The following is a 56,605-nucleotide window of genomic DNA, read 5'->3' on the forward strand; positions in this document are numbered from 1 at the left end:
CGCGATCCTGTTTCAGGGAACTGCCCTCCCATTGCGACCGTCGTCCGAACGGCTTCAACATCAACCGGACGCGAATGATCCTCCCGGCCGTTGCGCCGAGGTGTGACAGGTCGGCTCGCCGCTTCGAACCGGACCCATGCCCTGCCCGGGTGAACTGCCATTTCATGGTGAATGTGCAGGGCGACCAATCCGTCCCGATGATATCCGTCAGCGCTGTGATGCCGTCTTTCGGCCTGTTCAACGGTCCCCGTCACGAACTGGCAGGGAATGTGAAAAGGCGCCGGAATGGGAAGATCTTCAGATAAAAATGGCGCCGGCAAACTGGCCGGCGCCACCAAGATTTTACAGTCCCGCGCGCTTTGAGCTCACGCGGGCATCCAACAAGAGATCAAGCGACCTTGGCAACCGCCGTCGGCACGCTCGCGATCGTCTTCAGGATGACCGAAGCGATCTGGTAGGGGTCGCCCTGGGAGTTCGGGCGGCGATCTTCGAGATAGCCGCGGTAGCCGTTGTTGACGAAGCTGTGCGGAACGCGAATGGAGGCGCCGCGGTCGGCCACGCCGTAGCTGAACTTGTCCCACGGCGCCGTCTCGTGCTTGCCGGTCAGGCGCAAGTGGTTGTCCGGGCCGTAGACGTTGATGTGGTCGTGCAGGTTCTTCTCGAAGGCGGCCATCAGCGCTTCGAAATAATCCTTGCCGCCGACTTCGCGCAGATAGGCAGTCGAGAAGTTGGCGTGCATGCCGGAGCCGTTCCAGTCCGTGTCGCCGAGCGGCTTGCAGTGGAACTCGACGTCGATGCCGTATTTCTCCGTCAGGCGCAGCAGAAGGTAGCGTGCCAGCCAGACTTCATCGGCAGCCTTCTTGGAGCCCTTGCCGAAAACCTGGAATTCCCATTGGCCCTTGGCCACTTCGGCGTTGATGCCTTCGTGGTTGATGCCCGCGGCCAGGCAGATGTCGAGATGCTCTTCGACGATCTGGCGCGCGATGTCGCCGACATTCTTGTAGCCGACGCCGGTGTAGTACGGGCCCTGCGGCGCCGGATAGCCCTGCTCCGGGAAGCCCAACGGGCGGCCGTTCTTGTAGAAGAAATATTCCTGCTCGAAGCCGAACCAGGCGCTTTCATCATCGAGGACCGTTGCACGGGTATTCGACGGATGCGGCGTCTTGCCGTCCGGCATCATGACCTCGCACATGACCAATGCGCCATTCGTGCGGACCGGGTCGGGATAGACCGCAACCGGCTTCAGCACGCAATCGGAGCTGCGCCCTTCGGCCTGCTGCGTCGAGCTGCCGTCGAAGCCCCAGAGCGGAAGCTGTTCGAGCGTCGGAAACGCGTCGAATTCCTTGATCTGCGTCTTTCCGCGGAGATTTGGGACGGGCGTGTAGCCATCGAGCCAGATGTACTCGAGCTTATACTTGGTCATTAGCGAATCTCTCTAACGTGGTGCTGCATGGTTTGAGCAAATCCTGACAGCTTCAGCGCTACACAACGCCCAACCGCCAGGGATCGGATACCATGAAGCATCAAGCGTGCCAGTTGGGCGCTGGAGAGAGACTTTTTTCGGCCGGCGGCACCGCGGCGGGGCGAATCGGCGCGGACGCGCCCCGCGGACGCAGCCGGAAAAGATCGTCGGCGGGACCCGCAAAGGCCGGCATTTTCACGCGGTTCGGGGCCGGCCTGGGTAGGAAAACAAGCAGCAATTCAAATCGATACCGCGGTCTCCTCACTTGCGGAAAGGTGCCTGGAGCCGCTTCTCCTTTTCATCCTTATCGGCGTCCGCGGCCCGAACATTTCTGCCCAAAAATTATTTGGCAGGCGCCGCTGCCTAAAAAATCGCACTTGCGCCCGTCGCATCCGTGAATGCTCCGGACAATGCTCGCAATTCCGGCACGGAATTGAACGAAATTTCGGCAATTCGCGTAAATCATGTGCAAATCCTGCCTGGTTGCACTATGTTTCTCCCCAGAACTCACGGGAGACCAGAGCATGGCCACGAGTCTTTACGGCAAGTCTGCGACGATCCTGAAGTTTCCGGCCGCTGTGTCGCGGAAGGCCGAGGAACGGCGTTCCGAAGCCCAGCGCAAACTGGACCTCGCACCGTCGGACGTGTGCGCCGCCGTCGATGGCTGCTGGTATCACGAAGAAGCCCTGAGCGACGATACGAAGCACTGAAGCGGAGCGGTCTTCCCGCTCACCGCCGCCCGCCGACCTCGTCGATATGGTGCAGCATATCGGCCGGGTCGTCGAAGATGCGGTAAGCACCGGCTTGCCGCAGTTCCTCATGTCCGTAGCCTCCGCTCAGCAAGCCGATGGCCAAGGCACGGCAGCGCACCGCCGCCAGCATATCCCAGATACTGTCGCCGACCACCACTGCCGTCTCGATCGGGGCGCCGAGCTGTTCGGCGGCGGCGAGAAAGAGATCCGGATCGGGCTTGGCATATTTGACGAGGTCTCGCGTCACGACCGGCACGACCGCCGGATCGACGCCGAGAGCGGCGAGATTGACGGCGGCCGTCTCCATCCGCCCGCTCGTGGCGATCGCATAGGAGATCTTCGCATCGGTGAGCCACGTTAGAAGCTCGCGCGCGCCGGGCAACGGTCGTATGCTGTCTGCCTGCCGCCTGTAAGCGTCGGCGTGGCGCTGACGCAATCGCGCAACCCTGTCACCGCTGATTTCCATGTTCGTTTCGCGCAAGAGCTGGTCGGCGAAGAGCCCGCCGCTCATGCCGATCTTGCGATGGATGCGCCAGACCGAAAGGTCGATCCCTTCCGCGTCGAGCGCTTCCTTCCAGGCAAGCACGTGCTGGTAGACGCTGTCGACGAGTGTGCCGTCCAGATCGAACAGGAAGACGGGTTCGATGCGCATGCTCTTTCTCCCGGTAACGGCCTTTGCGCGTCCGATCGGACGCACGGGCCATGGCGCCGTCACCTGCGAAAATATGGGTCAGGTTTCGCAGCCGAACAGACAGCCTGTCTACTTTTCCTTTGTGAACCCTGATCGCGTCTGCGTGCAAGTGCAACTACCCCATCGCATGGCGAATGGTTCTCGAGATCCGGGTCAGGAAGGCCGGCCGTGAGGAAGCGACGAGCTTCCATGAAAGGACCGCCTGCGCCATGCGCCGCGGCAGCAGCCCGACGGAGACGAACCAGGCTGCCAGCATGGCACGACGGCGCAGCGAGACGTTCATCTGCATGCTGGCGACGGCACCGTGAGCGGCGAGGCCGAGCCTCGAATCCGCAGCCACCGGATGGCGTGCGCCGTCCACGCAGAGCGATGCAAGACGCTCCTCCAGATGCACCGGGTCGCGCAGGTTCGCTTTCGGCGAAACCGATAGACCTACATCGACCGCCTGTTCGTTGAGGGCATTCAGTCGGTGAAAATCATGCTCCACCCGCCAGCGCGCCCTCTGCCCGAGTTTTTCGGCAAAGACAGAATGATTGCTGCCGTGCATTCGGTAGGCGCCGAGGCAGGCTTCGAGCGACGTCACCTTCCCGTAGAGCGGGGCGAGCGTGACAAGGTAGCCGTCTGCACCCTGCCGGAACTCGGCTTCCGGAACCGGCATGATGACATCGAGAGCCGAGCGTGCAAAAGCCAGTCCGCTGGTGACCGTCGTCTGGTATCGTGCGCGGCTCGCCAGTTGCGGCGTTACGTCACCGGAGTCGAACGGGACCTCCGGGGGCGGGAAGATGTCCTTGACGCGCAGATCCTCGTCCACCAGATGCAGCCGGAACTGCATCTGGGCCGTGTCGTCGCTCCATTGGGCAAGCAATTCGGAAACGGCAGCCGGGTAGAGATAGTCGTCGGCGTCGAGGAAGAGAACGATCGCCCCTCGACTTGCCGCAAAGCCGGTGTTGAAAGCGGCTGCGTGACCGCCATTTTCCTCCCGCAGGCAGGCCTTGATCCGTCCGCCGTAGGACGCGATCACCTCCGCCGACCCGTCCGTCGACGCATCGTCTACGACGATGACCTCGACCTGCGCGTGGTCCTGGTCGAGGGCGCTGTCGATCGCGCGGCTCAGGAACCGCGCATAATTGTAATTCGCTATGATGATGGAGACAGGAAGATGGTCTCGGATGGAATGCATCGCAGTGAACCTCGCTTTTCGGCTTTGGTCGCGGCGAACCTTCTCATGCAGGTCCTTGAGGGTGATGCCCGTCCCGAAAGCACAGCCTCTCGGGCTGCGGTGAAGACAACGGCGCGGTTGCGCCGGGCGGGCGGCGAAGATCGTGCTCGATCCTGCGTGAGCCTCCCCAGTTTTGTGGCATTTGAGTGACCGCTGCAGCGGTGGCACGCCGGTCTGCAGCCTTACCGTGCCGATGATCGAGCGTATGCCCGGATAGGCAGCAAAGTGACCTCGGTTGACGCGCCTCCGGCGGCTGATATACCAGTTTGCAGCCAAAACGACGCAGGGAGGAAGCCGCGTGGATGCCAGACACCCCAACTACATGAAGGTGATCGCCACGCGATTGACGGCGCGAGGCGCAACATTGCAGCCCGCGAACGCGATGCCGGTCGCAAGCACCGGACAAGCGGGTACCGGAAACGGATGGGCCTTCTGATGCGGCTTTCGAGAAAGACGATCGACCGCCTGCCGCCCACCGTCAAAAGGCCCGATTACGACCTCGGTCCAGTTACCGTCGGCATCGTACACCTCGGCATCGGTGCCTTTCATCGCGCGCACCAGGCGGCGTACACCGATGCGCTGCTCTCCGAGAATCCGTCCTGGGGCATCTGCGGCGTCTCGCTGCGCAGCCCGGAAACGCGCGACGCGCTTCAACCGCAGGACGGGCTCTACACCCTCGCCGTCCAGGACGGCGAAGGCTCCGATCTCGGCGTGATCGGCAGTGTCGTCGAGCTCCTTTGCGCGCCGGAGGACCCGGAAGCCGTTCTTCGCCGCATGGCAGACCCCGCCACGCGCATCGTGTCGCTGACGATCACCGAGAAGGGCTATTGCCACAATCCGGCAACCGGCACGCTCGACGAAGGCCACCCGGACATCGTTCACGATCTCGCAAACCCCGCGCGGCCGCGATCGGCAATCGGCTTCATCGTCGAGGCGATTTCGCGTCGCGTCAGCGCCGGTATCGCCCCCTTCACGCTGCTCTCCTGTGACAATCTTCCGGGGAACGGCCATGTCTTGAAGCGTATCGTCACGCAGTTCGCGGAACTGCGCGATCCGGCCCTCGCCGCCGTCATCCGCAACGTCGCGTCGCCTTCGACCATGGTGGACCGCATCGTTCCGGCCACCACCGACGGCGACCGGAGTGCGGTCGCCGCGGCAATGGGGTTCGAAGATGCCTGGCCGATCATGACCGAACCCTTCCGGCAATGGGTGATCGAGGAGGATTTCCCGCTCGGCCGCCCGGCATGGGAAAAGGCGGGAGCGCTCTTCGTCCAAGACGTCTCCGCCTTCGAGTTCATGAAGCTCCGGCTTTTGAACGGAAGCCATTCCACACTTGCCTATCTCGGCTATCTCGCCGGTGCCGAGACGGTGGCGGATGCCATGTCCCTTCCGGGCATGGAAGCTTTGGTCGAAGGGTTGATGCGCCACGAGGTGAGCCCCACCCTTCCGGAACTGCCCGGCTTCGACCTTCCGGCTTATCGGGCCGAACTCCTTCAGCGCTTTCGCAATCCGGCGCTTCGCCACCGCACCTGGCAGATCGCAATGGATGGCTCGCAGAAGCTGCCGCAACGCCTCCTCGGCTCGATCAGGGACCGGCTGCACGCCGAGGCCGGCTATGACCGGCTCGCGCTCGGGGTCGCCGCCTGGATGCGCTATGCGCGCGGCCTGGACGAGGCGGGGCATCCCATCGACGTGCGCGATCCGCATGCTGCCCGGATTGCCGGGCTTGCGCAGGGAATTGACGAGCCGGATCGCATCGTCGATGCCTTTCTGACGATGACGGACGTCTTCGGCACGGACCTTCCGGCGAGCGCTCCGTTTCGCGCCGCGCTGATCAAGGCGCTGGATGGACTCCTCCAGAACGGGTCGGCGGCAACGCTTCGAAGCTACGGGGCTTAGAGCGGGACGAGGCAAAAAAGTGTATCCGGTTTTCCACCCGCATCCCGCGTCTCAACTTCTTGGAACCGATCACGGTCCTGTTTGGTCGACCCGACTTAAAACATCGTGATCTAAGAGCGGGCGAAGGAAGGCCATGTTCGATCTCAGCGGCAGGACGGCTCTGGTTACCGGCGGCGGACGCGGCCTCGGGCTGGAGATGGCGAAGGCGCTCGCCAGGGCCGGCGCCTGGACGGTGATCAACGGCCGCAACGGCCAAGGCCTGGAAGAGGCGCGCAAGCGGCTCCAAGGCGACGGCATCGAGATCGGGATTGCGGCCGGCGACATAACCCGCGATGCGCCGGCGATCATCGCCGCCACGGCCGAAAAGACGGGCGGGCTCGACATTCTCATCCACGCTGTCGGCGAACGCGACCGCCGCGGGACGGAAGCGATGGAACCGCACGAATTTGCGGCTCTGTTGAACACCGACCTGACCGCGGCCTACGCCATGGCAAAGACCGCCCTTCCCTATCTCAGGCGCTCCGCGGCCGGTCGGTTGATCTTCGTGACCTCGATCGCCGCCTTCGCGGCGCGGGCCGGCGATCCCGCCTATACGGCGGCGAAGGGCGGGCTCGCCGCACTGACGCGCTCGCTCGCGGTCGAACTCAGCGCCGACAATCTCACCGTCAACGCGATCGCGCCCGGCTGGTTTGCGACCGAGACCAATGCGCATCTCGCAGCCGATCCGGCGCTCAAAGCCTTCGTCGACGTCCGCATTCCGCTGAAGCGCTGGGGGCGGCCGGAAGAGATCGCCCCCGCCGCCGTCTTCCTCGCCTCGCCGGCCGCGAGCTTCGTCAACGGCATCACGCTCACCGTCGACGGCGGAATGACCGTGCAGATGTGAGGATTGGTGGATGCCGGCAGGCCAGAGGGGGCAAGCTACCCCTCCTTCGCCTCCTCGTTCCCCCTGAGCAGATGGATCAGCGCGGAGAAATCCTCTGCCCCGTGACCGAGCTTCTCGAAAAGGCTGTAAAGCTGTGTCGCCTGTGCCCCCATCGGCGTCGCCGCACCGCTGGCGCTGGCCGCCTGCTGCGAGAGTTTCAGATCCTTGAGCATGAGGCTCGCGGCGAAACCGGGCTTGTAGCCACCATTGGCAGGCGAGGTCGGAACCGGGCCGGGCACCGGGCAATAGGTCGTCAGCGACCAGCACTGGCCCGACGAGGTAGAGGCCACGTCGAAGAGCGCCTGATGCGAGAGGCCGAGCCGTTCGGCGAGCACGAAGGCCTCGCAGACCGCCGCCATGGAAACGCCGAGGATCATATTGTTGCAGATCTTCGCCGCCTGGCCGGCGCCGGCGTCGCCGCAATGGACGATCTTCTTGCCCATGGCTTCGAGCAGGTGCTTGCCGCGCGAGAAGGCGCCCTCGCTCCCTCCGACCATGAAGGTCAGCGTAGCGGCCGCCGCCCCCGCCGTGCCGCCGGAAACAGGCGCGTCGAGCGAAGGGCAGCCAGCCCTTTCGGCAAGGCCGTGAACCTTGCGCGCGCTTTCGACGTCGATTGTCGAGCTGTCGATCAGAAGCGTGCCGGGATCGACGAAGCCGAGCAGTTCGTCCCACACATAAAGGACATGCGCGCTCGCCGGCAACATGGTGATGACGCATTCCATCTCACGCACGGCCTGGGCGATCGAGCCGGCGACCGAGACGCCCGTCTTGGCGGCGGCATTGCGCGAGGCTTCCGACAGATCGAAGCCGGCGACCGCGTGGCCCGCCTTCACCAGATTGGCGGCCATAGGTCCGCCCATGTTGCCAAGCCCGATAAAGGCGATCTTCGTCATCTTGCCTCTCCTCCTCAACTGAAACTGTCACGAACTGCCCCGCCTTATGCCTTCCCGGCGAAGAGCGGCGCGCCGTCATTCCTCCCGAAGCGGGCGAGCATCTCGGGGGTAGCCTCCGAAAGCCCGACCGACCATTTCGGATTCCTGTCCTTGTCGATCACCGCGGCCCTGACGCCCTCGTAGAAATCCGGGTTGGAAAGCATGGCGAGGGTGGCGGCATATTCCCGCTCGAGGCATTCGTTGAGCGTTGCGCTGGAGCGCCCTGCCCTTAGGAGCGACAGCGTCAGTTTGAGGCTGATCGCCGATCGGGTCTTCAGGAGTTCGAGCGTCTCGCGCGCGAAATCCGAACCGTCCTTCTCCAGTGCCGCGAGGATCTCCTCCACGGCATCGAAGGCGAAGCAGCGGTCGATGACGGACAGATGGTCGAGCAGGGCCGATGCCGGGGGCTCGCTCGAAACGGCGCGGATCGCCGCCGAAACGTCATCGGCCGTGGCCGAGGCAGAGAGCGAGGCGATGAGCTCGCCTATCCTCTCGGAGGGAACGAAACTGTCGGCGAGCCGCGCATGGATGACCGCCGCCGCACCGACATCGCGGCCCGTCAGCCCGAGATAGGTACCGAACTCGCCGGGCGCGCGCGGCAGGAGCCAGGTCGCGCCGACATCGGTGAAATAGCCGATCCCCGTTTCCGGCATGGCGAAGCGCGTCCTCTCGGTCACGATCCGATGGCTGCCATGGGAGGAAACGCCGACTCCGCCGCCCATCACGATCCCGTCCATGATCGCGATATAGGGCTTGGAATAGGCTGAAATTCGGCTGTTGACGATGAACTCCTCGCGCCAGAACTGCGCGCCCTCCTCAGGCCGTTCGCGGCCGCTTTCGTAGATCATCCGGATGTCGCCGCCGGCGCAGAGGCCCCGTTCGCCCTCGCCCGTGACAAGCACTGCGGCAATCTCCGGGTCGCGCTCGAACTCGGTCAGCGCCGCAGCGATCGCTCGGATCATCGTGCGATTGAGGCTGTTCAGTGCGCGGGGACGGTTGAGCCGCAGCCTGCCGATCGCGCCCTGGCGCTCGACAATGACCTCCGGAAGCATGGTCTGCATCTCCATCGAAAATCCTTCCTAGTTCCGTCCCATGATCGCACGCGACACGATCAGCCGCATGATCTCGTTCGTACCTTCGAGTATCTGGTGCACCCTCAGGTCGCGGACAATCTTCTCGACGCCGTAGTCGGCGAGATAGCCGTAGCCGCCATGCAATTGCAGTGCGTCATTGGCGACAGCAAAGCAGCGATCTGTGACAAAACGTTTGGCCATGGCGCAGAGCTTCGGCGCCTCCGGGTCCGCCGCATCGAGGGCGCAGGCCGCCCGCCAGAGGAAGGTCCGAGCGATTTCCAGATCCGTCGCCATATCGGCGAGGCGGAACTGCAGCGCCTGGAATTCGCCGATCGCCTTCCCGAAGGCCCGGCGCTCCTGGACATAGGCAAGCGCCTTGTCAAAAGCGGATTGCGCGCCCCCGAGCGAGGCGGCGGCGATGTTGAGCCTCCCGCCGTCGAGACCGGCCATGGCGATCCTGAAGCCTTCGCCCTCGGCACCCAAGCGGTTCTCGACGGGAACGCGAACATTGTCGAGCATCACCGCCCGCGTGGGTTGGGCATGCCAGCCCATCTTCTTTTCATTGGCGCCGAAGGTGAGCCCAGGAGCGTCCTTCTCGACGACAAAGGCGGAGATCCCCTTCGGCCCTTCCTCGCCGGTGCGCGCCATGACGATATAAAGGCCGGACTCGCCGGCACCGGAAATGAACTGTTTCTGGCCGGTAAGCAGATAGGCGTCACCCTCGGGCACCGCCTTTGTCTTGAGCGCGGCCGCGTCCGAGCCGGAGCCGGGCTCCGTCAGACAGTAGCTCGCCAGGACGTCCATCGTGAGAAGCGGCGGAAGCAGGCGCCGGCGCTGCGCGTCCGTGCCGTAGCGATCGATCATGCCGGCGCACATATTGTGGATCGAAACGAAGGAGGCGATCGCGGGGCAGCCGGTCGCGAGCGCCTCGATGATCATTGCCGCGTCGAGACGGGTAAGTCCCGTTCCGCCGACGTCGTCGCGGACATAGATGCCGGCCATTCCGAGCGCGGCCGCCGCGCGCAAAGTCTCCACCGGAAAATGCTTCTGCTGGTCCCAGTCGATTGCGTGGGGCGCGATCTCGTCCCGGGCAAAATCGAGCGCCATCGTGCGGATGGCCTGCTGTTCCTCGGAAAGGCGAAAATCCATATGCATGTCCTCCCTGACCCGCATATCGCTGCTGCAATGCTTAGTTACAGCAAAACCCGCACAGGCACAGACGCAAATGCACACAGTATCTGTTCAGAAACGAACAGGACGCTAGGCGCGGCTCTACGTCTCGCTAAGACGATACGGCAGAGCGCCGCGCATGTCATGATCGACGATGAGCTTGCGCTTCAGCGGCGGCACGGCACGGCTCGCACATCTGGTGCGCTCGCAGATGCGGCAGGAAATGCCGATCGGATCGTAGGCGGCGCGGTTCCCGAGATCCATATCGTCGGCATAAACGAAGGCATCGGCGTAGGAGATTTCGCAGCCCAGCGCCAAGGCATAGCGGGGATGCGCGGCCCGGTAACCGCCGCCGCCCTTGGTGATCTGGGTCGCGAGACAGAGGTAGCGCACGCCGTCCGGCGTCTCGGCAAGCTGGCGGATGATCCGGCCCGGTGTCTCGAAGGCCTGATGCACGTTCCAGAGCGGGCAGGCTGCGCCGAAGCGGGCGAATTGCAGCTTGGCGGCACTGTGCCGCTTGGTGATGTTGCCGGCCCGGTCGATCCGCGCGAAGAAGATCGGAATACCCTTCTGCCCCGGCCGCTGCAGCGTCGAAAGCCGGTGGCAGACCTGCTCCAGCGAGGCACCGAAACGGGCAGCAAGAAGCTCGACATCGTGGCGCAGGTCGCGTGCGGCTTTCGAGAACGGCTGGTAGGGGAGGATCAAGGCGCCCGCAAAATAGTTCTGCAGACCGATGCGGCAGATCTCATAGGCTTCCTCCGTTCGGAAGCCGGCGCTTCCCGCCACCCGGTCGATCTCCTCGCGGGCGTGCATCTGTGCGATCTGCAATGCGAGCTGGAAGTCGCGTGTCGCCGCCGGCGCGTAAGGATTGAGCGTGAGTAGGCGGGCGCGGGGATCGAAACGGCGGATCGCCTCGTCGCCCGCTGCCCCGCGCACGACACGTATTCCGTGGCGCGCCTCCAGATAGGCGGCGAGGGCCGCATGGTTGTCGCCATCGCCGAGGCCGAGCTCGCCCGCAAGCGTCTCGGCGAGCGTATCGATTTCATGAATATAGTTGTCGACGAAATGGAAGAAGTCGCGCACCTCTTCATAGGGCGTCGTCTCCACCAGGGACGCACCACGACCGATCGTGTCGTCGATGCTGGCGAGCTGCTCGCTGTTGCGCCGATAGGCCTGATGACAGGAGATCAGCGCATGGGCGAGCCCCGGCGCATTCTGGGCGACGAGCTTCAGCTCCTGCAGGCTCGGCGAATAGGTTTCGAAGAGCGGGTCGCTCAGAGCTTCCGACAGTGCCGAGAGCAAGCGGTCGCTCTCGCCCGAGGAAAGTTCGGCGATGTCGATCTGGAACTTCTCCGCCAGTGCGAGCAGCACCGCCGCGGACACGGGACGCTGATTGTTCTCGATCTGATTGAGATAGCTCGTCGAAATTCCGATGCGCTCGGCGAACTGCCCCTGCGTCAGTCGCTTGCCATCCCTGAGATCCCTGACCTTGCGGCCGATATAGAGCTTCCCGATCGCCATCCTTGCACTCGTATTCGCAACTTTGCAGTTTGCGCTTCGCAATTTTATATGTTCCACATTTGCACATCATCGGCGGTTTTTCCATCAGGCCTTCGGCGCTATTGCGAAGGCAGGCAAGCCTCTGCACAATCAGCAAAAATGGAGGAGAGCGATGCGCGCCGTACTTGAACAGGTGGAAGCCCGCCGGGCCGAAGCGAGGGCGGGCGGCGGTGAACGCCGCGTCGCGGCGCAGCACGGCAAGGGCAAACTGACGGCACGCGAGCGCATCGACGTGCTTCTCGACGAGGGCTCCTTCGAAGAATACGACATGTATGTGACGCATCGCAGCGTCGATTTCGGCATGGCTGGCCAGAAGATCCCCGGCGACGGCGTCGTCACCGGCTGGGGCACCATCAACGGCCGCCAGGTCTATGTCTTCAGCCAGGACTTCACGGTCCTCGGCGGCTCCCTCTCCGAGACGCATGCCCAAAAGATCTGCAAGATCATGGACATGGCGGCGCGCAACGGTGCGCCGGTGATCGGCCTCAACGATTCCGGCGGCGCGCGCATCCAGGAGGGCGTGGCGTCGCTCGCCGGCTATGCCGAGGTCTTCCGCCGCAATGCAGAGGTGTCGGGCGTCATTCCGCAGATCTCGGTGATCATGGGGCCCTGCGCCGGCGGCGCCGTCTATTCGCCGGCGATGACCGACTTCATCTTCATGGTGCGCGACAGTTCCTACATGTTCGTGACCGGTCCCGACGTCGTGAAGACGGTCACCAATGAGATCGTCACCGCGGAAGAGCTCGGCGGCGCCCGCACGCACACGACGAAATCCTCGGTCGCCGACGGCGCCTACGAAAACGATGTCGAGGCGCTCGAGCACGTCCGCCTGCTCTTCGATTTCCTGCCGCTGAACAACCGCGAGAAGCCGCCGGTGCGGCCGTTCCATGACGATCCGGGACGCATTGAGATGCGGCTCGACAGCCTGATCCCGGACAGTGCCGCCAAGCCATACGACATGAAGGAATTGATCCTCGCCATTGCCGACGAGGGCGATTTCTTTGAACTCCAGGCAAGCTTCGCCCGCAACATCATCACCGGGTTCATCCGCATCGAAGGCCAGACCGTCGGCGTCGTCGCCAACCAGCCGATGGTTCTCGCCGGCTGCCTCGACATCGACTCCTCGCGCAAGGCGGCGCGTTTCGTCCGCTTCTGCGACGCCTTCTCGATCCCGATTCTGACGCTCGTCGACGTGCCCGGCTTCCTGCCCGGCACCGCCCAGGAATATGGCGGCGTCATCAAGCACGGCGCCAAGCTGCTCTTCGCCTATAGCCAGGCCACCGTGCCGATGGTGACGCTGATCACGCGCAAGGCCTATGGCGGCGCCTATGACGTCATGGCCTCCAAGCACATCGGCGCCGACGTGAACTACGCCTGGCCGACGGCCGAGATCGCCGTGATGGGTGCCAAGGGCGCGACCGAAATCCTCTACCGTTCCGAACTCGGCGATCCCGAGAAGATCGCAGCCCGGACGAAGGAATACGAAGAGCGCTTCGCCAATCCCTTCGTCGCCGCCGAGAGAGGCTTCATCGACGAGGTGATCATGCCGCACTCCTCCCGCCGCCGCATCGCCCGCGCCTTCGCCTCCTTGCGCAACAAGCAGGTCGAGACCCGCTGGCGCAAGCACGACACCATCCCGCTTTGACGGGAGAACCCGATGGGAAACATGTTCAAGAAGATCCTCATCGCCAATCGTGGTGAAATCGCCTGCCGCGTCATCCGCACCGCGAAGAAGCTCGGCATAGCGACAGCTGCCGTCTATTCGGATGCCGACCGCGACGCAATGCATGTACGCATGGCGGATGAGGCCGTCCATATCGGCCCCTCCCCCTCCAGCCAGTCCTACATCGTCATCGAGAATATCCTCGCGGCGATCCGCAGGAGCGGGGCCGATGCCGTTCACCCCGGCTACGGCTTCCTCTCCGAAAACCCCGCCTTCGCCGAGGCTCTGGAGAAGGAAGGCGTGACCTTCATCGGTCCGCCGGTCGGGGCGATCGAGGCGATGGGCGACAAGATCACCTCGAAGAAGCTCGCCGCGGAAGCGGGCGTTTCCACCGTTCCCGGCCATATGGGGCTGATCGAGGATGCGGACGAGGCCGCGCGCATCGCCGCTGACATCGGCTTTCCGGTGATGATCAAGGCTTCCGCCGGCGGCGGCGGCAAGGGCATGCGGATCGCCTGGAACGAGCGCGAGGCACGGGAGGGTTTCCAGTCGTCGAAGAACGAGGCGAAAAGCTCCTTCGGCGACGACCGCATCTTCATCGAGAAATTCGTGACCGAGCCCCGCCACATCGAGATCCAGGTGCTCGGCGACAAACATGGCAATATCGTCTATCTCGGTGAGCGCGAATGCTCGATCCAGCGGCGGAACCAGAAGGTCATCGAGGAGGCGCCCTCGCCCTTCCTCGACGAGAAGACACGCCGCGCCATGGGCGAGCAGGCGGTCGCGCTGGCAAAGGCCGTCGGCTATCACTCGGCCGGCACGGTAGAGTTCATCGTGGACGCCGGCCGCAACTTCTACTTTCTCGAGATGAACACCCGGCTGCAGGTCGAGCATCCCGTGACGGAACTCGTTACCGGCCTCGATCTGGTCGAGCAGATGATCCGCGTCGCGGCCGGCGAGAAGTTGGCTTTCACCCAGAAAGACGTGAAGCTCGACGGCTGGGCAATTGAAAGCCGGCTCTATGCGGAAGACCCCCATCGCAACTTCCTCCCCTCGATCGGCCGGCTGACGCGCTATCGTCCGCCGGAGGAAGGCGTGCAGGCCGATGGTACCGTCATCCGCAACGACACCGGCGTCTGCGAGGGCGGCGAGATCTCGATGTATTACGATCCGATGATCGCCAAGCTCTGCACCTGGGGACCGGACCGACCGACGGCCGTGCGCGCGATGGCGGATGCACTCGACGCGTTCGAAGTCGAAGGGATCGGCCATAACCTGCCCTTCCTCTCGGCCGTGATGCAGCAGGACCGTTTCCGCGAGGGACGGCTGACCACCGCCTATATCGCCGAGGAATTCAAGGACGGGTTTCAAGGGGTGGCGCCGGACGAGACTTCGGCACGCAAGCTCGCCGCCGTCGCGGCTACGGTCAACCAGACGCTCCAGGAGCGCGCCAGCCGGATTTCCGGCACCATCGGCAACCACCGCCGGATCGTCGGCCATGAATGGGTGGCGAGCCTCGACGGGCACGACATTCAGATCACATGCGAGGCTTCCGCCGACGGCACCTATGTCCGCTTTGCCGACGGGACATCCGTTTCCGTCGCAACCGACTGGGCCCCCGGCCGCACCCGCGCCGCTTTCAACATCGACAATCAGCCCATGAGCGTAAAGGTCGAGCTCGCCGGCCCGGGCATAAGGTTGCGTTGGCGAGGGATCGACGTCGTCGCAAGGGTCAGAAGCCCTCGCGTCGCCGAGCTCGCCCGCCTGATGCCGAAGAAGCTTCCGCCCGACACGTCCAAGATGCTGCTCTGCCCAATGCCCGGGGTGGTGACCTCGATCAGCGTCAAGCCCGGCGACACGGTCGAGGCCGGACAGGCGATTGCCGTCGTCGAGGCGATGAAGATGGAGAATATTCTGCGGGCGGAAAAGCGTGCGATCGTGAAGCGCGTGGCGATCGAAGCCGGCGCGAGCCTCGCGGTGGACGAGTTGATCATGGAGTTCGAGTGATGGTGCAGCGTTGAGGAGGCGCTGAGATGCCGCCGTGAGGAGCGGCAGCTTTGCCCCTCACCCTAGCACTCTCCCCGCACGCGGGGAGAGTGGACTTAAGACTGCGCCGCGAGTCTCCTTCGCCCCGCTTGCGGGGAGAAGGTGCCGGCAGGCGGATGAGGGGCTTGCGGTTTCATCGGTACCGATGAGGGCCAAGCCCCGGCCAAAGCTATTCGGAGTGAAACAATGACCGACAAGACCATCAAGGACTGGGAAGCCCTTGCCGAAAAAGAACTCAAGGCCTCCCCCGAAAGCCTCGTCTGGCACACGCCCGAGGGCATCGACGTCAAGCCGCTCTATACGAACGACGACATCTCCGGCATCGGTCATCTGAACGCGCTCCCCGGCTTCGAACCCTTCGTGCGCGGCCCGCGGGCCACCATGTATGCAGGGCGGCCCTGGACGATCCGGCAATATGCCGGCTTCTCGACGGCCGAGGCGTCCAACGCCTTCTATCGCAGGAACCTCGCCGCCGGCCAGCAGGGCGTCTCTGTCGCCTTCGATCTCGCCACGCACCGCGGCTATGACAGCGACCACCCGCGCGTCGAAGGGGATGTCGGCAAGGCCGGGGTCGCGATCGACTCGGTGGAGGACATGAAGATCCTGTTCGACGGCATCCCGCTCGACAGGATTTCCGTGTCCATGACCATGAACGGTGCGGTGATCCCGATCCTCGCCTCCTTCATCGTTGCCGGCGAGGAACAGGGCGTCAGCCGCGACAAGCTCTCCGGGACCATTCAGAACGACATCCTCAAGGAGTTCATGGTCCGCAACACCTACATCTATCCGCCGGAACCCTCGATGCGGATCGTCGCCGACATCATCGAATATACGGCGAAGGAGATGCCGAAGTTCAATTCGATCTCGATCTCCGGTTATCACATGCAGGAGGCCGGCGCGACGCTCGTGCAGGAACTCGCCTTCACCCTTGCCGACGGGCGCGAATATGTGCGCGCGGCACTCGCCAAGGGGCTGAACGTCGACGACTTCGCCGGCCGGCTCTCCTTCTTCTTCGCAATCGGCATGAACTTCTTCATGGAGGCGGCGAAGCTGCGCGCCGCGCGGCTCCTCTGGACGCGGATCATGAAGGAGTTCAAGCCCGAGAAGGCGTCCTCCCTGATGCTGCGGACCCATTGCCAGACGTCGGGCGTGTCGCTTCAGGAACAGGACCCCTATAACAATATCGTCCGCACCGCCTTCGAGGCGATGTCCGCCGTGCTCGGCGGCACGCAATCGCTTCACACCAATTCCTTCGACGAGGCGATGGCGCTTCCGACGGATTTTTCAGCCCGCATCGCCCGCAACACGCAATTGATCCTGCAGCACGAGACCGGCGTGACGAAGGTCGTCGACCCGCTTGCCGGCTCCTATTACGTCGAGAGCCTGACGAACGAGCTTGCCGAAAAGGCCTGGGCCCTGATCGAGGAAGTGGAGGCGCTGGGCGGCATGACGAAGGCCGTCAATGCCGGCCTGCCGAAGCGGCTGATCGAAGAGGCCGCGACCCGACGGCAAGCCGCCGTAGACCGCGGCGAGGAGGTCATCGTCGGCGTCAACCGGTACCGGCTCGAGAACGAGCAGCCGATCGACATTCTCCAGATCGACAATGCCGCGGTTCGGGCGGCTCAGATCAAGCGGATCGAGGAGACGAGGCGCCGGCGGGACTCACGGAAGATGAAGGAAGCGCTGGACGCGCTGGCCGACGTGGCGCGCAGCGGCAAGGGCAATCTGCTCGCCGCCGCCGTCGAGGCCGCCCGGGCGCGCGCCACCGTCGGCGAAATCACCGATGCCATGCGGGAGGCTTTCGGCGATTACACCGCCATTCCGGAAGTCGTCACCGACATCTACGGCAAGGCTTATGAAGGAGATCCGGAACTCGGCGTACTCGCCGGGCGGCTCGGGGAAGCGACGAAGCGGCTCGGCCACAAGCCGAAGATCATGGTAGCCAAGCTCGGCCAGGACGGACACGACCGCGGCGCCAAGGTGATCGCATCCGCCTTCGGCGATATCGGCTTCGATGTCGTCGCAGGCCCCTTGTTCCAGACGCCGGAAGAAGCCGCCGATCTGGCGCTCGCCGAAGAGGTCACCGTAATCGGCGTTTCATCGCTTGCCGCCGGCCACAGGACGCTGATGCCGCAACTCGCAGAGGCACTGAAGAAGCGCGGCGGCGAGGACATTATCGTCGTCTGCGGCGGTGTCATTCCCCGGCAGGACTATGATTATCTGATGGAGAACGGCGTCGCCGCCGTCTTCGGACCCGGCACCCAGGTGCTCGACGCCGCGCGCGCCGTGCTGGATCTGATCGAAGGCAGGCGGCGAAACGTGTAGTCCGCGCCGTCCGGCCGAGTTCAAGTCTCGATCCGGAGCTTCATCCGGTCGGCGGCAAAGCGCGTTCGCGAATATTCGACCGGGCGGCCTCCGAGATCCGCATTGATCGATTGCGTCTCCATGACGATCGCCCCCGGCGAGAGTTTCAGAAGCGAGAGTTCCTCTGCGTCCGCGTGCCGCGCGACGATCTCCGTCGAGACCCGGACGTAGTCGTCGAGCCCATGCACGGCAAAGGCCTTGGTGACCGATCCGAGCCGCCCATATTCCTCCGCCATCCTCGCAAAGCGCTCGGCGGGGTAGTAGCTGACCGCCGTCGAAAGCGGCCGCCCGTCGCCGCTGCTGACGGTGCTGAGCTCGATGAGAGGGGTGCCCGGGGGAACGCCAAGCGCAGCGGCGATTTCGCCGCTTGCCGACACTTGGCGATGCCCCCGGAGCTCGGTTCCGATTTCCTTCACCTGGCGGCCGAGGCCTTGCGAGAAGCGAGTGCGCCGCGAGATCGGATAGCTCACACGATCCTTGCGCTCGATCATCGTGCCGCGCCCCTGCACCGCGCGCACCAGACCTTCTTCCGCGAGTGCTGCCAGCGCGCTGCGCACGGTGTGGCGATTGACGCCGAATTCCGCTGCAAGGGCCGTCTCCGGCGGCACCATGCCGGTCGCGTCATAGTCGCCGTTGCTGATCGCCAGCCGTATCCTGTCGGCAATCTGCCGCCATAGCGCCACGCCCATCTGCCGTTCGACGACCTTCGCCACCATCTTCTTCGCCCCACTTCTTCGCCGCCGGTTTCTTGGCAAATGTCACAAGCCTGTCATTTGCGAAGGCTATGGAAAGGTATAAGATGTATAGTTGTCTAGATCAATAGACATTTTGGAGTGAGATGATGGACGCAGCGAAGACAAGTGATGAAGGCATCGCTCAGCGCCGGGAAGGCATGCGGCTTCTGGCGCGCGCCACGCTCGGCGAACTTTCCATGGCCTGGGACGCGATCGACGACAAGCCGGAGGTGGCGCCGGTGCGCGGTCCGGAAACCGGGCTCGTCATGGTGCGCGGCAAGATCGGCGGCGGCGGCGATCCTTTCAACCTCGGCGAGGCCACCGTTTCACGCGCCACCGTGCGGCTTGCGACCGGAGAGATCGGCCATGGGCAACTGCTCGGCACCGACAAGGCACGCGCCCGCTTTGCCGCGATCTTCGACGCGCTTTTTCAGAGCGCTGCGCATCGCGCAAGCGTCGAGGCGCTGCACGAGCAGGTGGCCGCTCGCCTTGATGCGGAAGACCGTCGCAAGGCCGAGGAAACGGCTGCGACCCGCGTCGACTTCTTCACCATGGTCCGCGGAGAGGATTGATGACGGCCAAATCGCAAATCTATAGCGGCGCCTTCGCCGATCCCGTCTTCGAGGCGCAGTCCGTGTTCCGCAGCCTGATGGACTGCTTCGCCCGCCCGGGCACCGTCGGCCGGCTTTCCACTGCTGCAGCCCCTCCGGCGCCACTCGGAGAGGCAAGCGGAGCTGTCGCGCTCACGCTCTGCGACCACGACACGCCGGTCTGGCTATCGCCGGCGCTCTCCAAATCCTCCGCGCCGAAGTGGATCGCGTTTCACACCGGCGCGGGCGTCACCGAGACGAAGGACGAGGCTCGCTTTGCCTTCTTCGAGAAGGACGCGGCTGTGCCGGGCTTCGACCAGTTCTCCCTCGGCACGCAGGAATATCCCGACCGTTCCACCACGCTCGTCGTCGAGGTGGAAGCGCTCGAGGGCGGGCAACCGCTGATCGGCCGGGGACCCGGAATCAAGAACGGGATCGTCATCGCACCGAAGGGCCTGCCTGACGTGTTCCTCGACCTCTGGGCCGCCAACCGGGCGATCTTTCCACGCGGCATCGATCTCGTCCTGACGGCGCGCGAGGCAGTGCTTTGCCTGCCGCGCACCACCAAACTCGAACGGGAGTAAGCGCATGTATGTAGCCGTCAAGGGCGGAGAAGCCGCCATTGCCAATGCTCACCGGCTGCTGGCCGACCGCCGGCGTGGCGACCGGGCGCTGCCCGCGATCACCATAGAACAGGTCGTCGAGCAGCTCGGGCTCGCGGTCGACCGCGTGATGGCCGAGGCCTCGCTTTACGACCGTGCGCTTGCGGCGCTTGCCGTGCGCCAGGCGCGCGGCGACATGATCGAGGCGATCTTCATCCTGCGCGCCTACCGCACGACCCTTCCGCGATTCGGCTATTCCGAACCGGTCGACACCGCGAAAATGAAGGTCGAACGGCGCGTCTCGGCCACCTACAAGGACCTCCCCGGCGGCCAGCTGCTCGGCCCCACCTTCGACTATACGCACCGGCTTCTCGACCCGTCGCTCATCGGCGAACAGCCGGTCGATGAGCCGGCGCTCAAGGAGCCGGGCGAACATGTCATGCGCGTCTCCGACATTCTCGACGGCGAAGGCCTGATCGAGGGCGACGGCCAGATGCCGGAAGCTCACGTGGCGGGGGACCTGACGCGCGAGCCGATGGAATTTCCGATGGCGCGCGATCTCCGCCTGCAGGCGCTTGCCCGTGGCGACGAGGGATTCCTGCTGGCGCTCGCCTACTCCACGCAGCGCGGCTATGGCCGCACGCATCCCTTCGTCGGCGAGGTCAGGATAGGCGAGGTCGAGGTCGAACTGGAGCTGCCGGAGCTGGGCTTTGCCGTTTCACTTGGGGTCATCCGCGTTACCGAATGCCAGATGGTCAACCAGTTCAAAGGCTCGGCCAAGCAGCCGCCGCAATTCACCCGAGGCTACGGACTCGTCTTCGGCCAGAGCGAGCGCAAGGCGATGTCGATGTCGCTGGTCGATCGGGCTCTCCGGACCGACGAATTCGACGAGGACATCGTCGCCCCCGCCCAGGATCAGGAATTCGTCATCTCGCATGCCGACAACGTCCAGGCGACCGGCTTCGTCGAACATCTGAAGCTGCCGCATTACGTCGATTTCCAGGCCGAGCTCGACCTGGTCAGGCGCATGCGCCGGGAACACGACGCCGCCCAGGCCGGCGGCAGGGACGGCATGAAGGAGGCCCCCGAATGAACGACCTCGCAACTTACAACTTCGCCTATCTGGACGAGCAGACGAAGCGGATGATCCGCCGCGCGATCCTGAAGGCGATCGCCATCCCGGGCTATCAGGTGCCCTTCGCCTCCCGCGAAATGCCCATGCCCTATGGCTGGGGCACCGGCGGCGTGCAGGTGACCGCCTCCATCCTCGGGCCCGACGACGTGCTCAAGGTGATCGATCAGGGCGCCGACGACACGACGAACGCCGTTTCGATCCGCGCCTTCTTCCAGAAGGTCGCCGATGTCGCCGTCACCACGAGGACGACGGAGGCGACAATCATCCAGACGCGGCACCGCATTCCCGAGGAGCAACTGAGAGAGGGGCAGACGCTCGTCTACCAGGTGCCCATTCCGGAACCGCTGCGCTTCCTCGAACCGCGCGAAACCGAGACGCGCAAGATGCATGCGCTCGAGGAATACGGGCTCATGCATGTGAAGCTCTACGAGGACATCGCCCGCAACGGCCATATCGCCACGACCTACGCCTATCCTGTGAAGGTCGAGGACCGTTACGTGATGGACCCCTCGCCGACGCCGAAATTCGACAATCCGAAGATGCATATGTCGGAGGCCCTCCAGCTCTTCGGCGCCGGCCGGGAGAAGCGCATCTATGCGGTGCCACCCCATACCGAGGTCGTCTGCCTCGATTTCGAGGATCACCCCTTCGAGGTGCAGAAATTCGACAAGCCCTGCGCCCTTTGCGGCGCCGAGAACGTCTATCTCGACGAGGTCGTGCTCGACGACAAGGGCGGGCGCATGTTCGTCTGCTCCGACACCGACCATTGCGAGGATCGCCGGGCGCACGGCCATGCCGGTGCCATGCTCGCCCCCGCCGCGAAAGAAAGCCAGGAGGCTGCAGTATGAGCGCCGTGCCGCTTCTGAAAGTCAGTGACGTTTCGAAATTTTATGGAAGCCGCATCGGCTGCCGCAACGTCTCCTTCGAGCTCTATCCGGGCGAGGTGCTCGCCATCGTCGGCGAATCCGGCTCGGGGAAGACCACGCTGCTCTCCTGCCTCTCGACCCGGCTTATGCCGACATCCGGCATCGTCGAATATCACATGCGCGACGGCCAGTACCGGGATCTTGCGCGCATGAGCGAGGCCGAGCGTCGCTTTCTGATGCGCACCGACTGGGGCTTCGTGCATCAGAACCCGGCGGACGGGCTGAGGATGACGGTGTCGGCCGGTGCCAATGTCGGCGAGCGCGTGATGGCGGTCGGCGACCGGCACTACGGCAATATCCGCGCGGCGGCAGGCGACTGGCTGAGGCGCGTGGAAATCGAAGAGGACCGGATCGACGATCAGCCGCGCGCCTTCTCCGGCGGCATGCGCCAGCGCCTGCAGATCGCCCGCAATCTGGTTACCTCGCCCCGCCTCGTCTTTATGGACGAGCCGACCGGCGGCCTCGACGTCTCGGTGCAGGCACGCCTGCTCGATCTGGTTCGCGGCCTCGTCCACGACCTTGGCCTTGCGGCGGTCATCGTCACCCACGACCTCGCCGTGGCGCGCCTCCTTTCGCACCGGATGATGGTGATGAAGGACGGCGCCGTCATCGAACAGGGTCTGACCGACCGGGTGCTCGACGATCCGCGCGAGCCCTACACGCAGCTCCTCGTTTCCTCGATTCTTCAGGTGTGACGCATTGACAATGCGCAACGGAAAGTAAAGACCATGCCAACTCCCCTCGTTGTCTCGGAAGTCGCGAAAAGCTTCACCATGCACCTTCGCGACGGCGTGCGCCTGCCGGTGGTCGCGAACGTCTCCTTCTCGGTGAAGGCCGGCGAATGCGTCGTGCTCGGCGGCCCCTCCGGCGTCGGCAAGAGCTCGATCCTCAAGATGCTCTACGGAAATTACGGCGTCGACGAAGGCCAGATCCTGGTGGAACATGACGGCCGCCTGGTGAACCTCGCAACGGCCGAGCCGCGCACCGTGCTCGAGGTACGCCGCACGACGCTCGGCTATGTTAGCCAGTTTCTGCGTGTCGTGCCGCGCGTCTCGGCCCTCGACATCGTCGCCGAGCCCTTGCAGGCGCGCGGTGTGACGGCGGCCGAAGCGCGGGAGCGTGCGGCCGAACTGCTTTCGAGGCTCAACCTGCCGAGGGAACTCTGGGCCCTGCCGCCGGCCACCTTCTCCGGCGGCGAACAGCAGCGGGTCAATATCGCCCGCGGCTTCATCACGGACCATCAGATCCTGCTCCTCGACGAACCGACGGCCTCGCTCGATGCGAAGAACCGCGCAGTGGTGGTGGAAATGATCGCCGGGAAGAAGGCGGCCGGCACGGCCCTGATCGGTATTTTTCATGACGAGGAGGTACGCGAGGCGGTCGCCGACCGCATCATCGACGTATCGGAATTCTCGCCGAGGAAATACGCCGCATGAGCCAGAAACTCGACCTCGAACCCACCATCCATCCGACAGCGAGCGTCGTGAACTCGACGCTCGGCCGCTACACCGAAATCCGGGAGCGCTCGCGCCTCGACGAGGTGGAGTTCGGTGATTATTCCTACATCATGCAGGATGGTTCGATCTGGTGCGCGACGGTTGGCAAATTCGTCAACATCGCCGCAGCCGTGCGCATCAACGCCACCAACCATCCCACCTGGCGGGCGACGCTGCATCACTTCACCTATCGCGCACCGATGTATTGGGACGATGCGGAGCCCGACCACGATCTCTTCGCCTGGCGCCGGCAGAACCGGGTAACGATCGGCCATGACGTCTGGATCGGCCATGGCGCGACGATCCTGCCCGGCGTGAGTGTCGGCAATGGAGCCGTGATCGGCGCCGGCGCCGTCGTCTCCAAGGACGTCGCACCGTACACGATCGTCGGCGGGGTACCTGCGAGACTCATCCGAGATCGCTTCACGGCCAGGGTCGGCGAAGCCATGGATCAGCTCGCCTGGTGGGACTGGGACCACACCAAGCTGCGCCATGCGCTGGACGATTTCCGGGAACTGACGGCGGAGGAGTTTCTTGTGCGGTATAGCTAGGCGCCGCACGTATGATGCCCTCATCCCGCTGCCGCGATCTTCTCCCCGTTTCGACGGGGAGAAGGGACAAGCCGGGGAGAGGGGCAAATCCGCCGCCGCAAGCGTATCAGGCGGCCGCAGCTTCCATCAAAAACGCACCCGCGACCCGAGCCACCAGCGCCAGCGAAACCGCACCCGCATCCGGGTGGCCGATGCTCTTTTCGGCCAGCGGCCGGGCGCGGCCGAGTTTCGGGGTCAGCGCGGAGGTCGCATCGGCGGCCTCTTGAGCGGCCTTGGCCGCCGCGTTCCAGGCTTCCACAAGCGGCCTGCCGGCGGCGGATTCCTTTTCCAGCGTCTCCACGAAAGGCACCAGCGCGTCGACCAGCGTCTTGTCGCCCACGCGCGCGCGGCCGAGACGCGTGACGCCGTCGAGTGCGAGGCGGGAGCCCTTCGCGATCGCCACGTCGCTCACCTTATCCTCATCGCTGAAGGCATTGCTCCAGGAGCGCAGGGCCAGGCCCCAGATCGCGCCCGAGGTGCCGCCGGCGCGGTCCGCCCAGGCGTCGCCCGCGGCAGCAAGCACGCTTGCGGCCCCTGCCCCCGCCGCGACCGACGCCTTTGCTGCGTCGAATGCGGCGGCCGAACCGCGGCGCATCCCCTGGCCGTGATCGCCGTCGCCGGCAAAGGCGTCGATGCGGCCAAGTTCCTCCTCCGCGTCCTTCAGCGCCTCGGCAATGTTGCCGATCAGCCGGGCTATGCATTTGCCGCTTTCCTTCGAGGCTTCCGCTGCGGGGCCGAAAGACTGCGGGCCGTCGGCGTCTACGATCTCGTCGGTCGCGGGTTCGGCGGCAATGATCACACCCTTTCGCAGCACCGGCGCATCCGTGGGCGCGCGCCAGAGCGCCTCCAACTCTTCGTCCAGCCAGAGAAGGGTGAGCGAGCAGCCCTGCATGTCGAGGCTGGTGACGAATTCGCCGCATTCGGGGTCGACGATTTCGAGGCCCGCATCGCTGAGCTGTCTGGCGATCGCCGTCCAAAGCACGAAAAGTTCTTCATATTTGGTCGAGCCGAGACCGTTCAGCACGGCCGCCACCTTCCTGGAGCCTGCGGGGCGCTCGGCAAGAAGCTTGCCGGTTAGAAGCTTCGCGAGATCGCTCGCCGTCGCGATCGTCTCCTCGCTGACGCCCGGTTCCCCGTGAATGCCGAGCCCGAGCGCCATCTGGCCCTTCGGCACGGTGAAAAGCGGACCGGTGGCGCCCGGAAGCGTGCAGCCGCCGAAGGCGACGCCGAAGGATACCGTCCGCTCATTGGCGTGACGCGCGAGCCGCTCGACCTCGTCGAGCGACTTGCCAGCTTCCGCTGCCGCGCCGGCGATCTTGAAAACGACGAGGTCGCCGGCAATCCCGCGGCGCTTGGCCGACGTCTCCGCGGGCGCACTCGCCACGTCATCGGTCACCGGCAGGATGCGCACGTCGATGCCTTCGGAGCGAAGCCGTTCGGCCGCAACCCCGAAATTCAGAACGTCGCCCGCATAGTTGCCGAAGCCGAGCAATACACCGCCGCCCTGGTCGGCATGGCGGCAGACGCGGGCTACCGCGGCCGTCGAGGGCGAGGCAAAGACATCGCCGGCGACCGCCGCGTCGGCGAGCCCCGGTCCGACATAGCCAGCGAAGGCCGGGTAGTGTCCCGAGCCGCCGCCGACCACGACGGCGACCTTGCCCTTCGGCACCTTGGTCGAGCGCACGACGCCGCCCTTCACCAGGCGGACGTTGCGCTGATAGATCGCTGCAAAACCTGCGAGTGCGGTCGTGGCGAAATCTTCCGGAGCGTCAAAGATCGTGGTCATCGCTTCAATGTCCCCTTCAATGTCCTTCTTGTCGAGGCAGGATGCGCCTCAGATAGTCCCGATTGGCGGCGCTGACGGAAAGGCCGTCACCGCCGTAATGCTCGCAGAGGAAGGGACTGTCGAAGCCATGCGCCAGCGCCATGCGAATTGCCGCCCGATAGTTGATAAGGCCGAATTCGAGCGGGGCCGGATGGGTGACGATGACGCCGGATGCCGGATCTTCCGTGCGGTTGTAGTTCTTGACGTGCCAGTATTTGGCAAAAGGCGCAACCTTCGCCATCATTTCCTGCCAATGTTCCACGGGCCGGTGCAGGCGGATGAGATTGCCGAGATCCGCATTGATGCCGACATTGGCGAGGCCTACCTCCTGAACGAAGCGCACGGAACTGTCGGCCGTGCCCAGATAGGTATCCTCGTACATCTCCAGCGAGACTTCGATGCCGAGTTCTTCGGCATGGCGGCCGAGTTCGCGAACACGCGAAACCGCCAACTGCCAGGTTCCCGCATCGTCGGGGTTCTTCACGCCGTCGACCGTCCAGAACCAGAGGACTTTCTTCTGCGCCTCCGTCAGCGGACCGAAGAAGCCGAAGGACACGGAGCCGGCGCCTACGGCGGCAGCCGCCTCGACGACCCGGTGCCCGTAAGCGAGGTATTCCTCGCCATGTTCCGGGTCGATGAGGCTGCGCCGGGAGGTGGAGATCGCCGGTATCGTGAGGCCGAGAGACCGTGTCAGGCCCACGAACTGATCAAGACGCTCCGCCGAAAGGTCCGCCAGCCGTATCCAGCTGTCGGTCGGATCCAGTTCGGTGAAGCCGGCATCCACCACGTCGGCGAGCGTCGCCGCCCACTCCTCGACCGGCTGGTCCTGCACCGAACGGCCGTCCGGCAAAAGGTTGGGATACTGGATCATCGCGGCCGCAATCGGCCAGTTGTCACGGTTCCATTTGCGCGGCGCCATGGCGGACTCCTCGGGATTTGAAGAAATTGGATCTAGGGTACGGGACGAGGCGGCCGGTCAGGCCGCCGCGTTGCCGTCGCCGCTCGAAGCGGCAACCTCGTTCTTGCGCCTGCGCAACGTGCCGATCAGCCAGAAGAAGAGCGGGGAGAGAAGCAGCGCAAGGGCAACGGCCATCAGGGCAGAGACAAGGCCGTTCGACCAGAAGATGTTGAGGCTGCCGCCCGACATCAGCATCGACTGGCGGAACGCGTCTTCCGCCTTGTCGCCGAGCACCATGGCGAGAACCAGCGGCGCCAGCGGATAGTCCAGCTTCTTGAAGATATAACCCAGGAGACCGAAGCCGATCACCATGACGATGTCCGAGACGGAGTTCGCGACCTGGTAGGCCCCCGAGAAGATGACCGCGACGATGATCGGTCCGATGATCGAGAATGGCACGCGCAGGATCGAGGCGTAAAGCGGCACCGTCGCGATCACGAGGAAGACGGCGACGACATTGCCGAGATACATGGAGGCGATCAGACCCCAGACGAAGTCCGGGCGATCGGTGAAGAGCATCGGGCCGGGCGTCAGGCCCCAGATCATCAACCCACCCATCATCACCGCGGCGGTGGCGGAACCCGGGACGCCGAGCGCTAGCATCGGCAGCAGGGCCGATGTGCCGGCGGAATGATCGGCCGTCTCGGGCGCGACGATGCCGCGGGGATCGCCCTTGCCGAACATCGATTTGTCGCGCGCCGAGCGCCGGGCAACGCCATAGCTCATGAAGGAGGCGGCGGTCGGGCCGGCCGGCGTGATCCCCATCCAGATGCCGATGATCGTCGAGCGGGCGATCGTCAGCCAGTAGCGCGGGATCTCGATCAGCGTCCTGCCGATCTCGGAGAGACGCACCCGCGCCTTGATGCCTTCGAAGCGCAGCCCCTCTTCAGTCGTCAGCAGGAGTTCGCCGATGCCGAAGAGTCCCATGACGGCAATCAGGAAGCTCACGCCCTTGATCAGTTCGGGAATGTCGAAGGTGAGCCTCAGATTGCCCGAGATCGTATCCATGCCGATCGAGGCGAGCGCGAAGCCGAGCATCATCGAGACGAGCGTCTTGAAGGGTGACTGCGCGCCCATGGAGATGAAGCTCGCAAAGGCGAGGAAATAGACGGCGAAATATTCGGGCGAGGAGAATTTGAGCGCAAAGTTCGCCACCCAGCCCGAAAGCAGCGTGATCATGACGACGCCGGCAAGCGCGCCGAGGCCGGCCGAAACGAAGGCAAGCGTGAGCGCCCGGCTCGCATGACCGGCTTTCGCCATGGGATAGCCGTCGAATGTCGTGGCGACCGAGGAGGGCTCGCCCGGAATGTTGAAGAGGATCGACGTCGTCGAGCCGCCGAAAAGCGCGCCCCAATACATGCAGGACAAGAGGATGATCGCCGAGATCGGGTCCATGGAGAAGGTAAGCGGCAGAAGCAGCGACACGCCGTTCGGCGCACCGAGGCCCGGCAGCACGCCGACGAGGATGCCGAGCGTCACGCCGACGATCATCAGCAGGATGTGGTTCCAGCTGAGGATGTGGCCGAAGCCATCGATCAGAAGACCGATATTTTCCATGTCATTCCTCCCGCAAGCACTGCACCCTTGCGGGTCAGTAAATTCCGAACCAGGCTTCGACCGGTCCCTTCAGCAACGGAACCTGGAAGCCGATTTCGAAAACGATGAAAAAGAAGATCGAGACGCCGAGTCCTGCGGGGATCGCGATCCACCATTTGTAACGCCCCTGGAAGAGCATGGTCGCGGCGATGTAGAGCGCCGTTCCGACATAGAGTCCCAGCCAGGCGGAAACGGCGGCGAAGGCCGCAACCGGCAGCAGGAATGAGGCGACCACTCTGGCGCGGGCGCCGTCGAGGAAGACTTCGCCTGTACCGCGGTGCTTGAAGAATGCATGCGCGATATTGGCGAGGCTGCCGAGAACGATGAGCAGACCGATATAGAAGGGGAAATAGCCCGCATCCGGACCCATGTCGGTCCAGCCCGCACCGATGTCGAGGGAGCCGTAGCAGACAGCGATGCCGAAGGCACCCGTCAGCGCGGCGACGCCGAGTTCCACCGCAAAGCGGCTGATCCCATTCGCACTGTTCTCACTCATGATCGTGACCTTTCCAAGCGGAGAATGGGCGTCCTGAGAGGCCGAGGATGGATGCGGTTCTGCCCGCATCCTCTCCCCCCGACCCCAGGCGCCCATCGACCGGTCCTTAGTTGGCGAGCCAGCCTTCGCGCTTCAGCACTTCGCCGATCGTCGCGCCATCCTTTTCGATGACGGCTTTGAGTTCGTCGCCGGTCATATAGCCGGGAGACTGCGAGCTGTCGGCGAGATACTTCGCCCATTCCGGCGTCTCGGAGACCTTGCGCAGGACATCCGCATAGAACTGGACGACCTCAGGCTCGACTCCCGCCGGCAGCCAGACGGTGCGCGGCATCGAGTAGTTCTCGATCGGAATGCCGGCTTCCTTGCAGGTCGGGATATCGCTCCAGGCCTTGTCGCCGGCGACCTTGGCGTCGCTCGTGAACTTCGCGCTCTTGAAGACGCAGAGTGGCTTGATCATGCCGGCCTGCCATTGACCGAGGTTCTCGCTCGGATTGTTGACATTGGCGTCGAGGTGTTCGCCGGCAAGCTGAACGGCCGCCTCGCCGCCGCTCTTGAAGGGGATGTAGTTGATCTTGGCGCCGGTTGCGTCGTTGATCATCGAAGTCAGGATCTGGTCGGCATCCTTGGACTGGCTGCCGCCGATCTTCAGGCCGCCTTCCTTCGCCTTGGCCACGAAATCGGCAGCCGTCGCGTAGTCCGCCTTGCCATTGACCCAGAGCACGAACTCGTCGGACGCGAGCGAGGCGACCGGCGTCAGGTCCTCGGACGTATAGGGCACCTTGGCGCGGACCGGCAGGAGGTAGGCATTGTTGGTACCGAAGGCGAGCTTGTAGGGATCACCCTTGTAGCCAGCCGTGTAGACGAAGCCTTCCGCGCCGCCGGCGCTGCCCTTGTTGGTGACGACGACTGGTGCCTTCATCAGCTCGTACTTGCCGATGATCGCCTGGATGGTGCGCGCGAAGATATCGGTGCCGCCGCCGGGGCCGGCGGTGACGACGAATTCGACCGGGCGGTTCGGCTCGAAGGCCGATGCCGGCGCGGCAAGGCCGAAAGCGGCGGCCGCGATTACTGCGATGGAGACGGATTTTTTCATGCGTGGTCCTCCCTTTGAGCTGGTTTGCGGCGCGAGACCTCCCCTCACGCCGGTATTCATCGAAAGCGTGCGAATTCAGGCAGCAGCCGAAAGCGTCCTCTTTTTCTTCGCCATGCGGGCAGCAAGCAGGATCGCCTCGCGTGTTGCGCCTATATCGGCGATCCCCTTGCCGGCGATGTCGTAGGCGGTGCCATGGGCGGGCGTGCAGAGCGGGAACGGCAGTCCGCCCATCATCGTCACACCCTTGTCGAAGCCGATGATCTTCATGGCGATCTGACCCTGGTCGTGATACATGGTCATCACCGCGTTGAAGCCTTCCTTCAGCGCCCGGAGGAAAACCGTATCGGCCGGGAACGGCCCCTCGACGTTGAAGCCGAGCGCCTTGGCCTTCTCGACCGCCGGCTCGATGATGTCGATCTCTTCCATGCCGAAGCTGCCGCCGTCGCCGGCATGCGGATTGAGTCCCGCAACCGCGATCTTCGCCTCCTCGTAGCCGGCATCCTTGAGGCAGGCCTGCGTCAGTTTGAGTTCGGCCAGGATCGCCTCCACCGACAGGTGCGACGCCACGTCCTTGAGCGGGATATGCGACGTCACCCGCGCGTTCCACACTTTTTCGAGAACATTGAATTCACGAACTTTTCCGGTGAAGGAAAGCACATCGGCGACGAAGCGGATCTCGTCGTCATAGCCGGGATAGGCAAAGCGCATCGCCTTCTTGTTGAAGGGGGTGAAGCAGACGGCATCGGCCTTGCCCGCATGGGCGAGTTCGAGGGCGGTGCGGAAATTACGCGTGGCGAAGGTGCCGCCGGCAAGCGTCGCCTCGCCGCGAACCACATCGGCCGGATCGAGATGGGCGAGATCCACGAAGACGTGGCGGACGGTGCCGGCGTCGTGGAGCGCATCGAGCGAAGCGGCTTCCAGATCCAGCGTGACGCCGGCCACCCGGGCGCCCTCGTCGAGGATGCGGCGATCGCCGATGGCGATGATGTGCGCCGCGTCGCGGATGTCGGAAAGGGCCAGAAGCTGCGCCGTCAGTTCCGGGCTGATTCCCGCGGGGTCGCCCATGGCCAGCGCAATCACAGGGCGCCGCTCCTTCGTTCCGTCCGCTCCAGATGTCGTCATTCGAGATGTCCTCCGCTTCATGCTTGAATGTCTCATACGTCATTCAAAATTCTGCATCAAGTCTTTTGTATTCTGTATGCAGCATTTTCTGTTGACGACTTCCAGGGCAGTCTCCATGCTTGAATGAACGGCGCTGATTCAATCGCGCACACTCAAGGGGAAGGGCCGCGCGGCGGGCCAAGGTTCAGACGAGAAAAATGAACGAACTCAAATCACTGGAGCAGCGACCCATAGGCGGCCCGGGCCCCATCCGGCGCACCGCACTCCACGACACGCTGGTCAGTCATCTGCGCGATATGATCATCGAGGGCGACCTTCCGCCCGGAACCCGTCTGCACGAGGGGCAACTGGGCGAGCAGCTCGGCGTATCGCGCACGCCGCTGCGCGAGGCGATCAAGTATCTCGCGAGCGAAGGCCTGGTGGAGCTCGTCCCGAGCCGCGGCGCCGTCGTCAAGCGCTTCAGCGCCAAGGACGTTCAGGACATGCTCACCGTGCTGCAGACCCTGGAGGAGCTCGCTGGCAGGCTTGCCTGCGAGGCCGCGACGGATGCGGAGATCGCCGAAGTGCGGGCGCTCCACGACGAAATGGTGCGCCGCTACGAGGCGGGCGACCGGATGCAATATTACAAGCTCAACCAGGACATTCACACCGCCATCGCCCGGCTTTCGGGCAATGCGGCCCTCGCCGACATGCATGCCATGCTGCAGACGCGACTGAAGCGCATCCGCTTCATCGGCCATGAAGGCCCGGAGAAATGGGCCGCCGCGGTCGCCGAACATCAGGAAATGATCGCCGCACTCGAAGCGCGCGACAAGGCCAGGCTATCGAAAGTGCTGGGGCTTCATCTGGCGAAGGCCTGGGAACGGGTGCGCGACGCGGTCTAGAGCGTCGACGCAAAAGCGAAATACCCCCTCTGGCCTGCCGGCCAGAGGGGCATCACCGCTCGGCGCCCATCATTTCACCGCCAGCACGCAGATATAGGAAAGCACCGTTACCAGCAGGCCGCGGAAAGCAAAGCTGACACAGCGGTATTTGCCGCAGGCGATCGCGGCAAGCGCGTCCGCATTCTCGGCATATTGGCGGAAGAGATAGGCCTGATCGCCGGTCTCCGCCGCTCGGATGAAGCTGTCGCGATGACGGGACCAGGCGCCCCAGAACAGCGTCGTGGAGGTGGTGCTCTTCCTCGGCAGCACCACGAGTATAGCCGACACGATGGAGAAGACCGAAGCAAGCGCAAGCATTGCCGACAGGGCCAGCGCCATGCCGCCGCCTTCGGCGTAACGCTGCCAGGAAAAGACGCTCCGCCCTTCTTGCGAAGTGACGAGAAAGGCGAACATGAAGGTGAAGATATAGGCCGCCTTCTGGTCCGACGTCTTTATCTGATCGGCGAAGACATCGTTGATCTTCCTGATGTGATCGTAATAGGCGCCGAGTGCCACTTCCGGCCCGACTCCTTCACTTGGCAGATCGAGTTTGTACAGATTACCCCCGGCTTCCATTCGCCACTCCCCTTTATTCGTCTCCTCTTTATTACACTCAACGAGTAAAAACATCCGCCCAAAACTGGGCTCTTGACATTTCTCCCCTCTAAATTCACTGGATTCAGTATAATGAGGGGTGACACGAGAATGCGGGGAAGAAGAACGGGAGCATTGCTTGCCGCGGCGACGTTTTTTGCGCCCTTGTCTGCGCAAGCCGAGCCGGTTCCGCGCCCCTCGCCGGCCGCCGGCTCCGTCATCGCCCGCAAGTCCGGCGAGGAGGTGCGTTTCGTCGACGTTTCCAACTGGCGGGTCGTCGACCTCGCTCAGGATCTTATTCCCGGCGATGTGCTGCGCACCAATGCCACCGGCGCGCTCGCGGTCCTCTTCAGAGATCACACGCAGATAAGACTGGGGCGCAATACCGCGCTGCGCGTCAAGGAAATCGGCGCGGGCGACACGAAATTCGGGCTGGAATCAGGGACGATCTGGGCCCGGGCCGAGCGCGGCGGCGAGGGCCTGGTCATCGACACGCCGGCCGCGGCCGCCGCCATTCGCGGCACCGATTGGACGCTGACGGTCGGCCCCGACGGCAAGACCTCGCTCGTCGTCCTCGAAGGTGTCGTCGAACTCAGCAATGCCTATGGCAGCGTGACTGTGAAGCAGGGCGAAGGCGCCGTTGCGGCGATCGGCAGCGCACCGACGAAGATCGTGATCGTCACGCCGAGGGACCGCGAGCAGATGCTCTTTCATCTGTCGCTCCGCAACGCCTTCGTCTGGATGCCGGCCACGCCCTTCAGCGTTCCCGAAATGCGTCGGGAGCGCGCGCGCGTCGAAGCGAAACCCGCAGGCTCGCGCACGACCGAGGAGTGGCTGACGCTTGCGGAAATTTATCTTTCGCTCGATGGCCGCCACAAGGCTCAGGCCGCACTCGCGGAAGCGGCGGGACGGGGCCTGAGCCGATCCCAGGCAGCGCGTGCCGATCTCGTGCGCGCATTGATCGCCGGCTCGTCCAACCGGTATGAAGAGGCGGCGCGCTTGTTCGCCAGGGCCGAACGCGGCCTCGACCCGAGCCGCCGCACGATCGCGGCCTATGGCGGCTATTTCTCGCGCGGGCTCGGGAACCCCGAACGCGTCGAGGAGCCGCCGCGCAATGCCAGCGGCCGCTATGCGGGCATGGTCAGGGCCTGGACCGCCGGCTTCCGCGAAGACATTCCGGCGGCGATCGCAGTGATCAAGAGGGCCGAGCAGCAATATCCCGACGACCCGACCCTGCCTGCGGCACGCGCGCAGCTCGCCCTGCTGCTGGACGATCGCGACGAGCTTCGCGACGGCGTCGAGCGGGCGCTTGCGATCGACCCTGAAGACCCGACGGCGCTCGAGGCGCGCGCACATTACCGCTCTTACATCGAGAACGATCTCGATGCCGCCCTTGCCGACCTGAACAGGGCGCTCGAGACTGCCCCAGGCTCCTCGTCGATCTGGAACGCCCTCGGGCTGGTCCAGGGCGCGCGCGGCGACAACCGTGCAGCGGAGGCCGCCTTCAACCAGGCGATCGCGCTCGATCCGCTCGATCCCGTCTCGCACGCAAACCTTGCAATACAATACATGGACGAGATGCGGATGGCCGAGGCGAAGCGCGAGATCGACGCCGCGCTCTCCGTCGATCCCTCCTTCGACGTGGCGCTCGTGGCGCGCGGCCGCTACTACATGCAGAACGGCGAGGCCGACAAGGCGGTGGAAGACCTGCTCGCCGGCTCGACAGCCAACCCGGCCTATTCGAACGCACAGCTGCTGCTCGCAGCCGCGCATTACGAGAAGGGCGACCGCGTTCCGGCAGCTCAGGCGCTCGACAATGCCGACCGGCTCGACCCGAACGATCCCGTCGTGGCGACGGTCAGAACCGCGATCGCGATCGATGCCTATGATGCCGACGCGGCCATTCGCAACGCCCAGGAAGCCCTGCGCCGTACCCGCGCCAAGGGCGGCGACACGGCGGCACTCGGCGCCAACCAGGAGCAAGGTTCGACGCTCAACGACGCCTTCCGCCTGCAGGGGTTGGATGCCTGGGGTCAATATTACGGCGACGCCGTCTTCGATCCCTTCACCGGCGCCAGCTATGTCGACCAGGCGGTGCGCGGCAGCGTCAACCCCTTCTTCAACGCTTACGATTTCACCGCCAACGCCGTCGCGAACACGGTCAATACCGCAAGCTTTTCCGCTCTCATCCAGGGGCTTCTGATCGAGCCGCATATGCTCGCCAGCCGCGAGCGGACGGTCAATCTACTGCGTTCGCCCTTTTTCGAGACGGAGCTCGGCGGCGGGTTCATCGCCAATGAGGACCATACCGGATGGGTGGGGGAAGCTGCGGTTCGCGGATTTACGGTCTCACCGTTCCCCATCAGCGTCTACGGTACGTTCCAGTGGGAGGAGCCGCGGGATACCTTCGATTCGGACGGCTTGAGCGTGGAACGCGAACTGCGGCTTATCGGTGGCAATGGCTATGTTACGGCCAGCCCAACGCCCGACGACCGCGTCGTTGCCTTCACCAATTTCTCGGACGTCGACGATGCCCGGGAGTTACTGCCAGTCCCGTTGGAAGTCGAGATTGGGGACGACTCTTCCGGTGTAATTTCGGGGCTCGCTTGGAGTCACACGTTCGGCTACCGCAACGTCGGCAATGCCGCCTTGTTTTTCAAAGAACTTCGGACCGGAGACAGTGAAGTTCGGCGCGCTGGTCAGGCTGAGATCAGTGCTGATGTCGACGCAAAAGAACGAACCTACATCGCGGCCTTAAACCACGTGTATGGAGAGGACGACCTGACGTGGCGCTACGGCGCGGAAGCTGGGAAAATAAGGTCCGACATCAGGACGATTTTGAATATTAACGTGCCGCCGCTCTCCGAAACCACGGCCGATTACAATTCGTCCACGCAAGCAGTGGCAAAGGCCTATGTCGACGGCCTCTACGAAATCACCCCCGATCTCAAGGTCGAGGGCGCGCTGTTCGCCCGTTACATAGAGGACGTTAATGACAACAATATCCGGCTCGAACCCAAGTTCGGCTTAGCCTGGGCCCCGGCAGAGGGTCATTGGCTGCGCGCCGCCGTCCAGCGCGAGGGCTATAATTTCGGCTCTGCCACGCTCGCGCCCATCGGCATAGTCGGACTTCAGCCCAATCAGTTCCTGATCGGCACTGACGGCTATGCCGACACGCTGGCTCTGCGCTGGGATGCCGAATGGACCGACTGGCTCTTCACCGCCGTCGACTATCAGCATCAGGAAATCCGAAACGGTTCGATTGACTTTCCGTTCTCGCTGGATGACTTTCACTTCGACAAAGGCAGGGTCGACCGCGTGGCGCTGACCACGAATCTGGCGCTCGGACACGGCTTCGGCCTTTCGGCGACCGTGGCCCGGACGGAAAGCGACGACCTCTCGGCCGGCAGCAACGGCGACCTTCCGTTCCTGCCGGAAAGCTCCGGCCAGGTAGCGCTTACCTATGTCAGCACCGCCAACATCAAAACGACGGTCGCAGCAAACTATGTCGGCGAGCGTACCGACGGCACCACGACACTCGACGACTTCTGGACGCTCGACGCCGCTCTCCAATGGGAGCCCTTCGACAAGCGGTTCGAAGTCGAGCTCGCCGGCTTCAACCTTCTGGACGAGGAGTTCGAGGTGCGCGACGGGCTGCCCGGCTGGGGTCCCACGGTCAAGGGCACCGTCAAAATGCGGTTCTGATGAACGACTTTCGCGAGCTTCGCCTTTCCTCCCGGCGGGTAAAGCTTGCCGCCCTGACGACCGTCGTGGCCGCCCTCGTCTCGGCTGTCTCGCTGACCGGTACGTGGTCGCTGGTGGACCTGCGCGCCTATGACTATCTTTCGATCGTCGGCCGGCCATCGCCACCGGAAGACGGCCCGGTCATCGTCGCTATCGACGAACCCTCGATGGCCGAGATCGGCAGTCAATGGCCCTGGCCGCGCGCGCTGCACGCCCGCCTGATCGAAGCCCTGAGGGCCGCCGGCGCCCGGGCGATCGGCCTCGACGTGATCTTCGCCGAACCGGCCGCCGCGCCGGAGAACGATCAGGCGCTCGCCGAAGTTCTCGGGCCCGATGTGGTGCTTGCCGGCGACGAGACGCTGATCCGGACACCGCAGGCAGAGCAGTTCGTCAGGACCGAGCCTCTTCCCGCCTTTCTGGCACGGGGCGCGAAGGTCGGCATCGCCTCGGTCGGCCTCAGCGGCGACGGAGCGCTCCGGCATATCCCCGCCTATCCGGACGGTTTCGCCGCAACGCTCGCGACCGTCGCCGGCGCCGAGCCGGCGGTGCCGCCGAGAAGGGCGCTGATGCAGACCTTCGGCCCGGCCCGGACCTATCCGACCGTTTCCTATTATCAGGCGCTCGATCCCGAGAATTTCCTGCCGGAGGGCACCTTCCGCGACAGGGTCGTCATCGTGGGCCTGAGCCTGCAGAACGCGCCCACCATCGCGGGCGGTGGCGTCGATGCCTTCCCCACCTCCGACACGGTCTTCTCACGCGGCCGCGTCGCGGGTGCCGAAATCCAGGCGACCATTTACGACAATCTCGTGCACCGGCTGTTCGTCAGGCAGGCGGGCGCGGGCATTGCCATCGCGGCGATCATCCTCGCCAGCCTGGCCGCAGCCCTTGCTGTCCTCAGGTCGACCAGCTGGAAGACGCTCGGTTACGGCGCCCTCGCCCTTACTCTGATCTTCCTTGCGAGCTATGGCCTGATGCGCCTCGGCCATGCGTTCGTCTCGCCCCTCGCCCCGGCACTTGCCTTTCTCGCCGTGGCGATGGGGCAGGCGGGCCTCGACTACGCGGACGAACGGCGGCGGCGGCGGGAAATCACCCGTGCCTTCGCGCAGTATCTCTCGCCGGCCCTCGTCGAGCGGCTGGCAAGCGACCCATCCCAGCTGAAGCTTGGTGGCGAAAGACGGACGCTCACCGTTCTCTTCTGCGACGTTCGCGGCTTCACCACCATATCGGAGGACATGAAGGACGATCCGGAGGGACTGACGACACTCATCAACCGGCTCCTGACCCCTCTTTCGGAGGCGGTGCTCAACCGACGCGGCACGATCGACAAATATATCGGCGACTGCCTGATGGCCTTCTGGAACGCTCCACTCGACGATCCGGACCATGCCGTCCATGCCGTTCAGGCGGCGCGCGACATGCTTGCCGCCCTCGGCGGTCTCAACGCAGAGCTGGAAGCCGAGGCGAAAGCGGCGGGGCGTCCGCCGAAGGCGCTGAGGATCGGCATCGGCATCAACACGGGCGAATGCGTCGTCGGCAATATGGGCTCGGCCCGCCGCTTCGATTATTCGGCGCTGGGCGATGCCGTCAATCTCGCCTCCCGCCTCGAAGGTGCCTCCAAGGACTACGGTGTGCCGCTGCTCCTCGGCGAACGTACTGCAACACTCGCCGCCCGGAAATTTGCGGTTGCCGAGCTCGACCGCATCACCGTCAAGGGACGCAGCACGGTCTCCCCCGTCTTCACCTTGGTCGACGGGGCTTCGGAACCGGCGCTCGCACGCCACCGCGCCTACCTCGCAGGGAAATACAGCGGCGAGATCGCTGCCGATGACGGTTTGTTCGATGAACTCAAGGCGGCGCTGCCGTCGCTCGCGCGCTATTACGAGCGCGAGCGGGAACGGCTGCTGAAATAGCGGATAAGGGGCAAACCACGGACTTGGCGCTCAATGCAAGCCGCCGACCCCCAGCAGCCGCTCGACCGTGGCCTGCTCCTTCGCCAGCGCCTCCGGCGTTCCGCTCCAGGCGAGCCTGCCGCGCTCCAGGATGATCACCCGGTCGGCGAAATCGAGGGCGCTCTGGATGCGCTGCTCCACCAGCAGGATGGTCATGTCGCCGGTCTTCGCGAGCTCGGCGAAAGCCTTCATCAGTTCCTCGCAGATGACCGGCGCCAGTCCTTCGAGCGGCTCGTCGAGCAGCAGGACCGATGGGCGGCCGAGGATCGAGCGGGCGGTTGACAACATCTGCTGCTCGCCGCCGGAAAGCTGCAAGCCGAGGTTTCGGCGCCGCTCGTAGAGCCGCGGGAACATCTCATAGGCCTCGCTCAGCGCCGTCTTCGGCCGGCCCTTGAGACCGACGAAGAGATTTTCCTCAACCGTCAGCGACGGGAAGACGCAGCGCGCCTGCGGCACGAAGCCGAGGCCTTTCAACGCGCGTGATGCGCTCGGCAGCGTGGTGACGTCGGCCTCGCCGATACGGATGCGTCCGCCGTAACAGCGCGTCTGCCCGGCGAGCGTAGCGAGCAGCGTCGTCTTGCCCATGCCGTTGCGGCCGAGAACCGCAAGCCGCGCGCCGGCAGGCACCGAAAAGGAAATCCCCTCCAGCACCCGCGTCGGCCCATAGCCGGCGGAGAGATTGTCAACCTCAAGCGGCGCTGCCGGCATCGGCATAGCTCCCGAGATAGGCTTCGCGCACACGCGGATCTTTGGTGACGTCGGCTGGAGAGCCGTCGAAGATGACCATGCCGGCAGCAAGCACGATCACGCGCTTGGCGAAGCGGAAGACGAGATCCATGTCGTGCTCGATCATCAGGACGGCAAGGTCATCGGGAAGTTCGGCGAGCGCCTGCTCGATGCGGCCCGTGTCGCTCTGCGGCACGCCGGCTGCCGGCTCGTCGAGCAGCAGCACCTTAGGTTTGAGCGCCAGCGCTACCGCGATCTCCAGCAGCCGCTGTTGGCCGTAGGCGATCTGGCGCACCGGCCGGTGCGCCAGATCGCGCAGGCCAAGCTTGCCAAGCAGGCTACCGGCCTCTGCCATCACCCCGGGCATCGCCAGGAAATTGCCGAACATGCGGCCCGCCCGGCCGTCGCGCTGCAGGATCGCGAGCGCCACGTGCTCGGCGGGCGTCATGTCCTGGAAAAGGCGCGTCACCTGGAACGAACGCACGAGGCCGCGGCGCACGCGGCCGATCGCGCCGATATGCGTGACGGTTTCGCCGCCGATCCGCACCTCTCCGGCATCCGGCTTCAGATTACCGGTGACGAGATTGACGAAGGTCGTCTTGCCGGCACCGTTCGGGCCGATCAGGGCGACGCGGTCGCCCGGTGCCATGGAAAGGCTGACATCGTTGGTGACGGCGAGACCGCCGAAGGAGCGCTTGAGATTTCTGGCTTCGAATATGGCGCTCATCGGCCCGCCCCCCGTCGCCGCGCGAGGATTTCTGCGACCGTGCCGTAAAGCCCTTTCGGTGCAAAGAGCACGACCGCGATCAACAGGGCCCCGACCATGGTCAGCCAATGGAACGGGTTGGCCGCCGAGACGAGATCTTCGAAGAACATGAAGACGATCGTGCCGGTAAGCGCCCCGAAGAGCGAGCCGGTACCGCCGAGCACGAGCATCACCAGGCTTTCGGCCGAGAGCGTGAAGGAGAGGCTGTCGAGACCGACGACCTGCGTCGAGACGGCGTTGAGCGCCCCGCCGACGCCGGCGACCGCGCCGGAAATCACATACATCTTGAGGATGGCGATCGTCGGCGACGCGCCCACCGCCCGAATGCGGATCGGATCCTCCTTGATGCCGCGGCAGAGCATGCCGAAGGGCGAGCGCACGACGAGGCGCAGGAGCACGAAGACGATTGCGAGCAGCACGACGCCGAAGACATAGGCCGTGCGGCCCCAGAGGTCGAAGGCGAAAAGGCCGATGAGCGGATCGGGCGCGATGCCGGCCAGTCCGTCGCTTCCCCCCGTCCAGGACGATGCCTTGTTGGCGAATTCATGGAAGAGATGGATGAGCGCGATCGAGAGCACGAGCTGCGGCAGACCGTGCGCCCGAAGGATCACGACCCCGCAGGCGAGCCCCGCCACCGCACCGCCGAGAATACCGGCGGCGACCATGAGGAGCGGATCGGTAATGCCGAAATGCACGGCCGCGATCCCGGCGGCATAGGCACCGCTGCCGAACAGCGCGGCATGGCCGAGGGTCGCGACGCCGCAATAGCCGGTGACGAGATCGAGCGAGAGGACCAGCAGCGCGATCGCTATGATGCGGGTGAGCAGCGCGAGATTGTTCGGAAAGAGGAGATAGCCGATGGCGGCCAGCACGAGGATCACGGCGAGGCCGGCAAGATCGCGGCCGAGCCCCCGCCTGCCCGCAGAAAGTGCCGTGGCTGCTTCGTTCATCGTTGCCATGGTCACCTACTTCATCCTCCCGGCAAGGCCGCGCGGAAACACGCAGACGATGGCGATGACGGCGAGATAGAAGAAGAACTCTCCGAATTCCGGCATCAGATAGCGCCCTGTCGTATCGATGCCGCCGAGCAGGAGGCAGGCGGCAAGTGCACCCGGGATCGACCCCGCACCGCCGACGGAAACGACCACCAGGAAGGTGACCATGTATCTGAGCGCATAATAGGGCTCGACCGGCAGCAGTTCCGCGCCGACGACGCCGCCGAACGCGGCAAGCCCCACGGCCACGGCGAAATTCACGGCATAGACGACCTCCGTGCGCACTCCGAGTGCCGCCGCCATCGCCGCATCGTCGACGGCGGCGCGGAGCTTGACCCCGAAGGCGGTTTTCTCGATGGCAAACCAGAGGGCTCCGGCAACGGTGAGGCCGCAGACGATCGCGAAGATCCGGTGCACGGCGATCGAACGGAAGCCGAGATCGGCGGAGCCCTCAAGGCTCGGCGGTAGCGGGATCGTCTTGAGAGTCGGGCCGAAGACGTAGTTGGCAATGCCGATGATGCAGAAGGTGATACCGATCGTCATCAGCACCTGAGTCAGCTCCGGCTGACCGTAGATGCGGCGGTAGAGCAGGCGCTCGATCGGGATGGCGATGACGATCGTGCCGAAGACCGCGATCAGCACCGCGACCCCGTAGCCGAGCCCGAGATCACGCGCCGCATAGGATGCGATATAGCCGCCGATCATCGCAAAGGCGCCGTGGGCAAGATTGACGACGCGCATGAGGCCGAGCGTGACCGAAAGGCCGATCGAGATCACGAACAGCACCATGCCATAGGCGAGCGCATCGACGGCTATGCTGGAGATGGTTTGCATGAGCGCATCCTAACGGTGTGGCAAGGCTTCACCCTCGGTCCTCATTCCGGAAGGCTTCCGCCAAACCAGCAGTGCAGCCGTCGCATAGGGCAGCTCCTATGAACCGGTCGAGATGATGGCCGCCGATCATTTCACCGCGGCAAGCCCCGGATCGCCCTGTTTCTCGAAGATCTGGATCTCCTTGTTGTAATAGGTTCCGTCATCGGCCTTGGCGACCTCGCGCAGATAGATGTTCTGAGTGATATGGCGCGATTCGGGATCGATCGAAACCGGCCCGCGGGGGCTTGTCCAGGAGAGCCCCTTCACGGCATCGACCGCCTTCTGAGCATCCTGCTCGCCGCCCGTCGCCTCTATCATCTTGTAGATGACATGCAAGCCGTCATAGGCCCCGACCGCGGGGAAGGAGAGCTCGGCCGGATTGCCGATCGCCTTGGCGGCCGCCTCGACGAAGGCCTTGTTTTCCGGCGAGTCATGCGAAACGGCATAGTGAAAGGTCGTCTGCAGGCCGAGCGCGGCGTCGCCCAGCGCCGGCAGGTCGGACTCCTGGGTGAGGTCGCCCGGCGCGAAGAACTTGATGCCGCCATCCTTGAGGCCGTTTTCGTTGAACGCCTTGACGAAGCCGAGCGTCGTCGGGCCGGACGGCAGGAAGGCGAAGACGCCTTCGGCACCGGAATCCTTGATGCGCTGCATGATCGGCGAGAAATCGTTGGTCGACAGCGGCATGCGGATCGCCTCCACGATCTCGCCGCCCACCGCCTCGAAGCCGGCCTTGAATGCGTTCTCCGCATCGACACCCGGGCCGTAATCGCTGACCACGGAGATGATCTTCGAGACGCCGGCATCCTTCGCCACCTTGGCGATCGGCGTGGATGTCTGCCAGAGCGTGAAGGAGGTGCGCACCACGAGCGGGCTCTTGGTGACGATCGCCGACGTGGCGGCATTCATGATCACCAGCGGCACGTTCGCCTGCTCGAGCAGCGGCGTGACGGCCATCGCGTCGGGCGTGAAATAGAAGCCGGCGAGATATTGCACGCCTTCCTTTACGACCAGCTCCTGCGCCAGCGCCTTGGACTGGGCCGGGTCCGCCTGCGGCACGTCGCGGTATAGGATTTCGATATCGTCGTCGCCGACCTTGGCGCCGTTCACCGCCATATAGGCGTCGATGCCTGCCTTGAAGTTCTTGCCCTGCAGCGCAAAGGGACCGGAAAACGGTCCGACGACGCCGACCTTGATCGTATCCGCCTGCGCCGCGACGCTCGTTGCCAGAGCCGCGAGCGCGGCCAGAATGAGCCTTGTCATATTTCCTCCCCCGCGACGTCCGCTACTCCCGGCCGGCATCGCTTCCTTTTACATCAATCGCAATCGACAGCGGGCAGTCTGCCATGTCAAACGGTGATGCAAAAATGAAATATGGGCGGAAATCCATAATCCCCCGGTTATTGTTTTGTCCGGGGGTTATGGAGGAAGCGCGCGTGCGTCAGTGCAGCCCGAATTCCCGAAGCAGTTCCTGCCTGTAGCGCACGAAGCGTGCGCCGCTGCGATCGCGCGGCCGGGGCAGGTCGATGTCGATCACTCTCGGCGCTCCGTCCTGTTGCTTCGGCAGTACCAGGACACGATCCGCCAGATAGATGGCCTCCTCGAGATCATGCGTGACCAGAACCATCGTCACGTTCTCCTCCCGCCAGATGCGCTCGAGCTCCTGCTGCATCGTCAGTTTCGTCATCGCATCGAGGGCGCCCAGCGGCTCGTCCAGCAGCAGGATCTCGGGCTTTACCGTCAGCGCTCGCGCAAGCCCGACCCGCTGCGCCATTCCACCGGAAAGCTGCTTCGGATAGGCATCCTGGAAATCGGCAAGGCCGACAAGCGAAATGTAGTGACGTGCAAGCTCCTCGGCGCGTCCGGAATCCTCGCCTCGCACCTTCAGGCCGAAGGCCACATTGCCGAGAACCGTCAGCCAGGGAAGCAGCCGCGGCTCCTGGAAAATGACGGCGCGCTCCTTGCCGACACCGGCAACCGGCCGGCCGTCGATCAATACCCGGCCCGCATCGGCCGTTTCGAGACCCGCGAGAACCCGCAGCAATGTCGTCTTGCCCGATCCGCTCGCCCCGACGATTGCAAGGCATTCCCCGGACCGGATGTCCAGATTGAGGTTCCTGAGGACGCTGAGCCGCCGCCCGTTGATCCGGAAGGATTTCGAGAGATCGCGCAACGCCACCTCCCCTTTGCGCAGGCTTCTGACTTCAGCCATTTTCACCCCCTCAATTCGCCGCGGCGGACGTCGCGTCCGGCCGGAACAGAAGATCGGAAGCCTTATATTTGCCCTGCGGCAGGCTGCCCTCGCGTTCGAGAACGCCGATCCAGAAATCCAGATCGCGCTCGGTCGCTTGCGCGCCCTTTCGTAGACCGAATCCCGTCCAATGCCTCGCGAGATCGCCGTTTTCGCCGCGCTCGGTCAGAATACGGGCGAGCACGGCGCGCGCTTCTTCCGGATGCTCGCGTGACCAGTCGGCGGCGCGCGCGGATTGTTCAACGAAGTTTTTGGCGGCCTCCGGATTCTTTTCGACGAAATCCCGCCTGAGAACCGCAAAACCGCCGGCAATTTCGCCGAGCACATCCGTGTCGTCGAAGACCGCGCGCACCCCGCCGTGATCCAAGATCTGGCCGTTGAAGGTCGCCTGCCAGTATCCCACGGCGGCGATGTCGACCTGGTTCGACCGGAGCGTCTGTTCGAGCTGCGGCCCGGGTACGACGACTAGGTTTGCTGCCTTTTCGGGCAAACCCTTGCTGTGCAGCGCCTCGCGTACCGCATAGTCGAGATGCGCCCCGAGCGTATTCACCGCAATCGTCTTACCTGCGATGTCCTCGATGGACCTGATCGGGCTGTCGTCGAGCACGTAGAATATGCTCTTGACCTGCTCGTTGATGCCGTTGGTCGGAAAGGCCGCGACGAAATCGTTTCCGCCGGCGATCGAGTTGATGACGGCTGCGGTCGCCGCCGAGCCGATGTCGACGCTGCCGGAGGCAAGCGCGAACAGGGATGCGGGCCCGCCTCCCGCATAACCGACATTCTCGAGCCTGATGCCGAGGCTGTCGAAATAGCCGAGCTCATAGGCGAGTTCGTGCGGCGACAGGCTGCCCTGGCTCGCGAGGAACCGCAGCGTCACCGGTTCCGGAGCTTCTGCTGCTGCAAGGCTGGAAAGCCCGATCGAGAACAGGCTGCCGAATGCGAGGGCGCGAATGGAAATCGTCATATGTCACCTTTTCCATGATCTGGAAGTTTCGAATGTCGAGGCCGTTTTGCCGCAGTTCCGGGCGGAAGGCCGCTGCGCACTTTTTCTGGAATTGCTCTAGTTCGAGGCGTCGCTCCAGCGGCAGAGGCGGCGCTGCGCAAAGACCAGCGCGTAGTTGGAGACGAGCCCCAGCCCGGCGAGAATGAAGATCGCCGCGAACATCAGGGGAATCTGGAAATTGTACTGGGCGTTCATGACCTGGAACCCGATGCCCTTATTGGCCCCGATCATCTCGGATGCGATGAGCAGCAGCAGGGCAGTCGTCGCACTCAGGCGCAGGCCGACGAAGATCGAAGGAACGGCGCCCGGAAGAACCACGCGACGGAACACAGTGAGACGCGACGCGCCATAGACGCGCGCCATCTCGATCAGCTTCGAATCCACTTCCTTGACCCCGTTGATGGTATTCAGAAGCAACGGGAAGAGCGTCGCCCAGAAGATGACGAAGACTTTCGACGCCTCGCCGAGTCCGAGAAGCAGAATGAAAACCGGATAGAGAGCGAGCGCGGACGTCTGGCGGAAAAGCTGGAGGACGGGATCGAGCGCGTTCTCGATCGGACGCACCTGCCCCATCAAGAGACCGAGCGGTATGGCCAGGACCACCGCCCCGACGAAGGCGGTTCCGGAGCGCTGAAGACTGATCGCGATGTCGTCGAGCAAGGCTCCGCCGGAAATTCCCGTCCACAGGGCGGAAAAGATGGCACCGACGGACGGAAACACGGCCGGATTGATCCAGCCGGCGGTGCTGGCCGCCTGCCAGAGCGCAAGAAAGGCGATGAGCAGTCCGTAGCGCGACAGCCAGCTGCCGGCGGCGGCGCCTGACCGGCGGAGATACTCGTCTGCTTTTGCGCTGACGCTGCCGCCTTCGTGGAGGATCGACCTGTCGAGTTCCTGCAAGCTCATTTTCGTGTCTCCCCTCTTACTCGGCCGCCTGAACGGTCGCGCGCGCCAAAGTCCACGGGTTCGCCGGACGGGGAAGTCCGAGATTCTCCCGCAGCGTCCGCCCCTCGTAGGCGGTGCGGAACAGGCCGCGTCTCTGCAGTATGGGGACGACCAGATCGACGAAATCGTCGAGCGCGCCCGGAAGCCATGGCGGCAGGATGTTGAAACCGTCGGCGGCTTCGCTCAGGAACCACTCCTCGAGCTGATCGGCGACCTGCTCGGCGCTGCCGACGACGGTGCAGTGACCGCGTGCGGTCGCGATCCACTGATAGAGCTGGCGGATGGTGAAGCCATGCTCGTCCGCGATCTTTCGGATCAGCGCCTGCCGGCTTTTCATTCCTTCTGTCTCATTGCTGACGGGCAAGGGCCCATCGAGCGGATATCCCGTCAGGTCGAGCGTGCCGCCGGTCAGGCCATTCAACAGCGCCACGCCGTCCTCCGGCACGATCAACGCATTCAGCTCTTCATATTTGGAGCGCGCCTCCTCTTCGGTCCGGCCGACAAAAGGAGCCACCCCCGGCATGATCAGCACATGGTCGGGGTTGCGCCCGGCGTGCTTCACGCGTGCCTTGATGTCGCGGTAGAACTCCTGCGCCGAAGCGAGGTTCTGATGGGCGGTGAAGATCACCTCGGCACTGGCCGCCGCAAGCCTGCGTCCGTCCTCGGATTGCCCCGCCTGCACCACGACCGGATGTCCTTGGACGGGACGCGGCGCGTTCAGCGGTCCTTTGACGCTGAAATGCTTGCCCTTGTGGTCGATGTCGTGAACCCGGCCGGCATCGAAGAAGCGGCCGGTCGCCTTGTCGCGGATGAAGGCATCATCTTCCCAGCTGTCCCATAGAGCCTTGACGGTCTCGACGTGCTCGTGTGCGCGCTCGTATCGGTCGGCGTGGCTCGGCTGCGTCTCTCTGTTGAAGTTGCGCGCCGTCTCGTCCCCGGCGGAGGTGACCACGTTCCAGCCTGCCCGCCCGTTGGACAGAAGGTCCAGCGAGGCGAACTTGCGGGCGAGCGTGTAGGGCTCCTCATAGGTCGTCGATGCCGTGGCGATGAAGCCCAGATGGGTCGTCAGCGGCGCGAGTGCTGCAAAGAGAGTGACAGGCTCGAAACCGGCGATCTTCGCATTGCCGCCTTCGCGGCCGCCAAGCCCGACGGAGAGGTTGTCGGCGAGAAAATAGGCGTCGAACAGGCCGCGCTCCGCGGTCTCGGCGAGCCTTCTGTGGAATTCGAAATTGGTGGCACCATCTGCCGGAGCGCCCGGATGCCTCCAGGCGGCAATATGCTGGCCGCCGCCGGGAAGAAAGGCTCCAAGCTTGATCTGTCTGGTCATCGCTGCCTCCGTTGGATTTGCTTCGCCGGCCGGCGTCACTCGCCTCGATTGCCGACGCAAACCGGGTTGGGTTGAAATTGCGGTTAAGCCGCCAGGCTTGCCCTGGCGGTGCGCGCGAGCGCCTGCGTTGCCTCGCCGACCGCCCTGCCGACGCGTTCATGGATCGCCTCGGAGGCGAGAGAGCCGTCGGCAAAGTCCTTGTCGGAAGCGTAGATCGCGGTCGGGATCGCCAATGCCTCGAAGAAGCCGAACAGTGGCCTCAACTGATGCTCCACCATCAGCGAGTGGCGTTCCCCGCCCCCGGTGGCGGCGAGGATGACGGGCTTGCCGCGAAGCGAGGAGGGATCAAGCAGGTCGAAGACGTGCTTGAAGAGGCCGGTATAGCTTCCCTTGAAGGTCGGCGACCCCACCACCAGAATGTCGGCTGCAAGCATCTGGCCGACGACATAGCGCGCTTCCGGTGCGAGTTCGTCGAGCCTTCTCGCAGGGGGCAGCGACGCCCCGAAGTCCTCGATATCGAAGGTCTGCGCCGACGCCCCTGCGTCGACCGCCAGCCGGTGGACGATATGGTCCACGAATGCGCGTGTCCTGGACGGACGCGTGATATTGCCTGAAATACCCACCACTCGTGTCTGCGGCATCGCTTTAGCTCCTCGTGAGATCCGTGCTCCTGTGATACTCATCAAAATCTATAATCTTAGTAGACTAAAGGAACGCCGTTCTATTCCCGATGCGCGAACAAGAAGACTTTGCTTTCGAGGCTTCCCTGGGGGAACAAAGCACCGGCCGCGGTGTTACCGCCAGACAAGTGCAAGACCGCCATGCATCTGCCCGACGCAACCTACCGTCTCCAATTCCGCAACGGGATGGACTTCGCAAAAGCCGTGGAGTTGATCCCGCACCTCGTCGGGCTCGGCATATCTCACCTCTACGCCTCGCCCGTTTTCACCGCGGTCCGAGGGTCAACCCATGGCTACGACATCGTCGACTACAACGAGATCGACCCGGACCTGGGTGGCTACGACGGATTTGTGCGGCTCGCCCATGCGCTGAAAGCCGAAGGACTCGGTCTCATTCTGGACATCGTCCCGAACCACATGGCCGCGCATCTCGAGAATGACTGGTGGCACAGCGTGATCGAATGGGGCCGCCTTAGCGAATTTGCCGACTATTTCGACATCGACTGGCGGGAGCCGCTTACGCTCCCCTTCCTCGGCCGGTCGTTTGAGGAAGAGGTCGCAGCCCGCAATCTGCGCCTTGCTTACGACCACGAGCGCCGCTGCCTGGCGCTCCGCTATTACGAGGCTCTCTATCCGCTCAATCCCGCCAGCTATGCGGCGATCCCGCGCAACGGCAATGCCGTGCTCGAAAGGCTCGCGGCTGCCGCCGGCACGGTCGAACGGAAAACCGCCGCACAGTTCCACGCGGAAATCGCCTCTGTCGTCGCGACGCCATCGCTCGCTGCCGAACTCGACCAATGTCTCGCCCGGTTCTCCGCAGACACACTCGACCGGCTGCATCGGAGACAATCCTGGCGGCTGATGAGCTGGCAGACGGCCCGGGACAAGCTCAGCTACCGGCGGTTTTTCGAGGTTGCCGGCCTCATCGGCATGCGCGTCGAAGATGACGCGGTCTTCACGGATACCCACCGGCTTGCGCTCGCCCTGGTCCGGGAAGGCCTGATCGATGGGCTCAGGATCGATCACATCGACGGCCTGGCCGATCCCAAGGGCTATCTCGACCGGCTCCGCCGGGAGGCCGGCGACGGCACCTATATCATCGTCGAGAAAATACTCGGCGAGAACGAAACGCTGCCGTCCGACTGGCCGGTCGACGGAACCACGGGCTACGAGTTCATATCGGCCCTCGCGGATCTCCTTTCCGACGACACTCCGTCTTCGTGGCTTTCGAGCGAGGAAAGGCGATCGGCGGCCGAAGAGGCGGTCACGGGATGCAAGCTTCAGGTCCTCAGCCGCAATTTCAATACGGAAGTCCGGCGGCTGACCGGACTGGCCGCTCGCTTCACAGGCGATGAGGATCCGGACCAGAACGAGCGGACCGGTGAGGCCATTTCCCAGCTGACGGCTGCACTGCCCGTCTATCGGACCTATGTCGGCGACCGGGGGGCCGGAGCGCGCGACAGCCGCATCCTCGACGCAGCCGCAGCGAAGGCAGCGGCACGCGCGCCCGCCGTCGGCGCCGAGATCGCAGCGATCGTTCCCGCACTCAGGCTGCCGTTCGACTCGGCCGACGGCAAGGTGCGGTCTGAATTCCGTACGCGCTTTCAGCAGTTGAGCGGCGCGGTCATGGCCAAGGCGGTCGAGGATACCTTCTTCTATCGGAGAGGCGATTATCTCGCGGCGAACGAGGTGGGTGCCTCCCCCTTATGGACGCCCGGCGGCGTCGGCCGCTTTCATGCGACGATGCAGGATCGCGCAAGCCGGATGCCGCACGGCCTGTCGGCTACTTCCACGCACGACACCAAGCGGGGTGAAGATGCGCGCGCCCGGCTCCACGTCATCAGCGAGGCACCGGACGTCTGGGCCGCAGCGGTGGACCGCTGGCACGGGATGAATGCGGAAAGCATGGGCCGACTCCCGGCCGGCGAGGAACCGGACGCTTCGGTCGAGCAATTCCTCTATCAGAGCCTGCTCGGTGCCTGGCCCATAGCGCCGCTCGGTGACGAAGACGACCTGATCTTTCTGCACGAGCGGATGCTCGATTTCGCCGTTAAGGCGCTGCGGGAGGCAAAGCTCAGGACAAGCTGGGACGATCCGAACGAGCGCTATGAAGCAGCGATCAAGGCCTTTCTCGGCGATCTCCTGGATCGCCGGAACCGGTCCTTCCTCGGCGATTTCGAGAAAACGGCCGCACCGTTCATCCATGCCGGCCTGATCAACAGCCTCTCGCAAACGCTGGTGAAGCTCACCGCGCCCGGCATTCCCGATATCTATCAGGGCAGCGAACGCGTCGACCTTTCCCTCGTCGATCCCGACAACCGCCGCGGCTTTTCACCGCGCCCCTCACCTTCCCGGCTGCCGCAAGCGCCGCCGATCGGCGATTTCGAGGACTGCAAGCAGACGCTGATCTCGATAGGCCTGAACTATCGCCGAGGGCGCGGCGCGGATTGTCTTGGAAGAGGCGACTATCGCGCGGTGCGCGTCGAAGGACCGGGCGCCCGTCACGCCGCCGTTTTCATGCGTCGCGGCAGGAATGGCTTTGCGCTCACAGTCGTCCCGCGGCTTGTCTTCGGCCAGACGGTCGACGGCCGCCTGTCCGTCCGTCCGGAACTGTGGCGAAACGCCTTCCTCGCCTTGCCCGAGGGCTGCCAGTTCAAGCCCATGTGCAATCTCCTGACCGGCGGCGTCACCGAGCCTCGACCTCTTCTTGCCGTGGCGGACATCCTGCGGGACTTTCCTGTCGCCTTGCTGGTCGAGGCGTGAGGGATCAACCTCACACCCGCCCCAGCCGCCGGACATTGCCGGCGAGCTCGGCGGCGAGCCTCAACGCGGCCGCCGTTGCGCCGACCATCTGCGGCAGGATCAGCCATTCGAGCGTCCAGGCGGAGCCCGACCGCTCCTGCTCGTGCACCATCGACTGGTGGATGGCGGAAATCTGCGTCGCGTTGAAGCGGGCAAGCGTCACCAGCACCTCCGCGGCGACCGGGTTCTGCTTGTGCGGCATGGCCGAGGAGCCGCCGCCGCCGGCAAGCACGATCTCGTCTCCCGCCTGCGCCATCAGCGCCACGTCCTGACCGAACTTGCCGAGGCTGCCGGTGACGAGCGACAGGAGGTGGGTGAAATCAGCGATCGGCAGGCGCTGGCTGTGCCATTGCGGGCAGTCGACCAGCGCGAGTTCCTCCGCCAGCGTCGCGCGGACGATGTCGGCCTTGCCCTTGAGCTTTTCGAGCGTGCCGGCGGCTCCTCCGAACTGCACCGTAAAAATGTCCGTTCCCGTGGCATCCAGCCTGTCCTGATGGTCGAACAGCGGCTCGATCCAGCTCCGCAGGCGGTCGGCCACTGTAATCGGGATCGCCGGCTGCATCCGCGTATGGGCGGTCAGCGTACGCTCGCCCCAGTGCCGCCCGCAAGCTTCGAGCGCCGTCACGACGTCGCCGATCCGGCCGGAGAAAAGTTCCGCGATCGCCTTCAGCCTCAGCATGAGGCTGGTATCGACCACGTCCTGGCTGCTGGCTCCGAAATGGACATGTTCCGCCGCCTCTTCGCCGACCGCCCGGCGCAATTGCCGCACGAGCTCGGGAACGACGACACCGTCGATGGCAGTTGCCCGGCGCATGGCGCCGACGTCCGGAGAGAAGCCACGGCATGCCTCGGCAATGCGATTGGCGGCCGCCTCGGGGATGACGCCGTGGCGCGCCTCGGCCCGCGCAAGCGCCGCCTCGAAGGCCAGCATGGCGCGAACATCCGCGACGACGGAGAATTCCGCCGCCACCGCCTCGTCTCCCAGAAGACCGGAAAGATAGGGGTGATCGAAGGCCGAATAGGTCATGCCGCATCTCCAGCTCTCGCGCCCTTCGATTTGAAGGGAGCCTCACACGCATGCGGCAACGCGGGGGCGGGCTGCCGAACGATCATATATCCAGGAAGACCGTTTCCTTCTCGCCCTGGAGATGAATGTCGAAGACATAATTAGGGGCCTGACCCGCCGCGACAAGCGTCTTGGCCCGGTGGCGGTGCTCGATGCGGGCAAGCAACGGATCTTCGGCATTCGCCGCCGCCTCGTCTGGGAAATACATGCGCGTGTGAAGGCCGATGTTGATGCCGCGCGCGACGATCCAGAAGCTGACATGCGGAGCCATCAGCCGGCCGTCGTGGAATGGAACGCGGCCCGGCTTCACCGTCTCGAAAGTGAAGACGCCGTCCTCGTCGCTCGTCGGTGAGCGTCCCCAGCCGGTAAAGTTCGGGTCCGCCGTACCGCGCAGCTCCGACGGGGAATTGTAGAGCCCGGCTGCGTCCGCCTGCCAGACTTCGAGAAGTGCGTCCCTGAGCGGCATTCCGGCGCCGTCGATGACGCGACCGGTCACGGTGATGCGCTGCCCGAGCGTCTTGTCGTTGACCATCGAAGCGCCGAGGTCGCCATCATATACGCCGCCGATGCCGCAGAAATTCGGCGTCAGGCCGATATGGACATAGGGCCCGGCGGTCTGCGACGCCGTTTCCTTGAGGGTGCCTGGATCCTGAACCATCGGTGCCTCCTCAATTCCCTTCCGGCCTGTTTTCGAAGAAGGTCGAGCGGCGGCCACGCAGCACGATGTCGAACCTGTAGGCGCGCGCATCCATGGGCACCGTGTTACCCCAGTCGAGAGCCGCGATCAGTTGCTCGATCGCCCGGCGGTCGGGGATCGTGCCGACGATCGGACATTTCCAGATCATCGGATCGCCCTCGAAATACATCTGCGTGATCAGGCGCTGGGCGAAACCGTGGCCGAAGACCGAGAAATGGATATGGGCGGGCCGCCAGTCGTTGACGCCGTTCGGCCAGGGATAGGCTCCGGGCCTGACCGTGCGGAACCAGTAACGGCCTTCCTCGTCGGTGATCGTTCTGCCGCAGCCGCCGAAATTCGGATCCAGCGGCGCGAGATAGCTTTCCTTCTTGTGACGGTAGCGTCCGCCGGCATTCGCCTGCCAGAACTCGACGAGCACACCCCGAACCGGATGGCCGCGTTCGTCGAGGACGCGGCCATGGACGATGATGCGTTCGCCGATCGCGCTTTCACCGGGACTGGCGAAGTTATGGATCAGGTCGTTGTCGAGCTCGCCAAGCATCGAATGGCCGAAGGCCGGGCCGGTGATCTCGGATATGGTCCCGTCGAGCGACAGCAGCGCCTTCTGCGGCGAACGCAGCACGGAGGTCTTGTAACCGGGCGCGAAGGCCGGCGGGTGCCAGGCGCGGTCGCGGGCGAAAAAGGCGCCCGTTTCGGGCTGACCCTTCCGTCTGCCATTTTGATTGTCGGACATCGTCCTTCTCCCTCGCCCCTATCGAGCAGCCGTGCCGGCATCCATTTCCGCGAAAACCTGCTTGACGATCTTGATAGCGTGATTGGCCGCCGGAACGCCTGCATAGATGGCAACATGCAGCAGTGCCTCGCAAATATCCTCGCGCGTCGCCCCGGTATTGGCCGTGGCGCGGACATGCATGGCCACCTCCTCGTCCTGTCCGAGGGCGGCGAGCAGGGCGATGGTGACGATCGACCGCTCCCGCTTCGTCCAGCCGGGACGCGACCAGACATGCCCCCATGCCGCCTCGGTGATCAGCTCCTGGAAAGGACGGTCGAAATCGGTCGATGCCGACTCCGCCCGGTCGACGTGATCGTCGCCTAGAACGGCGCGTCGCGTCGCCATTCCCTGTCGGTAGCGCCCGGAAGGCGCAAGGGCATCGCTCATGGTTTGCCTCCAGACAACACGGATCGGAAGAAGCGTTTCAGCACCGACGTCAAGGCTTCCGGCTGCTCGACGCAGGGGATATGTCCCGCTCCGCGGATCACTTCGAAGCGCGCGCCCGCAATGAGATCGGCCGTCGAGCGGACCAGGTCGGGCGGCGTCGAACCGTCCTGGTCGCCGACGACGCAGAGCACCGGAACCGCGATCGTGCCCGCGGCTTCCGTGAAATCGGCGTCGCGGATGGCGGCGCAGGTGCCGACATAGCCCGGCACCGGTTGACGGACCAGCATGTTGCGGTAGCCGGTGAAGGCGAGGTTTTCGGGTCGCCGGAAGGCCGGGGTGAACCAGCGTTCGAGCACGCCGTCGGCGACCGCCTCGATGCCATGCGCCTCGATCGCCGCGATGCGGGCGTCCCAGAACTCGGCGGTGCCGATCTTGTGGGCGGTGTCGGAAAGCACGAGCGCCCGCACGAGGTCGGGGCGGCGGCCGTAGAGCGATTGCGCGATGAGACCGCCGACCGAAAGTCCGCAAACAATCGCCTGTTTCACGGCGAGGCGATCGAGGAGCCCGGCGAGATCGGTCGCATGGTCCTCGATGGAATAGGGAACCTGGCCGATATCGGACAGCCCATGACCACGCTTGTCATAGAGCACGATGGCAAAATCGCCGGCCAGTCGGAGGACGACATCGCGCCAGATGCGGAAATCCGTGCCGAGCGAGTTGATGAAGACGAGCGCGGGCCTTTCCGTGACCGCGCCGACCACGCGATAGTGAATCGTGACGTCGTTGATGCGGGTGAATTGCACGGCAGCTCTCCTCCGTCGTCAAATTGGATGTTTCATCTGGTTAGGTAAAATGATATTTCGTGGCTTTCCCTTAACCAGAGGGTTATGCGATCCGTGATCGACGCTCGCGTTAAGTTTCGCCATCTGCAGACATTTGTCGAGGTCGCGCGCCAGAAGAGCGTGGTGAAGGCGGCCGAACTCCTGCATGTCACGCAGCCGGCGGTCACCAAGACGATCCGGGAACTCGAAGAGGTTCTGGGCGTCGCGGTTTTCGAGCGCGAGGGGCGCGGCATCAAGATCACGCGCTACGGCGAGGTCTTTCTGCGCCATGCAGGCGCCGCGCTGACGGCGTTGCGCCAAGGCCTGGATTCCGTCTCGCAGGAGCGGTCCGGCGAAGGCCCGCCGATCCGCGTCGGTGCGCTTCCGACCGTTTCGACCCGCATCATGCCGCGCGCCATCGCACTCTTCCTGAAAGAGAAGACCGGCGCACGCATCAAGATCGTCACCGGTGAAAACGCAGTGCTTCTCGAACAATTGCGCGTGGGCGATCTCGACCTCGTCGTCGGCAGGCTCGCCGCTCCGGACAAGATGACTGGCTTCTCGTTCGAGCATCTCTACTCGGAACAGGTGGTCTTCGCGGTGCGCGCCGGACATCCGCTCATCTCCGGCAAGCAGTCTGTGTTCGCGCATCTGAGCGACTATCCGGTGCTGATGCCTACCCGCGCCTCGATCATCCGCCCCTTCGTCGAGCATTTCCTGATCGCCAACGGCATCGCCGGCCTTGCGAACCAGATCGAGACCGTTTCCGACTCCTTCGGCCGGGCGTTCGTTCGCTCCAGCGACGCCATCTGGATCATATCGGCGGGCGTCGTCGCCACGGATATCGCGGATGGCGTGTTGGCGGCGCTGCCGGTCGACACGAGCGAGACGAGGGGACCCGTCGGGCTTACCATGCGGACCGACGCTATCCCGTCGCTGCCGCTCTCGATCCTGATGCAGACGCTGCGCGAGGCGGCCGGGACGGCGATGGCTGCGGAAGCAAAGGGGACGGCGTAGCACCGGGGAATTGAACCCCTCACCAACCCTAAAGAGCCGGCATTCCGGCGGGTCGAAGCGAGCGCTTCTGAGCGGCGATGCGGAAGGGCGCGTTGGCTGCGCCGTAGCCGCGATAGCCGGCGCGCCGCTCGACAATTTCGAAGAAGAAGCCTTCTCCATAGGTCGGGCCGTAGATCTGGAAATACTCGCCGTCTTCATCGCGGTCGTAGAGGATGCTCTCAGCCCTCAGTCGATCGACGAAGTCAGGTTCGAGCCCGAACCGCACCTCGATGTCGTCATAGTAGTTGCGCGAGATTGCCAATGGGCGAAAGCCGCTCCGGCGCATATGGTCGGCGGCTGCGAAGATATCGTCGGTGCGGAAGGCCACATGCTGGACACCCGAGCCAAAGCTCTCTGCTATGAAGTGGCCTGCCAGCGTGCGGTGGTTGTCCGCTCCGTTCAATGTCAGCCGGAGCGTCCCGCTCGCATTCTCCACGACCTGGCTGCGGATCAGACCGGCAGGATCGACGATATCGACCTCTGCCGATTTGTCGGCATCGAGGATGGACGTGTAGAAAAGCAGCCAGCTCGGGAGCTCCTCCGCCTGCATGGATTGCGCCACATGGTCGATGGCGACGAGGGGCGATGATCCCTGAGGCGCCTTTCCCGACCGGACGAACTCGCGCGACCAGACGTCGTCGGCCTCGTTCAGGAAATAGATCAAGCCGCCGCCGATGCCGCGGATTGCGGCCATCGCCCCCTCGCCTTCGTTTGCCTCGGCCCGGAATATTTCGGCCCCGAGCGCGGCCGAGCGTTCGACGGCGGCCGCGGCATCGGGCACTTTCAGGCCGATCGCATAGGCCGATGCCCCGTGCACCAGGTAGCTCGAATGAGCGAAGCCATGCTGCTCGGTGTTAATGACGATGTTTACGCCTCCACGATCGCGACCCTGGCGCCATAGCGCCACCGATTTCTCGCGATGTGAGGCAACCGCGTGAAAACCCATCGTTCCCAGAAGCGACCCGAGCGCCTCCGCCTCTGCCCGATCGGCGGTGAACTCCACGAATTCGACGCCCAGCACCTCGACGCGGTCGGGCATTGCCTCCGCGCTCTTCGCGACCGGTTCGCACCGCTTCACCCGATCCATCAGGTAGACCAGGGAACGATGTCCGTCCTCGGCGATCGCCCTGGGTGATCCGCCCCGGAACTGGTCGTTGAAGATTTCGAGCGATAGGGCGCCGTCATAGCCGGTCGCGGCGACAGCCTGCATGAAATCGACGACCGGAAGATCGCCTTCGCCGGGCATGTTGCGGAAATGGCGGCTGAGATAAAGCAGATCCATGTCGATTCGCGGCGCGTCCGCGAGCTGAACGATGAA

The 56,605-nt window shown here is 64.3% G+C and carries 50 protein-coding genes (1 of these 50 cut by a window edge); 18 read left to right on the forward strand and 32 right to left on the reverse strand.

Translation table 11 applies throughout. The annotated features are described in order from the left end of the window. Together ACTJKL_RS05970 and ACTJKL_RS05975 are read right to left on the reverse strand one after the other, a co-directional pair. Positions 1-241, reverse strand: a 241-nt coding sequence (locus ACTJKL_RS05970) for a DUF6065 family protein (RefSeq protein ID WP_440852430.1), incomplete at its 3' end; no start/stop codon positions are given. A gap of 147 nt (positions 242-388) precedes the next feature. Continuing rightward, positions 389-1,423, reverse strand: coding sequence for a glutamine synthetase beta-grasp domain-containing protein (locus ACTJKL_RS05975; protein ID WP_018096189.1), 1,035 nt, complete (start codon positions 1,421-1,423; stop codon positions 389-391). A 563-nt stretch (positions 1,424-1,986) separates the two neighbouring features. Between ACTJKL_RS05975 and ACTJKL_RS05980 the strand changes: the two genes are divergently transcribed. Continuing rightward, positions 1,987-2,172 carry a DUF2735 domain-containing protein gene (locus tag ACTJKL_RS05980; protein ID WP_018096187.1) on the forward strand — a complete coding sequence of 62 codons (186 nt, stop codon included), beginning with the start codon at positions 1,987-1,989 and terminating at the stop codon, positions 2,170-2,172. Between the two features lie 19 nt (positions 2,173-2,191). Here ACTJKL_RS05980 and ACTJKL_RS05985 read toward each other — a convergent pair whose 3' ends face one another. Together ACTJKL_RS05985 and ACTJKL_RS05990 are read right to left on the reverse strand one after the other, a co-directional pair. Next, positions 2,192-2,866: an HAD family hydrolase gene (locus tag ACTJKL_RS05985; RefSeq protein WP_379937000.1), complete on the reverse strand. Its 675-nt coding sequence runs from the start codon at positions 2,864-2,866 to the stop codon at positions 2,192-2,194. Positions 2,867-3,020: 154 nt separating this feature from the next. Beyond that, positions 3,021-4,085, reverse strand: a complete 1,065-nt coding sequence (locus ACTJKL_RS05990; protein WP_440852431.1) for a glycosyltransferase family 2 protein — start codon at positions 4,083-4,085, stop codon at positions 3,021-3,023. 462 nt (positions 4,086-4,547) lie between these two features. Between ACTJKL_RS05990 and ACTJKL_RS05995 the strand changes: the two genes are divergently transcribed. After that, on the forward strand, positions 4,548-6,023 hold the full coding sequence (locus ACTJKL_RS05995; RefSeq protein ID WP_440852432.1) for a mannitol dehydrogenase family protein: 1,476 nt from the start codon (positions 4,548-4,550) through the stop codon (positions 6,021-6,023). A gap of 133 nt (positions 6,024-6,156) precedes the next feature. Beyond that, positions 6,157-6,906 (forward strand): SDR family oxidoreductase, encoded by a 750-nt coding sequence (locus ACTJKL_RS06000; RefSeq protein ID WP_440852433.1) that lies wholly within the window; start codon positions 6,157-6,159, stop codon positions 6,904-6,906. Positions 6,907-6,941: 35 nt separating this feature from the next. Here ACTJKL_RS06000 and mmsB read toward each other — a convergent pair whose 3' ends face one another. From mmsB to ACTJKL_RS06020, 4 genes are all read right to left on the reverse strand, one after another. Continuing rightward, positions 6,942-7,838 (reverse strand): 3-hydroxyisobutyrate dehydrogenase, encoded by an 897-nt coding sequence (gene mmsB, locus ACTJKL_RS06005; RefSeq protein WP_018096180.1) that lies wholly within the window; start codon positions 7,836-7,838, stop codon positions 6,942-6,944. A gap of 44 nt (positions 7,839-7,882) precedes the next feature. Then, positions 7,883-8,944 carry an enoyl-CoA hydratase/isomerase family protein gene (locus ACTJKL_RS06010; protein WP_440852434.1) on the reverse strand — a complete coding sequence of 354 codons (1,062 nt, stop codon included), beginning with the start codon at positions 8,942-8,944 and terminating at the stop codon, positions 7,883-7,885. Positions 8,945-8,956: 12 nt separating this feature from the next. Next, positions 8,957-10,099: an isobutyryl-CoA dehydrogenase gene (locus ACTJKL_RS06015; RefSeq protein ID WP_324764530.1), complete on the reverse strand. Its 1,143-nt coding sequence runs from the start codon at positions 10,097-10,099 to the stop codon at positions 8,957-8,959. Between the two features lie 123 nt (positions 10,100-10,222). Beyond that, positions 10,223-11,641, reverse strand: coding sequence for a helix-turn-helix domain-containing protein (locus tag ACTJKL_RS06020; RefSeq protein ID WP_102763672.1), 1,419 nt, complete (start codon positions 11,639-11,641; stop codon positions 10,223-10,225). Positions 11,642-11,792: 151 nt separating this feature from the next. Here ACTJKL_RS06020 and ACTJKL_RS06025 point away from each other — a divergent pair, with 151 nt between their 5' ends. The 3 genes from ACTJKL_RS06025 (at position 11,793) to scpA (ending at position 17,714) form a co-directional block, all read left to right on the forward strand. Further along, on the forward strand, positions 11,793-13,325 hold the full coding sequence (locus ACTJKL_RS06025) for an acyl-CoA carboxylase subunit beta (RefSeq protein WP_338281944.1): 1,533 nt from the start codon (positions 11,793-11,795) through the stop codon (positions 13,323-13,325). A gap of 12 nt (positions 13,326-13,337) precedes the next feature. Further along, positions 13,338-15,350 (forward strand): acetyl-CoA carboxylase biotin carboxylase subunit, encoded by a 2,013-nt coding sequence (locus ACTJKL_RS06030; RefSeq protein WP_440852435.1) that lies wholly within the window; start codon positions 13,338-13,340, stop codon positions 15,348-15,350. Positions 15,351-15,575: 225 nt separating this feature from the next. After that, the gene (gene scpA / locus ACTJKL_RS06035; RefSeq protein ID WP_440852436.1) at positions 15,576-17,714 is read left to right on the forward strand and encodes a methylmalonyl-CoA mutase; all 2,139 of its coding nucleotides are present in this window, start codon (positions 15,576-15,578) and stop codon (positions 17,712-17,714) included. Between the two features lie 20 nt (positions 17,715-17,734). Here the strand turns inward: scpA and phnF are convergent, their stop codons facing one another. Further along, positions 17,735-18,469 (reverse strand): phosphonate metabolism transcriptional regulator PhnF, encoded by a 735-nt coding sequence (gene phnF / locus ACTJKL_RS06040; protein ID WP_100671270.1) that lies wholly within the window; start codon positions 18,467-18,469, stop codon positions 17,735-17,737. 125 nt (positions 18,470-18,594) lie between these two features. Here phnF and phnG point away from each other — a divergent pair, with 125 nt between their 5' ends. From phnG to ACTJKL_RS06075, 7 genes are read left to right on the forward strand one after another with little or no spacing between them, the layout of a single operon-like run. After that, on the forward strand, positions 18,595-19,059 hold the full coding sequence (gene phnG, locus ACTJKL_RS06045) for a phosphonate C-P lyase system protein PhnG (protein WP_324764527.1): 465 nt from the start codon (positions 18,595-18,597) through the stop codon (positions 19,057-19,059). After that, positions 19,059-19,661, forward strand: coding sequence for a phosphonate C-P lyase system protein PhnH (phnH, locus tag ACTJKL_RS06050; RefSeq protein WP_440852437.1), 603 nt, complete (start codon positions 19,059-19,061; stop codon positions 19,659-19,661). The genes phnG and phnH overlap by 1 nt, the downstream gene beginning before the upstream one ends. Before the next feature lie 4 nt (positions 19,662-19,665). Then, complete coding sequence (locus ACTJKL_RS06055; protein ID WP_440852438.1) at positions 19,666-20,772, forward strand: carbon-phosphorus lyase complex subunit; 1,107 nt, start codon at positions 19,666-19,668, stop codon at positions 20,770-20,772. Further along, entirely contained in the window at positions 20,769-21,662 is an 894-nt protein-coding gene (locus ACTJKL_RS06060; protein WP_440852439.1) for an alpha-D-ribose 1-methylphosphonate 5-phosphate C-P-lyase PhnJ, read from the forward strand. The genes ACTJKL_RS06055 and ACTJKL_RS06060 overlap by 4 nt, the downstream gene beginning before the upstream one ends. Further along, positions 21,659-22,435, forward strand: coding sequence for a phosphonate C-P lyase system protein PhnK (gene phnK / locus ACTJKL_RS06065; RefSeq protein WP_440852440.1), 777 nt, complete (start codon positions 21,659-21,661; stop codon positions 22,433-22,435). Before ACTJKL_RS06060 ends, phnK begins: the two co-directional genes overlap by 4 nt. 33 nt (positions 22,436-22,468) lie before the next feature. Further along, the gene (phnL, locus tag ACTJKL_RS06070) at positions 22,469-23,176 is read left to right on the forward strand and encodes a phosphonate C-P lyase system protein PhnL (RefSeq protein ID WP_018096168.1); all 708 of its coding nucleotides are present in this window, start codon (positions 22,469-22,471) and stop codon (positions 23,174-23,176) included. Continuing rightward, positions 23,173-23,787, forward strand: coding sequence for a DapH/DapD/GlmU-related protein (locus tag ACTJKL_RS06075; RefSeq protein WP_275599446.1), 615 nt, complete (start codon positions 23,173-23,175; stop codon positions 23,785-23,787). The genes phnL and ACTJKL_RS06075 overlap by 4 nt, the downstream gene beginning before the upstream one ends. 106 nt (positions 23,788-23,893) lie before the next feature. Here ACTJKL_RS06075 and ACTJKL_RS06080 read toward each other — a convergent pair whose 3' ends face one another. From ACTJKL_RS06080 to ACTJKL_RS06105, 6 genes are all read right to left on the reverse strand, one after another. Beyond that, on the reverse strand, positions 23,894-25,612 hold the full coding sequence (locus tag ACTJKL_RS06080; protein ID WP_440852441.1) for a dihydroxyacetone kinase family protein: 1,719 nt from the start codon (positions 25,610-25,612) through the stop codon (positions 23,894-23,896). Between the two features lie 16 nt (positions 25,613-25,628). Then, positions 25,629-26,570 (reverse strand): sugar phosphate isomerase/epimerase family protein, encoded by a 942-nt coding sequence (locus ACTJKL_RS06085; RefSeq protein WP_100671256.1) that lies wholly within the window; start codon positions 26,568-26,570, stop codon positions 25,629-25,631. 57 nt (positions 26,571-26,627) lie between these two features. Further along, positions 26,628-28,166 (reverse strand): tripartite tricarboxylate transporter permease, encoded by a 1,539-nt coding sequence (locus tag ACTJKL_RS06090; protein ID WP_440852442.1) that lies wholly within the window; start codon positions 28,164-28,166, stop codon positions 26,628-26,630. Positions 28,167-28,200: 34 nt separating this feature from the next. Next, entirely contained in the window at positions 28,201-28,701 is a 501-nt protein-coding gene (locus ACTJKL_RS06095; RefSeq protein ID WP_440852443.1) for a tripartite tricarboxylate transporter TctB family protein, read from the reverse strand. Between the two features lie 106 nt (positions 28,702-28,807). Further along, complete coding sequence (locus tag ACTJKL_RS06100; protein WP_018096162.1) at positions 28,808-29,794, reverse strand: tripartite tricarboxylate transporter substrate binding protein; 987 nt, start codon at positions 29,792-29,794, stop codon at positions 28,808-28,810. Positions 29,795-29,869: 75 nt separating this feature from the next. Then, on the reverse strand, positions 29,870-30,916 hold the full coding sequence (locus ACTJKL_RS06105) for a 4-hydroxythreonine-4-phosphate dehydrogenase PdxA (RefSeq protein WP_440852444.1): 1,047 nt from the start codon (positions 30,914-30,916) through the stop codon (positions 29,870-29,872). Between the two features lie 197 nt (positions 30,917-31,113). On the opposite strand from ACTJKL_RS06105, the gene ACTJKL_RS06110 reads away from it, so the two are divergent. Then, entirely contained in the window at positions 31,114-31,800 is a 687-nt protein-coding gene (locus ACTJKL_RS06110) for a GntR family transcriptional regulator (protein ID WP_440852445.1), read from the forward strand. 69 nt (positions 31,801-31,869) lie between these two features. Here the strand turns inward: ACTJKL_RS06110 and ACTJKL_RS06115 are convergent, their stop codons facing one another. Continuing rightward, entirely contained in the window at positions 31,870-32,415 is a 546-nt protein-coding gene (locus ACTJKL_RS06115; protein WP_440852446.1) for a Pycsar system effector family protein, read from the reverse strand. 129 nt (positions 32,416-32,544) lie between these two features. Between ACTJKL_RS06115 and ACTJKL_RS06120 the strand changes: the two genes are divergently transcribed. Together ACTJKL_RS06120 and ACTJKL_RS06125 are read left to right on the forward strand one after the other, a co-directional pair. Then, on the forward strand, positions 32,545-36,138 hold the full coding sequence (locus tag ACTJKL_RS06120) for a FecR domain-containing protein (protein ID WP_440852447.1): 3,594 nt from the start codon (positions 32,545-32,547) through the stop codon (positions 36,136-36,138). After that, on the forward strand, positions 36,138-38,087 hold the full coding sequence (locus ACTJKL_RS06125; protein WP_440852448.1) for a CHASE2 domain-containing protein: 1,950 nt from the start codon (positions 36,138-36,140) through the stop codon (positions 38,085-38,087). Before ACTJKL_RS06120 ends, ACTJKL_RS06125 begins: the two co-directional genes overlap by 1 nt. Positions 38,088-38,117: 30 nt before the next feature. Here ACTJKL_RS06125 and ACTJKL_RS06130 read toward each other — a convergent pair whose 3' ends face one another. From ACTJKL_RS06130 to msuE, 10 genes are all read right to left on the reverse strand, one after another. Next, positions 38,118-38,834, reverse strand: a complete 717-nt coding sequence (locus ACTJKL_RS06130; RefSeq protein WP_440852449.1) for an ABC transporter ATP-binding protein — start codon at positions 38,832-38,834, stop codon at positions 38,118-38,120. Next, complete coding sequence (locus tag ACTJKL_RS06135) at positions 38,815-39,579, reverse strand: ABC transporter ATP-binding protein (protein ID WP_324764519.1); 765 nt, start codon at positions 39,577-39,579, stop codon at positions 38,815-38,817. Before ACTJKL_RS06135 ends, ACTJKL_RS06130 begins: the two co-directional genes overlap by 20 nt. Further along, positions 39,576-40,577: a branched-chain amino acid ABC transporter permease gene (locus ACTJKL_RS06140; RefSeq protein ID WP_440852603.1), complete on the reverse strand. Its 1,002-nt coding sequence runs from the start codon at positions 40,575-40,577 to the stop codon at positions 39,576-39,578. Before ACTJKL_RS06140 ends, ACTJKL_RS06135 begins: the two co-directional genes overlap by 4 nt. A 6-nt stretch (positions 40,578-40,583) precedes the next feature. Further along, complete coding sequence (locus ACTJKL_RS06145) at positions 40,584-41,447, reverse strand: branched-chain amino acid ABC transporter permease (protein ID WP_440852450.1); 864 nt, start codon at positions 41,445-41,447, stop codon at positions 40,584-40,586. A gap of 126 nt (positions 41,448-41,573) precedes the next feature. Further along, positions 41,574-42,746 carry an ABC transporter substrate-binding protein gene (locus tag ACTJKL_RS06150; protein WP_440852451.1) on the reverse strand — a complete coding sequence of 391 codons (1,173 nt, stop codon included), beginning with the start codon at positions 42,744-42,746 and terminating at the stop codon, positions 41,574-41,576. A 178-nt stretch (positions 42,747-42,924) separates the two neighbouring features. After that, positions 42,925-43,695, reverse strand: coding sequence for an ABC transporter ATP-binding protein (locus tag ACTJKL_RS06155; protein ID WP_275599458.1), 771 nt, complete (start codon positions 43,693-43,695; stop codon positions 42,925-42,927). 10 nt (positions 43,696-43,705) lie between these two features. Then, on the reverse strand, positions 43,706-44,698 hold the full coding sequence (locus ACTJKL_RS06160; protein ID WP_440852452.1) for an ABC transporter substrate-binding protein: 993 nt from the start codon (positions 44,696-44,698) through the stop codon (positions 43,706-43,708). 96 nt (positions 44,699-44,794) lie between these two features. Next, a complete protein-coding gene (locus tag ACTJKL_RS06165; RefSeq protein ID WP_440852453.1) occupies positions 44,795-45,640 on the reverse strand; it encodes an ABC transporter permease in 846 nt (281 codons plus the stop codon). 16 nt (positions 45,641-45,656) lie between these two features. Next, complete coding sequence (locus ACTJKL_RS06170; RefSeq protein ID WP_275600122.1) at positions 45,657-47,006, reverse strand: LLM class flavin-dependent oxidoreductase; 1,350 nt, start codon at positions 47,004-47,006, stop codon at positions 45,657-45,659. A gap of 83 nt (positions 47,007-47,089) precedes the next feature. Further along, a complete protein-coding gene (gene msuE / locus ACTJKL_RS06175; protein WP_275599460.1) occupies positions 47,090-47,647 on the reverse strand; it encodes an FMN reductase in 558 nt (185 codons plus the stop codon). Positions 47,648-47,827: 180 nt separating this feature from the next. Between msuE and ACTJKL_RS06180 the strand changes: the two genes are divergently transcribed. After that, a complete protein-coding gene (locus ACTJKL_RS06180) occupies positions 47,828-50,449 on the forward strand; it encodes a malto-oligosyltrehalose synthase (RefSeq protein ID WP_440852454.1) in 2,622 nt (873 codons plus the stop codon). A gap of 10 nt (positions 50,450-50,459) precedes the next feature. On the opposite strand, the gene ACTJKL_RS06185 is transcribed toward ACTJKL_RS06180, so the two are convergent. From ACTJKL_RS06185 to pcaD, 5 genes are all read right to left on the reverse strand, one after another. Then, on the reverse strand, positions 50,460-51,515 hold the full coding sequence (locus ACTJKL_RS06185) for a 3-carboxy-cis,cis-muconate cycloisomerase (RefSeq protein WP_440852455.1): 1,056 nt from the start codon (positions 51,513-51,515) through the stop codon (positions 50,460-50,462). Positions 51,516-51,597: 82 nt separating this feature from the next. Then, complete coding sequence (gene pcaG / locus ACTJKL_RS06190) at positions 51,598-52,212, reverse strand: protocatechuate 3,4-dioxygenase subunit alpha (protein WP_440852456.1); 615 nt, start codon at positions 52,210-52,212, stop codon at positions 51,598-51,600. A gap of 10 nt (positions 52,213-52,222) precedes the next feature. Next, positions 52,223-52,984 (reverse strand): protocatechuate 3,4-dioxygenase subunit beta, encoded by a 762-nt coding sequence (gene pcaH, locus ACTJKL_RS06195; RefSeq protein WP_440852457.1) that lies wholly within the window; start codon positions 52,982-52,984, stop codon positions 52,223-52,225. An 18-nt stretch (positions 52,985-53,002) separates the two neighbouring features. Beyond that, a complete protein-coding gene (gene pcaC, locus ACTJKL_RS06200) occupies positions 53,003-53,410 on the reverse strand; it encodes a 4-carboxymuconolactone decarboxylase (RefSeq protein ID WP_018096140.1) in 408 nt (135 codons plus the stop codon). Further along, positions 53,407-54,213 (reverse strand): 3-oxoadipate enol-lactonase, encoded by an 807-nt coding sequence (gene pcaD / locus ACTJKL_RS06205; RefSeq protein WP_379936973.1) that lies wholly within the window; start codon positions 54,211-54,213, stop codon positions 53,407-53,409. The genes pcaC and pcaD overlap by 4 nt, the downstream gene beginning before the upstream one ends. Before the next feature lie 93 nt (positions 54,214-54,306). Here pcaD and pcaQ point away from each other — a divergent pair, with 93 nt between their 5' ends. Continuing rightward, the gene (pcaQ, locus tag ACTJKL_RS06210) at positions 54,307-55,248 is read left to right on the forward strand and encodes a pca operon transcription factor PcaQ (RefSeq protein ID WP_440852458.1); all 942 of its coding nucleotides are present in this window, start codon (positions 54,307-54,309) and stop codon (positions 55,246-55,248) included. A 28-nt stretch (positions 55,249-55,276) separates the two neighbouring features. Here the strand turns inward: pcaQ and ACTJKL_RS06215 are convergent, their stop codons facing one another. After that, positions 55,277-56,605, reverse strand: the 3' portion of a protein-coding gene (locus tag ACTJKL_RS06215; protein WP_440852459.1) for a bifunctional sugar phosphate isomerase/epimerase/4-hydroxyphenylpyruvate dioxygenase family protein. 561 nt of this gene lie beyond the right edge of the window; 1,329 of the gene's 1,890 nt are visible here — the last part of the coding sequence; its start codon lies off the right edge, out of view — the gene reads right to left on this strand; it ends in the stop codon at positions 55,277-55,279.

This window comes from Sinorhizobium sp. 22678 (assembly GCF_052044265.1).
In the GTDB taxonomy this organism is placed as follows: Bacteria; Pseudomonadota; Alphaproteobacteria; order Rhizobiales; family Rhizobiaceae; genus Sinorhizobium; species Sinorhizobium meliloti_A.

Bases quoted from the DNA above. Each gene is read 5' to 3' on its own strand.
- phnK (WP_440852440.1), top strand. From the start codon at position 21,659: ATGAGCGCCGTGCCGCTTCTGAAAGTCAGTGACGTTTCGAAATTTTAT.
- ACTJKL_RS05975 (WP_018096189.1), bottom strand. From the start codon at position 1,423: ATGACCAAGTATAAGCTCGAGTACATCTGGCTCGATGGCTACACGCCC.
- mmsB (WP_018096180.1), bottom strand. From the start codon at position 7,838: ATGACGAAGATCGCCTTTATCGGGCTTGGCAACATGGGCGGACCTATG.
- ACTJKL_RS05980 (WP_018096187.1), top strand. From the start codon at position 1,987: ATGGCCACGAGTCTTTACGGCAAGTCTGCGACGATCCTGAAGTTTCCG.
- ACTJKL_RS05990 (WP_440852431.1), bottom strand. From the start codon at position 4,085: ATGCATTCCATCCGAGACCATCTTCCTGTCTCCATCATCATAGCGAAT.
- ACTJKL_RS06135 (WP_324764519.1), bottom strand. From the start codon at position 39,579: ATGAGCGCCATATTCGAAGCCAGAAATCTCAAGCGCTCCTTCGGCGGT.
- ACTJKL_RS06185 (WP_440852455.1), bottom strand. From the start codon at position 51,515: ATGACCTATTCGGCCTTCGATCACCCCTATCTTTCCGGTCTTCTGGGA.
- ACTJKL_RS06140 (WP_440852603.1), bottom strand. From the start codon at position 40,577: ATGGCAACGATGAACGAAGCAGCCACGGCACTTTCTGCGGGCAGGCGG.
- ACTJKL_RS06030 (WP_440852435.1), top strand. From the start codon at position 13,338: ATGGGAAACATGTTCAAGAAGATCCTCATCGCCAATCGTGGTGAAATC.
- ACTJKL_RS06100 (WP_018096162.1), bottom strand. From the start codon at position 29,794: ATGAAAAAATCCGTCTCCATCGCAGTAATCGCGGCCGCCGCTTTCGGC.
- ACTJKL_RS06160 (WP_440852452.1), bottom strand. From the start codon at position 44,698: ATGACGATTTCCATTCGCGCCCTCGCATTCGGCAGCCTGTTCTCGATC.
- ACTJKL_RS06180 (WP_440852454.1), top strand. From the start codon at position 47,828: ATGCATCTGCCCGACGCAACCTACCGTCTCCAATTCCGCAACGGGATG.
- msuE (WP_275599460.1), bottom strand. From the start codon at position 47,647: ATGCCGCAGACACGAGTGGTGGGTATTTCAGGCAATATCACGCGTCCG.
- ACTJKL_RS06060 (WP_440852439.1), top strand. From the start codon at position 20,769: ATGAACGACCTCGCAACTTACAACTTCGCCTATCTGGACGAGCAGACG.
- scpA (WP_440852436.1), top strand. From the start codon at position 15,576: ATGACCGACAAGACCATCAAGGACTGGGAAGCCCTTGCCGAAAAAGAA.
- ACTJKL_RS06150 (WP_440852451.1), bottom strand. From the start codon at position 42,746: ATGACAAGGCTCATTCTGGCCGCGCTCGCGGCTCTGGCAACGAGCGTC.
- ACTJKL_RS06080 (WP_440852441.1), bottom strand. From the start codon at position 25,612: ATGACCACGATCTTTGACGCTCCGGAAGATTTCGCCACGACCGCACTC.
- ACTJKL_RS05985 (WP_379937000.1), bottom strand. From the start codon at position 2,866: ATGCGCATCGAACCCGTCTTCCTGTTCGATCTGGACGGCACACTCGTC.
- ACTJKL_RS06145 (WP_440852450.1), bottom strand. From the start codon at position 41,447: ATGCAAACCATCTCCAGCATAGCCGTCGATGCGCTCGCCTATGGCATG.
- pcaH (WP_440852457.1), bottom strand. From the start codon at position 52,984: ATGTCCGACAATCAAAATGGCAGACGGAAGGGTCAGCCCGAAACGGGC.
- ACTJKL_RS06095 (WP_440852443.1), bottom strand. From the start codon at position 28,701: ATGAGTGAGAACAGTGCGAATGGGATCAGCCGCTTTGCGGTGGAACTC.
- phnH (WP_440852437.1), top strand. From the start codon at position 19,059: ATGACGGCCAAATCGCAAATCTATAGCGGCGCCTTCGCCGATCCCGTC.
- ACTJKL_RS06105 (WP_440852444.1), bottom strand. From the start codon at position 30,916: ATGACGACATCTGGAGCGGACGGAACGAAGGAGCGGCGCCCTGTGATT.
- ACTJKL_RS06085 (WP_100671256.1), bottom strand. From the start codon at position 26,570: ATGGCGCCGCGCAAATGGAACCGTGACAACTGGCCGATTGCGGCCGCG.
- phnF (WP_100671270.1), bottom strand. From the start codon at position 18,469: ATGGTGGCGAAGGTCGTCGAACGGCAGATGGGCGTGGCGCTATGGCGG.
- ACTJKL_RS06125 (WP_440852448.1), top strand. From the start codon at position 36,138: ATGAACGACTTTCGCGAGCTTCGCCTTTCCTCCCGGCGGGTAAAGCTT.
- ACTJKL_RS06120 (WP_440852447.1), top strand. From the start codon at position 32,545: ATGCGGGGAAGAAGAACGGGAGCATTGCTTGCCGCGGCGACGTTTTTT.
- ACTJKL_RS06010 (WP_440852434.1), bottom strand. From the start codon at position 8,944: ATGGAGATGCAGACCATGCTTCCGGAGGTCATTGTCGAGCGCCAGGGC.
- ACTJKL_RS06170 (WP_275600122.1), bottom strand. From the start codon at position 47,006: ATGACCAGACAGATCAAGCTTGGAGCCTTTCTTCCCGGCGGCGGCCAG.
- ACTJKL_RS06165 (WP_440852453.1), bottom strand. From the start codon at position 45,640: ATGAGCTTGCAGGAACTCGACAGGTCGATCCTCCACGAAGGCGGCAGC.
- ACTJKL_RS06115 (WP_440852446.1), bottom strand. From the start codon at position 32,415: ATGGAAGCCGGGGGTAATCTGTACAAACTCGATCTGCCAAGTGAAGGA.
- ACTJKL_RS06130 (WP_440852449.1), bottom strand. From the start codon at position 38,834: ATGCCGGCAGCGCCGCTTGAGGTTGACAATCTCTCCGCCGGCTATGGG.
- pcaG (WP_440852456.1), bottom strand. From the start codon at position 52,212: ATGGTTCAGGATCCAGGCACCCTCAAGGAAACGGCGTCGCAGACCGCC.
- ACTJKL_RS06025 (WP_338281944.1), top strand. From the start codon at position 11,793: ATGCGCGCCGTACTTGAACAGGTGGAAGCCCGCCGGGCCGAAGCGAGG.
- ACTJKL_RS06000 (WP_440852433.1), top strand. From the start codon at position 6,157: ATGTTCGATCTCAGCGGCAGGACGGCTCTGGTTACCGGCGGCGGACGC.
- ACTJKL_RS06090 (WP_440852442.1), bottom strand. From the start codon at position 28,166: ATGGAAAATATCGGTCTTCTGATCGATGGCTTCGGCCACATCCTCAGC.
- phnL (WP_018096168.1), top strand. From the start codon at position 22,469: ATGCCAACTCCCCTCGTTGTCTCGGAAGTCGCGAAAAGCTTCACCATG.
- ACTJKL_RS06055 (WP_440852438.1), top strand. From the start codon at position 19,666: ATGTATGTAGCCGTCAAGGGCGGAGAAGCCGCCATTGCCAATGCTCAC.
- ACTJKL_RS06075 (WP_275599446.1), top strand. From the start codon at position 23,173: ATGAGCCAGAAACTCGACCTCGAACCCACCATCCATCCGACAGCGAGC.
- ACTJKL_RS05995 (WP_440852432.1), top strand. From the start codon at position 4,548: ATGGGCCTTCTGATGCGGCTTTCGAGAAAGACGATCGACCGCCTGCCG.
- phnG (WP_324764527.1), top strand. From the start codon at position 18,595: ATGGACGCAGCGAAGACAAGTGATGAAGGCATCGCTCAGCGCCGGGAA.
- ACTJKL_RS06155 (WP_275599458.1), bottom strand. From the start codon at position 43,695: ATGGCTGAAGTCAGAAGCCTGCGCAAAGGGGAGGTGGCGTTGCGCGAT.
- ACTJKL_RS06110 (WP_440852445.1), top strand. From the start codon at position 31,114: ATGAACGAACTCAAATCACTGGAGCAGCGACCCATAGGCGGCCCGGGC.
- pcaC (WP_018096140.1), bottom strand. From the start codon at position 53,410: ATGAGCGATGCCCTTGCGCCTTCCGGGCGCTACCGACAGGGAATGGCG.
- ACTJKL_RS06020 (WP_102763672.1), bottom strand. From the start codon at position 11,641: ATGGCGATCGGGAAGCTCTATATCGGCCGCAAGGTCAGGGATCTCAGG.
- ACTJKL_RS06015 (WP_324764530.1), bottom strand. From the start codon at position 10,099: ATGGATTTTCGCCTTTCCGAGGAACAGCAGGCCATCCGCACGATGGCG.